Below are 57,671 nucleotides of genomic sequence, written 5' to 3' on the forward strand. Positions count from 1 at the left end.
ACCGCCCCGCCCCGGAATGCCATAAGACTGCCGGGAAGCCCCCGAAGGAATGGCCGGGAGGTTCACGTACAGGGAGGGGCCCTCAGCGATGCGCGGCCATCCCTCCCTGTCCGGAGTTCTCCTCCCCAGGACCACCACGCCCGGCCATGACGGGGGGCGCATCAGATCGCTACGCGCTTCACTCGGCATGGCGTCCGGCGACCGTCCGTGGCTGGTCAAAGGCCCCGGTGGCCGGGGTGGTGGTGTGGCGGGACGATGAAGCCATCCCCACGAGCCTCAACCAGGCGATTGCGAGGTGTGGCGATGAGGTTGCGACATGCTGCGGCCTTGACGGCGATTGCGCCGGTCACCGTGTTGTGTGTGTGGACGGCTCCGCCGGCCGCTGCGGCCAGTACGCACACGATCACCATGACCGGGACGCTGACCGTTTCGGACGCGCCCAGTCTCGGGTCGAGCAGGACCACGAGAAGCACCCCGTTCACCAGGGTGGTCAGGCTGAGTCACGACAGGCCGGACCAGACGTTGACGGCAAATGCGTGCGTGGGTGGCGAATCCCGGGGTGAGGTGAGTGTCCAAGTCCACCTCAGGTCCGACGAGATGGTCGTGGTCAACCCTTCACTGAGGCTGTTCGAGGGGTCGGACTGCCTCTCCAACGACCTGGACGGGTCGACCCGGTTGATCGAGCAAGGATTCAAGCCGGGCGAGAGCCTGACCGGCTTCCGGATGTCGGTCAAGAACGGTGAGGTCGGCTCCGACGACTTCGCCCGGGTGAACTTCGACCTGGACCACGAAGGCAGCAAGGGGATCGGTATCGGCAGGCCTGCCGAGCCGTCGAACGTCGTTGCCACCCGGGACCCCGCAGACCCGACCCGCGTGAACCTGCAGTGGTCGGACCCCGCGACCGACGAAACGCACTTCGAGATCTTCAACAGCAGCCTCCAGCAAGCCAAGGGCGTCCCGAAGGACAGCACGTCGTTCGTCTGGACCGGGCTGCCGCTGGGCAAGCAGTGCTTCCAGGTACGGGCGGTCAACGCCGTCGGTGCTTCGGACTTCACCCCGTCGAACCCGAGGTCCGAGTGCGTCTGAGCCCCTGCCGGTCGTGGGCGGCCCATGACCAGCCCCGGACGGTCGCCGGACGCCATGCCGGGAGGAGCGCGTAGCGATCTGACGCGCCTCTCACCCTGCGCTGCTTGGTGGCCCTGGTGGGGCTGGGTGCGGCTGAACCGGGTGGCAAGGTCGGCATCCCTGAGGGAGCTGAATGCGTCCCTGTCCCCCTGACCGTTCCTTCGGGGGCTTCCCGGCAGTCTTATGGCATTCCGGGGTGGGCCGGGCGGTCAAGGGTGGCCGAAGGCCATCGCGAAGCGACGCGACCGCAGGGAGCGCCCTTGACGGGCCGGACCGCACCGGAAGGACAGTGGACTGTCGGGAAACCCCGCGCTCATGTGCCGCTTTCAGCGGCGCCGTTGACTTGTGGCATGGATCAGGACACCACCTCGCGCGATGGGCTCGTCCTGCTCGTTCCTGCCGTCCTCGTCCTCGACCACGTCGTGTTCGCCGCCATCGTCGACTGGCCCTGAGGCGCGCCGATCAAGCCATTTGCCCGCCCGCACGTGGGCGTGGAAGCTGTGGGTAGCGAACATGCGTGCGCACAGGGGGGCTTGTGGTGGCAGACATCAGAACTCGGCCGGGGCGGGTTGCCGGGGCGTCGTTGGCCGTCCTGTCGCTGATACCCGCGTTGATCAGCGGCTTCCTGTTCACCGTATCGCTGCCGGACGACGTCCGGCGGTACGAGGACTACACCGCCGCCGAGCCGTGTGGCGACAGCGGAAGCACCGACGACTGCCTCCGTACCCTCCCCCTCACCGTCGACCGAACCGTGGTCAAGAAGGGCAAGAGCGGCAGCTGCGAGGCGACCGTCTCCGACCCGGCCGCCTCCTGGAAGACCGTGGTGAGGTTCGGTGACTCCGGGCCGCTGCTCGCTCGGCTGGAGCCCGGCGACCAGGTGACCGCCACCGTCTGGCGCGGGGCGGTCATGGTCCTGGCCAGGGGGGACCTCCGGCAGAGCACCGCCGACGAGCCCCGCGACGACCCCCAGATGACCGCCGGCCTCGCCACCTTCGCGGGCCTGCTCGCGGCCCTCGGGCTCGGCTTCGCGACCGCGCTGCTCGCCGGGCTCGGCGGGCGGGAGCCGTGGACGTGGCGCTCGCTCGGGTTGCCCCTGCTCATCGGCATGGCGGTCACGACCCTCGCCGTGGCGGTCCCCGCCTTCGCGATCGGCCTGCCCTGGTGGGTCGTGCCCGGCCTCGCGGTGCCGTTCGTGACGTACGCCGCCTTCCGGCTCCACCGGTACCGGCTGGAGCGATTGGCCACCCATCCCGCGGAGTGACAGATTCCTCTCCCGCTCCGTGGATCCCCGCCCCGACCCTGCCTACGCTCCCCGGCATGGGTAGCGACAGGAAACCGAGGTGGTGGCAGGTCTGGTCACGGGTCTGGCGGGACGGGCCCTCCGCCGGGTCAGCGCGCGTCTGGCCGCTGCGCTGACCCGGCCGGGGGCCGGGGCCGGCCCCCGACCCGGGGCCGGTCCTCCCCGACCCGGGGCCCGGCCCGCCGCCGCGTCAGTCGATGCCCTGCGCGAAGCGGAAGAAGCGGTTCGGGTCGTAGGTGCGCTTGACCGAGCGCAGGCGCGTGTAGTTCCGGCCGTAGTAGGCCTCGCGCCAGTTCGTCAGCGCCGGGTCCATGTAGTTCTGGTACGACTGGTGCAGCGAGGCCGAGAAGGGCTCCACGGTGTTGAAGCCGTTGTCCACCCAGGCCTGGCCCCGGTCCTTGTCCTCCTGCGTGAGGTTCGGGTTGGTCAGGCCCACCGAGTACCCGGCGTTGAAGAGCGAGTCGCGGTGCACGAAGGCCGTGGCCGTCGGGGCGACGTCGTTGACCTTGCCCGCGTAGGCGAAGAGGCCCAGGAAGCGGAACTGGCCCGGGCGGAAGTCGGCCGTGAAGGCCGCGACGGCCGCCTCGGCGTTGGCGCGGGTCCAGCCGCGGGCGAAGAAGTTGTTCCGGCCGAGGGAGTAGTTGTCGCGCGACAGCTGGGCCTCGGGCGAGTAGCCGATCCGGTGGCACTCGTTGACCGTCTTGGTGCCGCAGCCGAAGACGTTCATCATCGCCTCCCGGTACGGCAGTTCGCTGACCGTGCGCGAGGTGGTGGGCCGGCCGACGGCCGTGACGAGCCGGTCGAGCGCCCGGTCGCAGTCGGCCTGCGGGCCGGCGTAGCCGCCGGTGAGGACGACGTACGGCTCGGTGCCCGCCGGGGCGTCGGTGGAGAGCAGGAACAAGAGCTCCGAGGAGAGCTCCCGGGGCGCGGTCGCGATCCAGTCCTGCCAGGCCAGGATCACCTGGACGGCGTCCGACCAGGCGAAGTTGAGGTTGTACGTGGTGAGCGAGGGGATCTGGACCGGCTGCACCTCGAAGTCGGTCACGACCCCGAAGTTGCCGCCGCCACCGCCGCGCAGGGCCCAGTACAGGTCCGGGTTCTCGTTCTCCGAGGCCCGGACGGTCCGCCCGTTGGCCAGGACGACGCGGGCCGAGACCAGCCGGTCGGCGCCCATGCCGAACTTGCGGGTGGCGTAGCCGAGGCCGCCGCCCTGGAGCCAGCCGCCGACCGCGACGGTGGGACACGTACCGGCCGCCACCTGGATGTTGTACGGGGCGAGGGAGTTGAGGACGTCGACTCCCTGGCTGCCCGGGCCCAGGTGGACGGTGTCGCCGGGGCGGACGTGGTTGAGCTTCGAGAGGTCGATGACCAGGCCCGGGGTGGTCGAGTAGCCGGCCTGGCTGTGGCCGCCGCTGCGCACCGCGGGGGCGAGGCCGTAGTCCTGGGCGAAGCGGATGCACGCGGCCACGTCGGCCTCGCTGGTGCAGTAGGCGATGGCCTGCGGGTGGATCACGTCGAACTGGGCCAGCTGGAGCTGCTTGGCCGTCTCGTACGTCGCGTCGCCGGGCAGGACGAGCCGGCCGGACAGCCGGCTCTGCAGGGTCTTCCACGGGGTGGCGCCGGCAGCCTGCGCCAGCATCAGGCCACCGGTTCCGGCGGTCAGTGCGGCGGCCGCCCCGACGCTGGCACCGGCGCGTATGAGCGAGCGTCTGCTGAGCACGTGAACCACACTCCGTTCAGTCCTGGTACCCAGGACGAGGCTTTCGGTCGAGTGCGTGCAGCCTCGGTCAGGAACGCAGGGTTCCCGCCACTCCTATCCGGAATCCGTCACTACCCGGCGGTGGGCCGGCGCTGAGCTGACGGACTCGGTGCGCGGCCCGGAGATTGGCCGGGGGGCACCGCCTACGGTGACGCCCCGACCGATACGGGTACTGGGAGGGGTGATGTCCGCATGGGCAGTGCGCGCAGGCCGTACGTCCTGCTGTCCGCCGCGATGAGCGTGGACGGGCGGCTCGACGACGCGAGCCCCGGCCGGCTGTTGCTGTCCTCGCCCGAGGACTTCGACCGGGTGGACGCCGTACGCGCGTCCTGCGACGCGCTGCTGGTGGGCGCGAGCACCGTACGGAAGGACGATCCGCGGCTGCTGGTGGGCGATCCGCGGCGGCGGGCCGCCCGGGTGGACCGGGGCGCGCCCGCGGATCCGCTCAAGGTCACCGTCACCGCCTCGCCCTGGCTCGATCCCGGGCTGCGGTTCTGGCACTGCGGCGGCGAGAAGCTGGTGTTCACCGTCGACGCGAGCGCGGGGCCGCTGCGCGCGGCGCTCGGCGCTCTCGCCGAGGTGGTGAGCACCGGGCCGGAGCTGGACTGGGCGCGGGTGCTCGACGTGCTGGGGCGGCGCGGTGTCGGGCGGCTGATGGTGGAGGGCGGCACGTCCGTGCACACGCAGCTGCTCGCCCTGGACCTGGCCGACGAGCTCCAGGTGGCCGTGGCCCCGCTGCTGGTGGGGCAGGAGGGCGCGCCGCGGCTGGTGGGCGGGGCCGAGTTCCCGGGCGGGCCGGCCGCCCGGATGAGACTGCTGGACGCGCGGGTGGCGGGCGACGCCGTCGTGCTGCGCTACGCGCCGAAGGAGCGTGCGCTGTGACGCCGCTGTACCTGTCGGACGAGGAGTGGATGCGCCGGGCGATCGGCCTGTCGCGGCGGTGCCCGCCCAGCCCGGGCGCGTACTCGGTGGGTGCGGTGCTGGTGGACGGCGGCGGGATGGAGCTGTCGTACGGGTACAGCCGCGAGGGCGATCCGACGGTGCACGCGGAGGAGTCGGCGCTGGCCAAGCTCGCGCCGGACGACGCCCGGCTGCGCGCCGCGACGCTCTACTCGACGCTGGAGCCGTGCTCGCAGCGGCGCTCGCGGCCGGATCCGTGTGCGCGGCTGGTGGCCCGGGCGGGGGTGCGCCGGGTGGTCATCGCGTGGCGGGAGCCGGCGCTGTTCGTGGCGGCGTGCACGGGCGTGGCCGAGCTGCGTGCGGCCGGGATCGAGGTCGTGGAGCTGGCGGGGCTGGCCGGGGAGGCCCGGCGGGTCAACGCGCACCTGTGGGCGGCGGACGGAAGTTGACGTACTCGTGCCTGCGGCGTTGTCCGCCCGGCTCGCGGCGCAAAAAGTGGGCACCGCTAGCTCGCACTCATCCGGAGGTATTTTTCAATGTCTGAGCCGCTCCGCGTCGCAGTCATCGTCGCAAGTGTCCGTGACGGCCGGTTCGGCCCGGTCATCGCGAACTGGTTCACCGGTGTCGCGCGTGAGCGGCAGAGCCTGGACATCGACGTGATCGACCTGATCGAGCACGACCTGCCGAACCGGCTGTCGCAGTCGCCGGACCTGGAGGTCCAGGCCGTGCTCGCGGGCGTTTCGCCCCGTCTGGCCGCCGCCGACGCGTTCGTCGTCGTCACCCCCGAGTACAACCACTCCTACCCCGCCTCGCTCAAGTCGCTGATCGACTGGCACACCACCGAGTGGCACGCCAAGCCCGTCGGCTTCGTCGGCTACGGCGGCCTCGCCGGCGGTATGCGCGCCGTCGAGCACCTGCGCCAGATCTTCGCCGAGACCCACTCGGTGACGGTCCGCGACACCGTCGGATTCCACGGTCCCTGGGGCCAGTTCGACGAGGAGGGCAACCTCATCGACCCGACCGAGGCGGAGGCCGCGGCCAAGACGCTCCTCGACGCCCTGGAGTGGTGGGGCACGGCGCTCAAGGACAAGAAGGCGCAGAAGCCGTACGGCGGCTGATCGCCGAGCCGCGCACCCGAAGACCAGCCCGGCCCGGCCCACCCTCCCGGGGTGCACCGCAGCCCCAGGAGGAACGATGAGCCTGCGCACGCCCACGTCCACGCCCAGTCCCCAGCCCACCGCCCCGCCCCGGGCCGCCTTACGCGGCGGCGCGACGGACCGCCCCGCCGCCCCTGAGGCGGGGCGGTCCGTCGCGCGCGTGGTGGCGGCCATCTCCCTGCTCGGGATGCTGGTGGTGGGGCAGCTGTACGTGGCGATCCCGCTGCTGCCCGACATAGGGCGGGCCTGGGGGGTGGACCAGGCGTCGGCCACCTGGGCCACGTCCGCGTACGCGGTGACGTACGCGATCATCTCGCTGTTCAGCGGGGCGCTGGCCCGGCGGTTCGGCACCCGGGCGGTGCTGGTGGCCGGGGTGAGCGCGCTGGCGGTGGTGACCGCCTGCGTGCCGCTGGCGGATTCCTTCGGCGTGGGGCTGGCGCTGCGGGCCGGGCAGGGCCTGTTCGCCGGCGTGTACGTCCCGCTGGTCTACGCCTATCTGAACACGCACATACCGGCTTCGAAGCTCCCGACGGCGCTCACGATCGTCTCCGCCTGCATGGCGGGGACCATCGTCGCCGGGCAGGTGGAATCGCAGCTGCTGGCCGCCGTCGTCGGCTGGCGGGGCACGTTCTGGGTGACCGCGCCGCTGCTGCTGGTGGGTGCGCAGATCCTGCGCCGGGTGCTGGCGCCGGTGGATCCGGCGCGGGTCAAGGGCGGCGCGGACACCGGGGCCGCCGGGGGCGCCGCCTCGCGGGCGGCTCGCGGCGAGACCAGGCGGATGTGGTTGCGGCTGCTGCCCCTGTACGTCGTCGGGATCACCTGCTCCAGCACCATGACGGCCATCTACACGAGCGTGCAGCTCTACGGGCCGGCCTCGCTGGTCGGTGACGGCCAGGCGATGCTGACGCTGCGGGCCACGGCGATTCCCGCGCTGGTGCTGGGCGTCCTGCTGTCGCCGCTGCTGGGCCGGATCCCGGCGCGGCCGCGCGGGGCAGGGGCGTTCGCCGTGGCGGCGGCGGGGATCTGCGGCGCCGGGCTGTTCGGCGGCACGGCCGCCGGGCTGGCCGGGGCCCTGTTCCTGTTCATGCTGGGCCTGGCGGCGATCGGCCCGGCCGTGGTGCAGGAGATCGGCGCGATCTCCGGCGCGGCCCACGGGGTCATGGCGACGGCCCTGTACGGGTTCACGCTCAACATCGGCGGCGGGGTGGGAGCACAGATCCCGCTCGCGTTCGGCGAGGTCAGGGGCGTCGGGCTGTTCATGTCCGCGCTGCTGGGCTGCTGCGTGGTGCTGCTGGTGGTGACCGGCCGCCGCCGGCGCCGGACCGCCCGCATCTGACGCACGGCCGCGCGCGCGTACCTGACGCACGTACGCGTGCACCTGACACACGGCCGCGCGTACGTGACGGACTAGAGCCGGCGCCCTCGGTGGGGCGCCGGGCACGGAACAGGATCGACTCAAGGCCCCGGCAGTCGAAAACCGGAAACGAGCGGGGGCGGTCGAAAGGGAGTGCTTCGCGTCATGACGAACATCGCTGTCATCTACTACTCGTCCACCGGCTCCACCCACAAGCTCGCCGAGGCCGCCGCCACCGCGGCCGAGAAGGAGGGCGCGGAGGTCCGCCTGCTGCGGGTCGCCGAGATCGACCCGAACGGCGAGGCCGCGCGCCGAGACGGCGCCTCGGACTTCCAGAACGCCACCAAGGACGTCCCCGTGGTGACCCTCGCGGACCTGGAGTGGGCGGACGGCATCCTCATCGGCACCCCGGTGCACTTCGGTCTCGCCGCCCCGCAGCTGATGCACTTCATCAACTCCACGTCGAAGCTGTCGATCGAGGGCAAGCTGCTGAACAAGGCGGTCTCCGCCTTCGCGTCCGGCTCGGCGGCCCACGGCGGCCAGGTCTCCGCGATCCTCGCCCTGCACAACGCGATCACCCACTGGGGTTCGCTCATCGTCTCCACCGGTTCGACCGACCCGGTGCTGTACAAGCCGAAGAACGGCAACCCGTACGGCGCCTCCGCCGTGGTCGGCGGCAACCCGGGCCAGGTCCCGGAGGAGAACCTGGAGGCCGCGGCCTTCCAGGCGCGCCGTACGCTCGAGGTCGCCTCCGTGATCAAGACCCTGGACGCCCGGTGATCGACAACGGGCTCGCGACGGCGTACCTGGCCCGGATCGGCGCTTCGCGCCCCGCGAAGGCGGACCTGGCGGCGCTGGCGGAGCTGACCGAACGGCACGTGCTGACCGTGCCGTTCGAGAACCTCGACTACCACCTCGGCCAGGAGATCCACCTGGACGAGCGGGTCGTCGACAAGATCGTGCACCAGGGCCGCGGCGGTGCCTGCTACGAGGTGAACCCGGCCTTCGGGCTGCTGCTGGAGGCGCTCGGCTTCCAGGTGGAGATCCTCTCGGCGCGGGTCCACCGGCCGGGCGGGCTCGGCGCTCCGCTGGGCCACCTGATGCTGCGCGTGACCGTCGACGGGGCCGCGTACCTGGTGGACGTGGGCTTCCGCCGCAACGCGCGGCGGCCGCTGCTGCTGGGGACCGAGGCGGTGCAGTACGACCCGCAGGGCGCGTTCGCCTTCGGGCCGGAGCAGCAGGGTGAGTTCGACCTGTTCCTGGACGGCGACCCGATGTACCGGGTGGACGGCCGGGCGCGTGAGCTGGGCGAGTTCCGGCCTTCGCTGTGGTGGTTCCGCACCTGCCCGGACTCGCCGTTCATGCAGGACGTGTTCTGCTCACTGCCGACGGTCGAGGGCCGGATCACGCTGAAGGGCCACACGCTGACGAAGCGGGTCCACGGCGAGTTCACGGTGGAGAAACTCGCCGACGACACCGAGGTGTTCGAGGCCTACCACAAGTACTTCGGCATGGCACTGGACCGGCTGCCCGACGAGCCGGTGCGCCCCGAGGGCTCGCCCGGCATCGCCGTCGAATAGCCGGGCGGACGACCCCGCCGCCCTCCCCCACTCCCCCCACGGTGGGCGCTCCACCTCCATCGCCTCCGCCAGGTACCTCCTTCCCCCCTCCCAGGAGTCACCATGACCACACTCGTCACGGCACCGGCCGAACTTCCCGACGCGTTCCTGCGCGCCTTCAACGCCCGCGACATGGAGGCGATCGACAGCCTCTTCGAGCCCGGGGCGGTACGCGTGCTCACCCCGGGCGAGGTCGTCACGGGCGAGGGCCGGCGCGACGCGACCCGCAGCTTCATGGCACTCGGCATACCGATGAAATTGACGGTGCGCCACTGCTACGAATACGACGACTTGGCGCTGCTGCTGTGTGACTATCTGATCAAGGGCGTCAAGCCGGACGGAACTTCCGTACTCCACGAAGGCACGGCCACGGATGTGGTGCGCCGCGGCGCGGACGGTTCCTGGCGCTATGCCATTGACAACCCGCCGGGCACCGACCGCGAAAGCGCGAAGCCCTGAATCCCACAAGACAAGAGAGATTGAAGAGCCGATGACCAACGTCGCGATCGTCTACTACTCGGCCACCGGAAACATCCACAAGCTGGCGGTGGCCGCCGCCGAGGCAGCGGAGAAGGCCGGCGCGCAGGTCCGTCTGCGCCGGGTCGCCGAAATCCAGGAAGCCACCATCGCGCCCAACTTCGCCGAGTGGACCGAGGCGTTCCAGGAGCACGTCGGCGGCAGCAGCCGCGAGGTCGAGATCGCCACCCAGGACGACCTCGACTGGGCCGACGCGGTCATCTGGGGCACCCCGGGCCGCTACGGCGCCATGGCCGGCCCGCTCAAGCACTTCATCGACCAGACCTTCGAACTGCACGCCCGCGGCGGCCTGAAGAACAAGGCCATGTCCTCGTTCACGTCCACGGGCACCCAGCACGGCGGCCAGGAGTCGACCGTCCTGTCGCTGTCGAACGTCTTCTACCACTGGGGCGCGATCATCGTGCCCCCGGGCGTCACCGACCCGATCATGGTGGCGCCGAGCAACGGCAACCCGTACGGCGTGAGCGCCACGTCCGGGCTCCAGGCCGTCCCCGGCCTGCTCGCCCAGAACGTGACCGAGGACAACCTCAAGGCGGTCGGCTACCAGACCGTCCGCACCCTCCAGGTCGCCGAGGCGCTCAAGCAGGGACTCAAGTAGGGGTTCAAGTAGTAACACCCCCCTGCAAGCGGCGAGAACAGCAAGAACAGCAACGCACCGGCACCGGAAAGGCCCGTAGCGGGAGCATCCGCTACGGGCCTTTCTTCGCGCACAGCGCAGTCGATTCCCGCCATTTCGATGGCTCGATTCCGTCGAGCTGACACAGTCAAACAACCGCCATTGGGCCCGGGCATTCTTGGTGAGAACTTGAACACATGCTCCGGATTCCCAAGAACAAGACGCCGCTTTACCTCGGCCTTGTGGCCGAGGAGGCTGCCGCCCAGTTCGGCGCCAACACCATCACGCTCGACCGCACCATGGACGCCCTCCCCGAGGTCGGCCAGGTCCTGACGGTCGCCCAATTCGCCGACCTGATCGCCGAGATGGCTAATCGCCTGTGGGCCAGTGGTATCCGGCCCAGCGAACACGTCGTCATCCACAAGACCAACAACTTCGACATCACCCTCTTCGCGTGCGCCGCGGCCCGCATCGGCGCCGTCCCGGTGATGCTCTCCGCGCACCTCGACGGAGAGACCATCAACGCGCTGCTCCAGCGGCTGCCCGCCCCGACGCTGCTGACGGACGCCGCGAAGCTCACGGGCTCGCTGGCCGCCTCGCCGCTCGCGGAGCTCACTGCGCGGGTCATCTCGGTCACCGAGCCGGTCGAGGGCGCGATCTCGCTCTCCGACCTGGCCGGCGCCCCCGAGCGCACGCCGGTGACGCTGCACCCCGATTCGCACGCGATCATGACCCACACCTCGGGCACCACCGGCATCCCCAAGCTGGTCGTGCACTCGGCCCGTTCGATCGGTGCCCGCTACCGCTGGCAGAACATCCCCGTCAGCCTACTGCGCCAGCGCGAGCCCATCCTGATGCACGTCTCCTACGTCCACTCGCGGATGTACCCCGGCATCGCGTCCATGATGCTGAACAACAAGCCGATGGTCTTCCTGGACGACGCCGAGCCCTCGAAGGTCGCGGACGCGATGGTCAAGTACCGTCCGGGCGTCTTCGAGACGCACCCGAACTCCTTCCTGGAGTGCGAGTCGATCCTCGACGACCCGCGCAAGCCGTTCAAGACGGTCCGCTTCTACAACTCCACCTTCGACGCCATCCACCCGGGCACGATGGACAAGTTCCTGCGGGCCTCGGAGCGCAAGAACCCCGTCTTCCTCCAGGTCTACGGCCAGAGCGAGTGCGGCCCGCTGGTCGCCCGCCCGTACACCCGCAAGACCGTCATGAAGGCCGACGGCCGCTGCCAGGGCTACTCCACGCCGGGCATCACCAAGTACCGCCTGGTGTCCCGCAACGGCAAGCCCGTCTCCCACGAGAACCCCGGCTACATCGACGTGCAGACCGCGGGCCGCGCCCTGACCTACTACGGCGAGGCCGAGCGCTTCGAGAAGCAGCTCGACGGCGAGTGGTGGCGCGGTGGGGACATCGGCTACCGCACCAAGTGGGGCTGCCTGCACCTGCTGGACCGCGAGGTCGACCAGATCCCGACCATCCACTCCACCCTGGAGGTCGAGGACACCGTCCTGCACCGGCTGCCCGAGCTGACCGAGCTCATCATCGTGCCGGGTCCCGAGAAGGAGCCGGTGCCGGTCGTCTGCACCAAGGACGACGCCCCGCTGGACCTGGGCCGCTGGAAGCGCGCCATCGCCGACCAGTCCACGATGGCCGACCCCATCCAGATGAAGCTCGGCGAGCTGCCGCGCACGGCCACCGCCAAGATCAAGCGCCTCGAACTGGCCCGCCGGCTCGCCGACCAGGTGACCCACGACCTGGCCTCCTGAGCCGACGCGCACCGGACTCACCGCACTCCACCGCACTGCACCGCACCGCACATCCGGCACGACACATCTACCCCCGACCCGACCCCGGGAGCTGTACACCATGTCAACGACCCAGAACCAGGAAGGCCGGCGCAAGCACCTCGGCCTCACCCTGGCGCTGCTCGCCTTCGCCCAGCTGATCATCTCCATCGACTACAACATCGTCTACGTGGCCCTGCCCGACATCGGCAGCGGACTCGGCTTCTCCGCCCAGACCCTCCAGTGGGTCGTCAGCGCCTACGCCGTCGCCTTCGGCGGGTTCCTGCTCCTCGGCGGCCGCGCCTGCGACCTGTTCGGCCCGCGCCGCATGTTCGTCCTCGGCCTCGCGCTCTACGCCGGCTCCTCCCTGCTCGGCGGCCTCGCCGGCAGCCCCGAGGTGCTGATCGCCGCCCGCGCGATCCAGGGCATCGGCGGCGCCTTCCTCTTCCCGGCGACCCTGACCCTGGTCTCCACCAGCTTCGCCGAGGGCAAGGAGCGCAACCGCGCCTTCGCCGTCTGGGGCACCGCCGGTGGCAGTGGCATGATCGTCGGCTCGCTGCTCGGCGGCGTGCTCACCCAGTCCCTCGGCTGGGAGTCCGTCTTCTACGTCAACGTGCCGCTGGCCGGCATCGCCGCGCTGCTCGCCTTCCCGCTGATCAAGCCGGACGCCGCCCGCAACACCAGCCGCAGCTTCGACCTGCTGGGCGCCCTGACCTCGACCGTCGGCATCACCGCGATCGTCTTCGCCCTGGTCCAGGGTCCCGAGTCCGGCTGGGCCTCCTCGGTCGTCCTCAGCGCCCTCGCCATCGGCGTGGTCCTGCTCATCGCCTTCTTCGTCATCGAGAAGAAGTCCTCCGACCCGCTGCTGCCGCTGTCGCTCTTCAAGAACCGCAACCTCACCACCGCCGTCGGCGTGACCTTCTTCTACATGGCCACCTTCGGCACCCTGCTGTACTTCCTCACCGTCTACTTCCAGGGCGTCCACGGCTACAGCCCGCTGGAGACCGGCGTCGCCTTCCTCGTCCCGATGGTCGCCATCGCCATCGGCGCCCAGACGGCCGGTGGCCTCGCCACCAAGCACGGCATCCGCGCCATCATGGTCGGCGCCATGGTCATCGGTGTCATCGGCACCGCGATCGTCGGCGTCACCATGGCCACCGACGCCTCGTACTGGGTCCTCGTCCCGGGCCTGATCGTCATGGGCCTCGGCCAGGGCGCCGGCTACACCCTGATGTTCGGTGCCGCCGCGATCGGCGTCGCCCCCGAGGAGCAGGGCATCGCCTCCGGTGTCGCCTCCACCACCCAGCAGATCGGTGGCGCCGTCGGCCTCGCCGTCCTGGTCGCCATCGCCAACTCCGGCCTGGAGGGCCAGACGGGTGAGGCGCTGCGCGCCGCCACCACCGACGGCATCCAGAAGGCGGTCTTCATCGCCGCGGTCGGCATCGTGATCACCGGCCTGATCGCCCTGGGCCTGAAGAAGCCCGAGCAGCAGGTGCAGACCGCACCCGCCGCCGAGCGCGAGTCACAGACCGCCGGTGTCTGATCCGGCAGCCTGACGCACCGCACGGCGAGAGCCCCCACCCGGCCGGGTGGGGGCTCTCGCCGTTGCGCCGCGTCGGCTAAACGGAAGCCAGCAAGGCCTCGGCGGAGTCGGGGAGTTCACGGCCCAGCAGGGACCGCAGCCGCGGGTAGGCCGCCGCGTCGCCGGCGAGGATCCCGCCGAGCAGGCTGTCCCCGGCCGCGTCCAGGACGAGCTTGGCGTACACCTCCCCGCCCGCGGATTCCCGTACGAATTCCAGCGCGCCCGGGGTCTGCGCGTGGGCGTCGCCGAAGGAGGCCACGTCCACGCCCATCAGCTTGAGCTTCGTGGACATGTCGGCGCCCGGGAAGCGGGCCGCTCCCTCGCCGAGCAGCTGGGCGGCGACGGCCTCCGCCATCCGGTAGCCCGGGGCCACCAGGCCGTAGCAGCGGCCCTCGACGGCCGCGCACTCGCCGACGGCCCAGACGTACGGGTCCGGGGTGCGGCAGTGGTCGTCGACGAGGAAGCCGCCGCGTTCGCCGCGCGGCAGGTCCGCGGGGCCGGCCAGGGAGTCCTGGGGCCGCACCCCGGCCGAGAAGACGACGAGGCCGGTCTCGACCGACGTACCGTCCGCGAAGACCAGGCGGGCGACCCGTCCGTCGGCGCCCGCCTCGATGCGGCTGGTCGCCACGCCCAGGTGGGTGGTGACGCCGAGCCCGGTGACGAGCCGGTCCAGGACGCGGCCGCCGCCCTCGTCGACCTGGACGGGCATCAGCCGCGGCGCCATCTCCACGACGTGCGGGGCGAGCCCCAGCAGGCGCAGGCCGTTGGCGGCCTCCAGGCCGAGGAGGCCGCCGCCGATCACCACGCCGGTGGTGGTGCGGGCGGCGGCCTCACGGATGGCGTCGAGGTCGTCGAGGGTGCGGTAGACGCAAGCGCCGGGCAGTTCACGGCCGGGGAGGGGCGGGACGAAGGGCACCGATCCGGTGGCCAGGACGAGTGCGTCGTAGGGGACGCGGCCGCCGTCGGCCAGGGTGACGGTGCGCAGCTCGCGGTCAATGCCGACGGCCCTGGTGGAGGTGTGGAACTCCACCAGGGCGTCGTCGGACAGGGCCGGCTTGAGCAGGCTCAGCTCGGCCGGGGTCTTGTCGTCGAGGGCGGACGAGAGCCGGACCCGGTCGTAGGCGGGGTGTCTCTCCTCTCCGAGGACCACCACCCGCCAGGTTCCGTGCCGGTCGCGGGAGCGGAGCTCCTCGACCAGGCGGTGGCCGGTCATGCCGTGTCCGATGACGACGAGGGTGCGGGTGGTCATACGTGGCGTCCTTCGCGGGGTGGGGGCCGCCGCGCCGGGTCAACTGCCGGTCGCGGCAGCGCTGGTGGAGGCCAGAGCGGCGCAGAGGGACTCCACCTGGCGGGTGCAGCCACCGCAGCCGGTGGTCGCGCGGGTGGCGTCCGCGAGCTCGGCGAGCTCGCGCGCTCCGGCGTGCCAGGCCCGGGTGAGGTCCTGACGGGTGACGTTGTTGCACAGGCAGACGACGGTTTCGGGCGTGATCTCGGCGGAGCCGGCCTTGGCCCGGCGGGGTGCGCGGCCAAGGAGCAGGCTGAGCCGGTCGCGCGGGACGGGCGCGTCGTGGACGTACAGCTCGGTCGTGGTGGCGATGGCCCGGTCGAAGCCCAGGAGGACCCCGGCGGTGATGCGTTCGCCGGTCAGCTCCAGGCGCGCGTAGCGGCCGTTCGCCGGGTCGTTGAGGGTGATCGTCTCCTCGGAGGGGGCGCTGCCGGGGATGCCGAGGACGACGAGGCCGGGGCCTGCGATACGGGGCCGCAGGACGCGGCGGGCGGGGGCCACGCCGCGCGCGCCGGAGGCGAGGTGGCGGGCCAGGGCCTCTGCCTGGGCCCAGCCGGAGGCCAGGGATCCGCCGCGGCTGCCGTGGTGTTCGGCGCAGTCGCCGAGGGCGTGGATCAACGGGTCTTCGGTGCGCATGCGGTCGTCGACGAGGATGCCGGTGCGGACGGCCAGACCGGCGGTGCGGGCCAGGCCGGTCTCGGGCAGGACGCCCGTGCACAGCAGCAGGGTGTCGGCGGGCAGGGCGGCGCCGTCGGCGAGGGTGAGGGCGGCGGGGGCGTGGGCGGTGGCGGGCGTGTAGGCGGTGGCCGGGCTGCCCGCGACGAGCTCGACGCCGGCGGCGGTGAGCCGGTCGCGTACGAGGGCGCCCGCGGCCGCGTCCAGGAGGTGGTCCATCGGCCAGGGGCCGGGGTGGACCAGGGTGACGGGACGGTTCTTGAGGGCCAGCGCGAACGCGGCTTCGACGCCCAGGGATCCGGCGCCCAGGATGGTCACGGGGGCCCGGGCGGCCACCGCGGCCGGGGCGGTGAGCCGGGCGCAGTCGGCGAGGGTGCGCAGCACGGCGACCCCGGCGGCCGGGCTCCCGTCGGGGGTGCGCAGACCGGGCAGGTCGGGGAGGAGCGGGGTGGCGCCGGTGGCCAGGATCAGCCGGGCGTACGGGAAGACGTCCCCGTCCGCGGTGTGCACGCGGCGCCGGACCCGGTCGATGCGGACGGCGCAGACGCCGGTCCGGATCGTGGTGTCGCCGGGCGGCGGGGGCAGTTCCATCGCCTCGGCCGGCAGGCTGCCGTCGAGGGCGGAGGTGAGCAGGGCCCGGTGGTAGGCGGGGGTGTCCTCGGCGCCGAGGACGGTGACGGGGTCCTCGCAGCCGAAGTGGCGCAGCCGGTCGAGGATCTGGTGGGCGGCCGGGCCGTTGCCGATGACGAGGATCGGCGCGGTGGGGTGCGTGGTCATGCGCGGGCGTCCTGGAGGAGTGCGGGGCCGGGGGCGGGCTCGGAGCCGAGCACGATGTCCGTGTCGATGCCGTCGCCGTTGCCGTTGCCGTTGCCGTTGCCGTCGAAGCCGTCGTGCTCCGCGCCGCCGTCCTCGAAGCCCCTCTCTGCGTCCGTCTCGGGGAATTCGGGCTCCGCCGGTTCGATCCGGACCGCGCACACCTTGAACTCGGGCATGCGGCTGCGCGGGTCGAGGGCGTCGTTGGTGAGCAGGTTGGCCCGCCCGGCGCCCGGGAAGTGGAACGGCAGGAAGACGGTGTCGGCGCGCAGGGTGGGGTCCAGGCGCACCCGGGCGAGCGTGGTGCCGCGGGCGGAGCTGACCCGGGCGTGGCCGCCTTCGGTCAGCCCGGCCCGGGCGGCCGTGTCCGGATGGACCTCGACGTGCGCCTCGGGGGCGGCGGCGGTCAGCTGCGGCACCCGTCGGGTCTGCGCACCGGACTGGTACTGGGCCAGGACCCGGCCCGTGGTGGCGTACAGCGGGTGCTCGGCGTGCGCTTCCTCGGCGGGCGGGCGGTGTTCCACCTCGGCGAAGCGGGCCCGGCCGTCGGGGTGGGCGAAGCGGTCGAGGAAGAGCCGCGGGGTGCCGGGGTGGGCGGCTTCGCCGTCGGGGGTGCGCGGGCAGGGCCAGTGGAGGGTCTCGCCCGCGTCGAGGCGGTCGTAGCCGATCCCGGAGTAGTCGGCGGGCCCGCCCCGGGAGGCGCGGGCCAACTCCTCGAACACGGACCGGGGTTCCGCCGGGTAGCGCTCGGGGAGGTCGCCCAGCCGGGTGGCGAGGGCGCGCAGTACGGCGAGGTCGGAGCGGGCCCCGGGCGGCGGGTCCAGCAGCCGGCGCCGGCGCAGGACGCGGCCTTCGAGGTTGGTCAGGGTGCCTTCCTCCTCGGCCCACTGGGTGACGGGCAGCACCACGTCGGCCATGCGCGCGGTCTCGGAGGGGACGAAGTCGGCGACGACGAGCAGGTCCAGGGAGGCCAGGCGCTCGGCGACGCGGTCGGCGCGCGGGGCGGAGACCACCGGGTTGGCGCCGAAGACGAGCAGGGCGCGCGGGCCGGTGTCGGTGCCGAGGGCGCTGAGGAGTTCGTAGGCGCTGCGGCCCGGCCCCGGGAGGACCTCGGGGTCGACGCCCCAGACCTGCGCCACGTGCGCGCGGGCCGCCGGGTCGGTGATCATCCGGTAGCCGGGCAGCTGGTCGGCCTTCTGGCCGTGCTCGCGGCCGCCCTGGCCGTTGCCCTGGCCGGTGAGGCAGCCGTATCCGCCGCCTTCGCGGCCGGGCAGGCCCAGGGCGAGCGCGATGTTGATGAAGGCGGCGACGGTGTCGGTGCCCTTGCTGTGCTGTTCGGCGCCGCGTCCGGTGAGGACGTACGCGCGGTCGGCGGCGGCGAGCATCCGCACGGCCTCGCGCTGGTCGCTGACGGGTACGCCGGTGACCTTCTCGACGCGTTCGGGCCACCAGGAGGCGGCGCGCTTCCACGCGGCTTCGAAGCCGGTGGTGCGGCGGTCCACGTAGGCCCGGTCGGTGTGGCCGTCGACGACGAGGATGTGCATCAGGCCGAGGGCGAGGGCCAGGTCGGTACCGGGGCGCGGCTGGAGGTGCAGGGCCGCGCGGGCGGCGGTGGGGGTGCGGCGGGGGTCGATGACGATCAGCCGGGCGGCGCTGAGGTGGCGCATCAGCGGGGGCATCGTCTCGGCCGGGTTGGCCCCGGCGAGCAGGATCGTGTCGGCGGCCGCGAGGTCGGTGACGGGGAAGGGCAGTCCGCGGTCCAGGCCGAACGCGGCGTTCCCGGCGGCGGCCGCCGAGGACATGCAGAAGCGGCCGTTGTAGTCGATCTGGCTGGTGCCGAGGGCGAGGCGGGCGAACTTGCCGAGGAGGTACGCCTTTTCGTTGGTGAGTCCGCCGCCGCCGAACACGCCGACGGCGTCGGGGCCGTGCTCGGCGCGGATCCGGGTGAGGGCGGCGGCCACCGTGTCGAGTGCGGTGTCCCAGTCGGTGGGGCGCAGGGTCCCGCCGGCGTCCCGGACCATGGGGGTCTTGATCCGGTCGGGGGTGGTGAGCAGGGCGGGGGCGGTCCAGCCCTTCTGGCACAGGCCCCCGCTGTTGACGGGGAACTCCGGGTCGGGCCGGACGTCGGCTCCGCCCGGCCCGTCCGCTCCGCCCGCCGCGTCGGCGCGGCTCAGCAGGGTGCCGCATTGCAGGGCGCAGTACGGGCAGTGGGTCCGTACGGTCCCGGACTCGTCGGCGTCGGCGGGCCCGGGCCGGTCAGACACGGACGTCCTCCGGGCGGGTGGCGGCGGCGGCCGTCCGCTGCTCGTGCTGCGGGGCCGGGACCGGGGCGCCGGCCCGCTCGCGGCGTACGTACACCGTCCAGACGACGGCGGCGCAGAGGGCGTAGTAGCCGAGGAAGGACAGGAAGGCGGGGGTGCCGTTGCTCGCGCCGCCGCTGTAGGCGCCGCGGAAGGCGAGGTTGATGGCGACTCCGCCGAGCGCGCCGATCGCGCCCGAGATGCCGATGGCGGCGCCCGACAGGCGACGGGCGACGGCGAAGGCCCGGGTGGCGTCCTGGCCGTCCACGATGCGGGCCTCGGCCTGGCGGGTGAAGACCGCGGGGATCAGCTTGTAGGTGGAACCGTTGCCGATGCCGCTGAGGACGAACAGGGCGGTGAAACCGGCGATGAAGATCGTCAGGGAGTCGCGTGCCGAGGCGAGGAGCAGCACCCCGGTGCCGGCGCCCATGCCGGCGAAGGTGATGAGGGTGACGCGGGCGCCGCCGAACCGGTCGGCGAGCCAGCCGCCGAGGGGGCGGGAGAAGGAGCCGAGCAGCGGGCCGAGGAAGGTGTACGAGGCCGCCTGGAGCGGGGTGGAGCCGAACTGGGTCTGCAGGACCAGGCCGAAGGCGAAGCCGTAGCCGATGAACGAGCCGAAGGTGCCGATGTAGAGGAGCGAGATGAGCCAGGTGTCGCGCTGGCCGAGGGCCTCGCGCTGGGCGCCCGGGTCGGTCCGTACGGTCGCGATGTTGTCCATCTTCAGCGCGCAGACGAGGGAGACGAGCACGATGAGCGGCAGGTAGCAGGCGGCGATGTACGCCGGGTGGGTGTCGCCCGCGGTGGAGATGACGAGCAGGCCCAGCAGCTGGACGGCGGCGACGCCGAGGTTGCCGCCGCCCGCGTTGAGGCCGAGGGCCCAGCCCTGGTGGCGGCGCGGGAAGAAGCCGGTGATGTTGGTCATGGAGGAGGCGAAGTTGCCGCCGCCGACCCCGCCGAGGGCGCTGATCAGCAGGAACACCCACAGCGGGGTGCCGGGGCGCTGGATGAAGTACACGGTGAGCGTGGCGGGCACCAGCAGGATCGCGGAGGCGAAGACGGTCCAGTTGCGGCCGCCGAACCGGGTGACGGCGTAGCTGTACGAGGGGCGCAGGAGGGCGCCGACGAGCGTGGGGGTGACGACGAGGAGGAACTTCTCGTCGGGCGCGAAGCCGAGGCCGATCCGGGGCGTCATGAACAGCACCAGGACCGACCACATGCTCCAGATGGAGAAGCCGATGTGCTCGGAGACGACGGACAGGTAGAGGTTGCGCCGGGCGATGCGCTTGCCGCCCCGCTCCCAGTACTGCTCGTCCTCGGCGTCCCAGTCCTCGATCCAGCGCCCCTTGGCTGATCGCGTGGCTGCTCTCGCGGCACTCATGACCTGGTTTCTCCCTTGTCTGTCAGAGGGTTGGTCCGGGGGGTGGGGAATGCGACGGGGTCTGCTGCGGGGTCTGCCGCGGCTCGGCCGGTACGTCGGCCAGCGCGCGGTCGACGAGGGCGCGGTCGACGAGGGCGCGGTCGACGAGGGCGCCGGCGGCGCCGCTGTACCCGGCCGGGTCGCACAGCTGCGCGATGTACTGCGCGTCGAGTCCGTGCCCGGCCCCGGACATCCCGGTGAGCACGGCGCCCAGGGGCTGCCCGCTCCCGGCGGCGGCGGCCGAGGCCTCGGTCAGCAGCTGCTTCGCGGCGGCCTTGCCCAGGCGCGGGGCGAGGCGGGCCGCGATGCGCTCGGAGACCACCTGGCCGCCGGTGAGGTCGAGGTTCTCGCGCATCCGGCCGGGCCGGACCTCCAGCCCCTCGGCGAGTTCCACCGCGGTGTGGGCGGCGCCGCCGGCCAGCCGCAGGCACTCGCGCAGCAGTTGCCACTCGGCGTGCCAGACGCCGGCGGCGCGCTCGTCCTCGGTGACCAGGCACTGGGTCAGTCCGGCGGCGATCACCGGGACCTGGAGGGCCGCCGCGCGGATCAGCGTGGCGAGCACCGGGTTGCGCTTGTGCGGCATGGCGGAGGAGCTGCCGCGGCCGGCTGCGGTGGGTTCGGCGACCTCGCCCACCTCGGTCCGGGTCAGCGCCTGCACGTCGACCGCGATCTTGCCGAGGGCGCCGGCGGTGAAGGCGAGCGCGGCGGCGAGATCGGCGAGCGGGGTGCGCAGCGCGTGCCAGGGCAGCACCGGGCGGGCGAGTCCGGTCTCGGCGGCGAAGGCGTCGACGAGCCGGTCGAGGTAGGGGTGGGCGGTGTCGGCGGCCACGTCGGGGCGGTCGATGTCGGCGTATTCGAGGTAGCCGGCGAGGGTGCCGGCGGCCCCGCCGAGCGAGACCGGCAGGCCCTCGTCCAGGACGCGGGCGAGGCGGGCGTCGGCGTCGAGGACGAGGGCGCGCCAGCCCGCGGCCTTGAGTCCGAAGGTGGTGGGGACGGCGTGCAGGGCCAGGGTGCGGCCCGCCATGAGGGTGTCGCGGTGGGTGTGCGCGAGGCCCGCCAGGGCCTGCGCGGTCCGGGCGAGGTCCGCCCGGATCAGGCGCAGGGCCCTGGCGGCCACCAGCATGGCGCCGGTGTCGAAGATGTCCTGGCTTGTGGAGCCCCGGTGGACGAAGTCCGCGGCTTGCGGGTCGATGCCGCGGACCACCGCGGTGAGGGCCTGGACCAGGCCCACCACCGGGTTCGCGGTCTCCCGCGAGGCGAGCGCGAGGGCCCTCACGTCGAACCGCTCGGCCCGGGCGGCCTCGGTGATGGTGGCCGCGGCGGCCCCCGGAAGGGTGCCGAGGCTCGCCTGGGCCCGGGCCAGGGCGGCCTCGGCGTCGAGCATGGCCTGGAGCCATGCCCGGTCGCCGACGGCCGCCTCGACCGGGGTGCCGGCCCGCACCGGAGAGAGCAGGCCGGCGTCCACGAGAAGGCCCTCGCCGGTCATACGATCACGCCGGGCAGGGTGTCCTCGGCCGAATCGTCGGCCACCGCGCGGATCCCGGCCGGGAGGCTCGCGAGCGGCGGCAGGGCCAGGACGGCGCGGGCGATGGCGTCGGAGTCGCCGAGCGTCACCGAGTCCACCCCGGGCCGGATGCCCGCCGCCGTGACCCAGTGCACGGACTCGGTCGGCACCCCGTAGGCGAAGCGGCGCGCGTGGGCGGTGCCGCGGGCGTCGATGAGCCGGTACGGGCGCTCGGTGACCGCGAGGCCGCCGGTCTGGTAGCCGCCCTGCTCGCCCGAGATGACGTACGGCTTGGCCTGGTCGGTGTCCAGCAGGTGCTGGAGCAGCGGGTCGGAGGTGCGCCGCAGGTCGGGCTCGGGCAGCCGGGACTCGATGAGCACCTGCGCCTTGATCTGCGGGCCGGGCACGGACGTGGACGCGGCCACGTACGTCTGCGTGTCGGTGTCGATGCGGACCTGGGTGCCGGGGCCGGTGATCGTGAGGACGCCGGCCTCGATGAGGGCGATCATCTCCTCGATGCGGGAGGCCGGCGGGCCGATGGAGAGGAAGCCGTTGAGCGGGGTGTACCAGCCCTCCAGGTCGTCGCGGTGCGAGTCGCCGTCGAGACCGCCGTGGTCGACGGCGAGCCGGACCTCGTTGCGCAGGTCGCGCAGGACGTCCAGGGCCGACTTGATCGGGCCGCTCAGGTTGCCCTGGCGGGCGGCGGCGACGTCGGCCGCGAGGTACGCCACCAGCCAGCTCTGGAAGGCGTCGCGGTCGGCGAACTGCGTGTCGCCGTACGGGACGGAGAGCTTCTCCCAGCTCCAGTGCTGCTCCTCGGGGATGCCGTACTCGGCGAGCAGCCAGCCGCGGGACTCGGCGTCCTCGGTCTCCAGGTAGCGCTCGGTGAACGCCTCGCGCTCCTCCGGCTGGCCGTTGGCGGCGAGCAGGGCACCGTAGTAGACGCTCTCGACCTCGAGGGAGATGAAGGGCCACAGGTCTTCCTTGAAGGTGACCCTGCCCCCGGCGGCGGCGCGCTCGCGCAGGGCGCGCACGTAGTCCGGGGTCAGCAGCTTGGGGTAGTAACGGCCGTACGCGCCCTTCTCGTTGTCGCCGCGGGCGTGGTACGGGATGCCTCGCCGGGAGAAGGCGTACAGCCGGGGCTCCTGCCCGGACGGCTGGTAGCCGAGCTTGCCGTCCTCGTCGCGGACGAAGGCGCCGCCGCGGCCGTGGCTGAACAGCGCCATGTAGTCGAAGAAGTTCAGGCCCAGGCCGCGGATGAGCACGGTCTGGCCGGGCTTGATCTGCGCGAGGTCCTTGTCGGCGGGGTTGCCCGGCGTCAGGTAGGTCAGGTAGTGGATGCGCGCCAGGGAGGCGGTGCGCGCCTCGCGCGGGGTCAGGCGGGCCGGGACGTGGCCCTGCGCCAGGATGATGGCGTCGAGGTCGTTCAGGCGGGTGCCGTCCTGCAGCCGGACGCCCTGCGGGCCGCCGGGGATGCCCAGGGTGTCGGCGACGGCCACGGCGCGGGAGCGGTGGACGTGGACGGTGACGTGCTTGGGGGCACCGACGATGACGCGCTGGAAGCACTCGCTGAGGTAGTTGCCGTAGAAGGCGCGGGTGGGGTACGTGTCCGGGCCCATGGCCGCGGCCTCGGCGAGGGTGCCCTCGTCGTAGTCCCCGAACTGGCCCAGCACCGAGAGGGACTTGGCCCACTCGTACAGGCTGGGGCCGGGCTCGATCGGGCCGTCGATCTTGCAGCTCTCGTCGGTGTAGACGGTGATCTGGCAGGCGACGGTGTTCATCAGCAGGTGGCGGGACTGGCCGGAGCGCCAGACCTGGCCGGCGCCGGGCGCGGCCGGGTCCACGACGTGGATGGCGACCGAGTCGTGGACGGGGTTCTCCCGCTCGTTGGCGACCAGGCGCTCGACGACGGACAGGCCGCGGGGGCCGGCGCCGACGACGGCTATCTCTACGGACGAGCTGCTCATGCGTTTTCTCCGATGCTGTGGGGATGCGGGGTGGGAGCCGGGTCTGCGCGGTGGTGGGCCGGGCGCGGTGGCGCGGCGGAGTTCACCGGGGCGCTCATGCGGCGTCGGCTTTGACCTCGGTTCCGGTTTCGGTTTCGGCTCCGGCCTCGGCTCCGGTCGCGCTGTCCGCGCCGTCCGCGCCGTCCGCACCGCCCGCGACCAGTCGGGCGAGTTCGAGGCGCTTGATCTTGGTGGTGGCCGTCTGCGGGACGTCCTCGAGGCGCCACTGGACCGGGGCGGCGAGCTTCGGCAGGCCGATGACCGCGGACTTCCACGCGATCAGGTCGAGTGGCTTGTCGTCGCGCGTGCACACCACGGGGACCGGGACGCCGTCGGCGCCGGGGATGATGATGACCTCGATGAGCTCGTGCAGCCGGGTGAAGAGCTTGTCCTCGATCTCCAGGGTCGATCCGATGCCCGGGATCTCGTCGACCTCGCGGTCGAGCAGGTGCAGGCAGCCCCACTTGGTGCGGTAGCCGAGGTCGCCCATGCGCCACCAGCCGTCGTTGACCTGCTTCTCCCAGCGCTCGTGCTCGGAGAGGTAGGTGATGATGCGGCCGTCGGACTTGATCTCGATGAAGCCGGGGTTCGTCTTGGTGACGGGGTTGCCGTCGCGGCTGACGACGCGGACGCCGGTCATGCCGGGGAACGGTGATCCCACGCAGCGGCCGTCGAAGTCCGCGCCGCCCTTGCGGGTGTAGGTGCGGGCCGCGATGGGGCCGACCTCGCTCTGGCCGTAGGCCTGGGCGAAGAGCGGGTTGCGGCGCTTGGTGGCGTTCAGCAGGATGCTGACGGTGCGCGGGTGGATCGCGTCGAACGTCGAGCTGTAGTACTTGACGTTCGAGAGCGGGCCGCGCGGGTCGTCGGCCAGTGCCTCCCAGCGCAGGAAGGTGTTGGGGTGGGCCTCGATGAACCCGGGCGGGACCTGGGAGAAGATGTCGCCGACGGTCTCCGGGTCGTCCTCCTTGAGGACGATCAGGGTGTGGCCCTGGAGGATCGAGATCGGCATCGCCGTGAACATCCGCGAGTGGACGAACGAGACGTGCACGGCGACGGGTTCGCGCTTGGCGACGGCCGAGAAGACGGTGGCCTGCGGGCGGTAGCGGGCCTCGAAGGTGTGGCCGGTGTGGACGGCGAGCTTCGGGGTTCCGGTGGTTCCCGAGGTGTGCGTGATCAGGGTGGGGTGGTCCGGCGGCATCGGGATGGCCGGGACGCGGGTGGCACCCGCGAGCGAGGCCAGTTCGATGGCCTTGCCGAAGGAACCCGTGGTCAGCAGCACCTCGGCCGTGATGTCGAAGATCTCGGCCGGCAGGTTGTGGTCGAGCTTTTCCTGGTCGGTGATCAGGAAGGGCCGGTCGATGCGGCGGACCAGCGTCGCGACCGTCTCGCCGTCCAGCTTCGGGGACAGCAGGGCCGGGATCGCGCCGATGCGGGCGATCGCGCAGGCCAGCAGGGAGATGTCGAAGCCGTCGGACTTGTGCACGACGACGTGGTGGTTGGGCCGTACGCCGACCGACCACAGACGGGAGGCGAAGTCGTCGATCAGGTCCGCGAGTTCGGTGAAGGTGGGGCGGCGCCCGAGCTGCGGGGCGATGTCCAGGTCGTGGTCCATGACCACGAGGCCCGCAGGGGTGCGGGCGGCCGCTCGGTCGAAGAGCGTACCCAGCCGGATGCCCTTGTTTCCTATGCGCTGGAGAAGCATGGCCTCGTTCTCTCAAGAGTGTCTTCGATGGCGTACGGGGATTGGGCCGGCACCGGGTGGGAGGCCGGTGCCGGCGTCCGGGTGCGACAACGCAGGCTCAGCGGCCTTCGACGACGTCGCGGATGCGGGCGAGGGTGGCGTCGAGGTCCTGTTCGAGCTTCTCGGTCCAGTCGGTGATGAACTGCTTGCGCTGGACCTCGTCCAGGTCGGCGACGATCTTGTGGATGCCGGCCGTCGCCTTGCCCATCCGGAAGTGGTGCACCAGGACCGAGCCCTGCTGCGCCGGCTCGATGTCGAAGCCCCAGACGGACTCCTGGTCCTCCTGGGCGTGGGTCAGCATCATCCAGCGGAAGGTGCGGCCGGGCTCGGCCGCCGTGACGCGGGCCTCGGTGTACCAGGTGCCGCGGACCAGCGGGGCCCAGCCGACGACGTCCTCGGCGCGCAGGTTCTCGCCGCGGAAAATCGCGCCGACGCTGGAGGGTTCACCGGAAATCCACTCGCCGCCCTGGCATTCCGGGCTCCACTCGGCGCTCCGGGTCAGGTCGCTGACGACGTCGTAGATCTCCTGCGCAGTGGCCGCGACGGGAATATCCGCGCGGACCTCGAAAAGCGGGGTCGAGTCGATGATGGAGTTCGTCATGGCCGAAATACTGCTGCTCGACCATTCGCCACTCAACACTCTTACCGCAGGTCCATCAGGTCTTTTACCCGTGTATTGCACAATGAAATTCAAGACATGCGGGAGCGGCGCCGCGATAATGTTTCCACGGCGCCGTCGGCGGCTTTTTCCGCAGCTTTTTCCGTCAGCTTTATCCGTCAGCTTTATCCGTCAGGAACGGGCGCGCAGCACCAGCTTTCCCGTCACCTTGCCCTCGTCCAGCAGGCGGTGCGCCTCGGCCGCCGCCGACAGCGGCAGCACCTCGGTGCCGCGCGGCCGCAGCAGCCCGGCCGCCGTCAGCTTGTTGACGTGGGCCGCGGCGGCGGCCAGCCGGCCCGCGGTGGCGTGCGAGATGGCGAAACCGCGGACCGAACAGTCCTTGAGGTAGAGCGGCCCCACCGGCAGCACGGGACGGGTGCGCAGCCCCGCGAGCAGCACGATCCGGCCGCGGCTCGCGAGCAGGTCCACCGCGGTGTCGAGGTCGTTGCGGCCCGAGGTGTCGACGTGGATGTCCACCCCGTCCGGGCTGAGCTCCCGGATCCGGCCGGCCACGTCGGGGTCCTTGTAGTCGATGACCTCGGCCGCGCCGAGTCCCCGTACGTAGTCGAAGTCGCGCGGCGAGGACGTGGCGATGACCCGGGCTCCGGCCTGCGCGGCCATCGTGACCAGCGCACTGCCCACGTTGCCCGCGGCCCCCGCCACCAGCACGGTGTCGCCGGCGGTGACCTGGCCCTGGTCGAAGAGGGCGAGGTAGGCCGTGACGGCGGGGTGCGCGAGGGCGACCGCGTCGACCGGGTCCACCCCCTCGGGCAGCGGGTAGAGCCGGTCGGCCGGGACGACGGCCTGCTCGGCGGCGGCGCCCTGGCGGCCGTCGTGTCCGAGGCTGTTGCACCAGACCCGGTCCCCCGGCGCGAAGCGGTGGGCGACCTCGGGGCCGGCGGCCAGCACCGTACCGACCAGGTCCCTGCCGATCACGAAGGGGAAGGCGAGCGGGGTGCGCCAGGCACCCGAGCGGACGAAGGTGTCGACGTGGTTGACGGACACGACGTCGACCTCGACGAGCACGTCGGACGGCCCCGGCTGTGGAGCGGGCAGCTCACCGAAGCGGATGAGCTCCGCGGGACCCAACTGTTCGATATAGGCGGCATGCATGGTTCGGATTCTGTTCGCAGCGGCCGCCGCGGGAAACCCCGTGCCGCTTTTCAGTCAGGTGTGAGTTAACCGATCACCGGCGGCTTTGTCAGGTGCGGCCGCCCCACCTGACGGAGTGACCATCGCCCGGTGGGTGCCACCCCAATTACCCAGCAGCATCGATAATCCGCCACCCCTCAGTTCTGCCCATACGCCAGACTTGGGCCCATTTCCTGGGAGTTTCCTGTGGTTACAGCTTCACTCACCGTCAGAAAAGCGTCGGCCCTCCAACAGCCCGACTGGGCCGATTTCCCCGAACTGACCAAAGTAAAGGACGATCTTTCCCAGCGTCCCGCTTTGGTCAATGCCGGAGACGTCCGCCGCCTGCGCTCCCACCTCGCTCGGGTGGCCGCGGGCGAGGCCTTCGTGGTCCAGGCGGGCGACTGCGCCGAGGACCCGTCGGAGTGCGACGCGGGCTACATCGCGCGCAAGTCCGCCCTCCTCGACATGCTCGCCGGCACCCTGAAGATGATCACGCACAAGCCGGTGGTCCGGATCGGGCGGCTCGCCGGCCAGTTCGCCAAGCCGCGCTCGCGCCCGACCGAGGTCGTGGACGGGGTCGAACTGCCCGTCTACCGCGGGCACATGGTCAACGGCCCCGACGCCGGCCTGGCCGACCGCCTCCCCGACCCGTTCCGCCTGCTCTCCGGCTACCGGGCCGCGGCGCAGGCCATGGCCCACCTCGGCTGGACCGACCCGGCCCGCCGCTCCGGCATCTGCCCGCCGGTGTGGACCAGCCACGAGGCGCTGCTCCTCGACTACGAACTGCCCATGATGCGCTGGGACGAGGAGGGCAGCCCGCTGCTGACCTCGACCCACTTCCCGTGGATCGGCGAGCGCACCCGCCAGATCGACGGCCCCCACGTGGACATGCTGGCCGGGGTCGTCAACCCGGTCGCCTGCAAGGTGGGCCCGTCGATGGAGCCGGAGGAGCTCATCGAGCTGTGCCGGCGCCTCGACCCCTGGCGCGAGCCCGGCCGCCTCACCCTGATCGCCCGCATGGGCGCCGACCTGGTCGCCGAGCGCCTGCCCGCGCTCGTGGACGCGGTCCGGCAGGCCGGACACCCGGTGATCTGGCTGACCGACCCCATGCACGGCAACACCTTCTCCGCCCCCGGCGGTCACAAGACCCGCCTCGTCGCCACCGTCGTCAAGGAGATCCAGGGCTTCCAGGCGGCCGTGGCCCAGGGCGGCGGGATCGCGGGCGGGCTGCACCTGGAGACCACCCCGGACGACGTCACCGAGTGCGCGACCGGTGAGGACCAGCTGGACACGGTCGGAGAGAAGTACACGAGCCTGTGCGACCCCCGACTCAACCCGAACCAGGCCTACGCCGTGGTGACGCAATGGCGGGCCTGAACCAGCAGGGAGATTGGACATGGAGAACAAGGTCGCCCTCGTCACAGGAGCCGCGGGAGGTATCGGCTTTGCCGTAGCCCGCCTGCTCGCCGAGGAGGGCGCGACGGTGGCCGCCGTGGACCGGGACGCCGAGAGGCTGCGGGACTCGGTGGAGAAGCTGGTCGCCGACGGACTGGACGTCCACGCCCACCCGGCCGACGTCACCGTCACCGCGCAGGTCGAGGCCGCCGTGGACGCGGTCGAGTCCGAACTCGGCCCGCTGGACTTCCTCGTCAACACCGCGGGGATCCTGCGCCTGGGCGAGGTACGGGACTTCAGCGACGAGGACTGGCTGCAGACCTTCGAGGTCAACGTCAGCGGCGTCTTCCGGCTGTCCCGCGCCGTCGTCAACCGGATGATCCCCCGCAACCGCGGGGCCATCGTCACCGTCGCCTCGAACGCGTCCGGCACCCCGCGTACCGCCATGGGCGCCTACGGAGCGTCCAAGGCCGCCGCGACCATGCTCACCAAGACGCTCGGCCTGGAAGTGGCCAAGCACAACATCCGCTGCAACGTCGTCGCCCCCGGGTCCACCGACACGGCGATGCTCGCCTCCATGTGGGAGGACGAGCAGGGCCCCGCGAGGACCATCGCGGGCAGCCCCGAGTCCTACAAGGTCGGCATCCCGCTGGGCAAGCTCGCCCGGACCAACGACATCGCCGAATCCGTGCTCTTCCTGCTCTCCGACCGCGCGGCACACATCACCCTGCACGTCCTCACCGTGGACGGCGGAGCCACGCTCGGAGCGTGAGCCCGCCCCCACCCGGACCGCCCGCCCCGTCCACCCCGCCCACCCCCGCGCAGCCCCTTTGAGGAACAGACATCCGAGAGGACATTCATGGCCGGCATACCGACCATCGAGCCCTATCCCCTCCCGACCGCGGGAGACATCCCCCCGTCCGTACCGCAGTGGTCGTTCGACCCGGAACGAGCCGTGCTGCTCGTCCACGACATGCAGCGCTACTTCCTCGCACCCTTCCCCGAAGGGCTGCGCGCCGAGCTGACCGACAACGCCGTACTGCTGCGTGAACACTTCAAGGCCCACGGCGCGCCCGTCGCCTACACCGCCCAGCCCGGCGGCATGACCCCCGAACAGCGCGGGCTGCTCGCGGACATCTGGGGTCCCGGGATGCGTACGACGCCCGAGGACCGGGAGGTCGTCCCCGCGCTCGCCCCGGCCCCCGAGGACTGGGTCTGCACCAAGTGGCGCTACAGCGCCTTCTTCAACACCGACCTGCTGGAGCGCATGCGCGCCGCCGGCCGGGACCAGCTCGTCATCTGCGGTGTCTACGCGCACGTCGGCGTGCTGACCACGGCCATCGAGTCCTTCAGCCACGACATCCAGACCTTCCTGGTCGCGGACGCCATCGGCGACTTCAGCGAGCTGGAGCACCGGCTGGCCATCGACTACGCGTCCAAGCGGTGCGCGGTCGTCACCACCGCCAAGGAGATCGCGGGATGACCTCACCCCTGCTGGCCCGCATCCTGGGCCCCAATCCGCCCCCCTTCGCCCTTCTCTACCGCCCGGAGGCCACCGGCCCCGGGATCCTCGACGTCATCGTCGGCGAGAGCGCCACCGTGGACTCGCTGGCGCAGCTGCGCGCACCGGGCGCCCCCGGTGAGCCGGACGCCGCGGCCGCGCAGGCCGCGCAGGCCGCGAGCGGCTCCCGGCACGAGGTGCTCGCGCTGATCCCGTACCGGCAGATCTCCGAGCGGGGCTTCGCCGCGCCCCGGGAGGACACCCCGCTGGTCGCGATGACCGTCACCGGGCAGGAGCAGATCTCGCTCGTCGAGGCGCTCTCCCGGATCCCCGACCTGCCGATCGAGCTCGAAGGAGGCACGTTCGACGTCTCCGACGAGGAGTACGCGGACACCGTGCGCCGGGTGATCTCGGACGAGATCGGCGAGGGCGCGGGCGCCAACTTCGTTCTCAAACGGTCCTGGACCACGGGCATCCGCGCGTACTCCACCGGCCACGCGCTGACCCTCTTCCGGCGGCTGCTGGAGCGGGAGTCGGGCGCGTACTGGACCTTCGTCGTGCACACCGGCGAGCGCACGCTCGTCGGCGCCAGTCCCGAGCGGCACGTCAGCCTGCGCGGGGGCACCGCCGTCATGAACCCGATCAGCGGCACCTACCGCTATCCGGCGGCCGGGCCCTCGCTGCCGGAGGTCATGGACTTCCTCGCCGACACCAAGGAGGTCGACGAGCTCTACATGGTGGTGGACGAGGAACTGAAGATGATGGCCCGGATCTGCGAGGGCGGTGCCCGCGTCGACGGGCCGTACCTCAAGGAGATGGCCCGCCTCGCCCACACCGAGTACTTCATCGAGGGCCGCAGTACGCGGCCCCCGGAGGAGATCCTGCGCGAGACCCTGTTCGCCCCGACCGTCACCGGCAGCCCGCTGGAGAGCGCGGCCCAGGTGATCGCCAAGTACGAGCCCCAGGGCCGCGGTTACTACAGCGGCGTGCTGGCGCTGATCGGCCACGACGAGCAGGGCGGGGACGCGCTGGACTCGTCCATCCTGATCCGCACGGCCGACATCGGCGCCGGCGGCGAGGTCCGCATCGGGGTCGGCGCCACCCTGGTGCGCCACTCCGACCCGTGGTCGGAGGTGGCCGAGACCGCGGCCAAGGCCGCCGGACTGCTCGCGGCCCTCGAATCGGGGGGCGGCCCGACCCGGTTCGCCACCCATCCCACCGTCCGCGCGGCACTGGAGGACCGCAACCGCACGATCGCCGGCTACTGGCTCAAGGAGGACCAGGACCGGGCGGCCGTGGATCCGGAGCTGGCCGGCCGAACGGTGCTGGTGGTGGACGCCGAGGACACGTTCACGGCGATGATCGCCCGCCAACTGGACTCCATCGGCCTGGACGTGACGATCCGCCGCTACGACGAGTCGTACTCCTTCGACGGGCACGACCTGGTGGTGATGGGCCCCGGCCCGGGCGACCCCAGGGACGGCTCCCATCCCAAGATCGACCACCTGCGCGCGGCGATACGGAACCTGCTGGACGAGCGGCGGCCCTTCCTGGCCGTCTGCCTCAGCCACCAGGTGCTGTCCACCGCGCTCGGCTTCGATCTGGTCCGCCGCAGCGAGCCCAACCAGGGCGTGCAGAAGGAGATCGACTTCTTCGGCAGACCGGAACGGGTCGGTTTCTACAACACCTTCGCCGCCCGCTCCCTGGTCGACTCGGCCGTCGTCCCCGGTGTCGGGCTCGTGGACATCAGCCGCGATCCGCAGACCGGGGAGGTGCACGCGCTGCGCGGCCCGCACTTCGCGTCGATGCAGTTCCACGCCGAGTCGGTGCTGACGCAGAACGGACCGCGCATCACCGGGGACCTGCTGTCCTCGCTGACCGCGCGGGTGCTCGCCGCCTGACGCGGCGCGGGGCGGTCCGGCCCGCCCGGACCGCCCCGCGACCCCGTACCTGACAAGGTCCCACGGACGCCGTTGTCGGCATTTCCCCGGGACGGAACCATGAGTTTCACGCAGTGTTGAGGAGTCGTAGAAATGATCACGACGGGAAATCACGGTGCGCGCAATGCTTTTTCGGTGGGCGTGCTCGGTACGGGGTCGTACGTACCGGCTCATGTCGTTTCCAACGAAGAAGTCGGAGCGCCGGCCGGAGTCGATCACGAATGGATACTCGGCAAGACGGGAATACGCGAGCGGCGCTGGGCGAAGCCCGATGAAGCAACATCCGATCTCGCGGTGATCGCGGGGCGGGCGGCACTGGAAAGCGCCGGGATCCGCGCCCGGCAGCTGTCGTTCATCGTGGTGGCGACCTCCACCCCCGACCAGCCCCAGCCGCCGACGGCGGCCGTGGTCGCCGCCGAGCTCGGCGCGGACCAGGGCACCGCCGCCTTCGACGTCAACGGCGTCTGCACGGGCTTCCTGTTCGCCCTGACCACGGCACAAGGCATGCTCGCGGCCGCCACCGGCGAGGGCTACGCCCTGGTCATCGGCGCCGACGTGTACTCCCGGATCCTCAACCGCGAGGACCGGCGCACCACGATCCTGTTCGGTGACGGCGCCGGCGCCGTCGTCCTCGGCCCGGCGGCCGGGGAAGGACGCGGCATCCTCGCGAACCGGCTGGCCAGTTTCGCGGCCGACCGCCATCTGATCGAGGTCCCCGGCGGGGGCAGCCGCATTCCGACCACCGCCGAAACCCTCGCCGAGGGACTTCAGTACTTCACCATGAACGGCCGGGGTGTCCGCGATTTCGTCGCCGCGAATGTCCCGCCCGCCATCCACGCATTCCTTTCTGAACGCGGCCTCACCACCGCGGACATCGCGCATTTCGTTCCGCACCAGGCCAACGGACACATGCTGGAAAACCTCTCCGAGGAAATCGGAGTGGGCACCGAACGCACCTGGACGACGTACGAGAGGTACGGCAACACCGGCGCCGCCTCAGTCCCGATCACCCTCGACCGCGCGGCCCGCTCCGGCCGGCTGGCCGACGGCGACCTGGTCCTGCTCGCGGGCTTCGGCGGCGGCATGGCCCTGGGTCTGTCGCTCGTCCGCTGGTAACCCCTCCCGCGGACCCCTCCCTCCCTGCCCTCCCCCGCTCCCCCGGGGGGCGACACCCTTCAAGGAGATTCCATGCTGGACGCAACCCCGATCGACGACGCCCGGGTCGACGCCTACCTCACCCGGATCGGCGCGAGCCGCCCCGCGCAGCCCGACCTCGCCGGACTGCGGCACCTGGCCGAACGCGCCGTGCTGTCCGTGCCGTTCGAGAACCTCGACTACCACCTCGAAGGCCGCGAGATCCACATGGATCAGCGCTCCGTCGACAAGGTGGCGATCGACAACCGCGGCGGCGGCTGCTACGAGGTCAACCCGGCGCTCGGCTTCGTGCTGGAGGCCCTGGGCTACGAGGTCGACATCCTGCCGGGCCGCGTGCACCGGCCGGAGGGCCTCGGCCCGTTCCTCGGCCACCTCGCCCTGAAGGTCACCATCGGCGACAAGGTGTACCTCGTCGACACCGGCTTCGGCCGCAACAGCCGCTTCCCGCTCGACTTCACCAGCCGCGAGGTCCAGAGCGACCCGCACGGCGAGTACCAGCTCAAGGACGTCGAGGGGCAGCCGGGCACGGTGGACCTGTGGCTCGGCGGCCGCCCCCTGTACCAGGTCGTCGAGACCCCGGTCCGCATCGAGGACTACGGCCCCTCGCTGTGGTGGTACCGCACGGCGCCCGACTCCTCCTTCATGCAGGCCCTGTTCTGCTCCATCCGCACCGAGACCGGCCTGGTGACCCTCAAGGGCCGCCACCTGAACGTCGTCGACGGCGACCAGCGCTCGAAGACCGTCCTCCAGGACGACGCCGAGGTCATCGCCGCCTACAAGACCCACTTCGGCATCAGCCTCGACCGACTGCCCACCGAGCCGGAGAACTCCACCACCACCGGCGTCCGCACCGACTGAGAGAGTCCCAGAGGCCATGGCTGACCTGATAGCCGGCGAGAGCCGGCCCACGAGAGAGGGCGAAGCGGTACCCGCCGCCGCCGGGGCGTCCGACCTGGACGTCCTGGTGGTCGGGGCCGGCCCCACCGGCCTGCTGACCGCCGTCGAACTGCTGCGGCGCGGCATCCGCGTCCGCGTGATCGACCGTGCCGTCGAACCCATGCTGACCCCCAAGGCCCTGTCCGTCTGGCCGCGCGCCCTCGACATCCTCGAGGACACCGGTCTGGGCGGCGTGGTCGACGAGGCGTCCGTACGGATCAACACGCTGAGCTACTTCTCCGAACGGCGCCCGCTGGCCTCCTTCGGATTCTCCGACGACCTGGCGTGCCGCACCCTGCCCCAGCACGTCACCGAGCGGCTGCTCACCGAGCGGCTCCAGGCACTCGGCGGCAAGATCGAGCGCGGGGTGCGGCTGCTGGCCCTGGACGGGCTGGACTACTCCGGCCGGATCGAGGCCACCGACGGCGTGACGGCGGTGCTGGAGACCCCCGAGGGGCTGCAGCGGCTGCGGGTGCCGTTCGTCGTCGGCGCCGACGGCGCCGGCAGCTCCGTCCGGGGCCAACTCGGCGTCGGATTCGAGGGATCGACGTACGAGATGGCCTTCGCACTCATCGATGCGCGCATCGAGGGGTACCTCCCTCCGGACGAGTGCCACTTCTACCAGTCCGCGAACGGCGCACTGGTGATCGTGCCCATCCCGGGCGGGATCTTCCGGTTCCTGTCGGTGATGCCCCAGGGCGGCGGCGAGGTCGACACCGCGATGATGCAGGCCGTCATCGACGAGCGCGGGCCGCGCGGCGTACGGATCAAGGAGGCGGTTTGGAAGGCCGTGTTCCGGGTTCACGCCCGGCGGGCGAGCGAGTTCCAGCGCGGCCGGGTCTTCCTGGCCGGCGACGCCGCCCACGTGCACAGCCCGGCCGGCGGGCAGGGCATGAACAACGGCCTCCAGGACGCGCACAACCTCGCCTGGAAGCTGGCCTCGGTGATCCGGGGCGAGTCCCCCTCCTCGCTGCTCGCCTCCTACGGCGAGGAGCGGGCGGAGGTCACCCGCCAGCTCGTGCGCGACACCGACTTCCAGACCAGGGCCTGGCTGTTCAAGTCCAAGGCCACGGTGGCCGCGCGCGACGCGGCGTTCCGGCTCCTCGACCGGACCGGGATCGTCTCGGAGTTCTACGCCCCGGTGATGGCCGGCCGCCGGCTGTCCTACCCGGTGACCCGCGACACCCAGCAGCCCTCGGGCTGGACGGGCTGCCGGGTGCGGCGCTCGCTGCCCGGCGCCCTGGAGGTCGGCGCGGTGTTCCCGCGCCGTCTGGCACTCGCGTACGGGATCTCCGGGCCGGCCGCGGATCCGCACGGCTGGAACCTTGTGGTCGTCCCGGACGGGAACAGGGCCTGGGAGGAGGAATTGGGCCACATCGTGGCGCAATGGCCGCTGTTGCGGCAAGTGACGGTACGCCGCCGCGACGCCGCCGCGCAGGCCGGATGTCGCTCCGCGGGGTACTACCTGATCCGACCGGACGGGCACATCGCAGCCCACGGCCATGCCCGGGATCTGGGACGACTGGAAGCGGAGCTTCGACTCTCCCTTTCCTGAGTGACAACCCACCGATATCCGAACGACGATATCCGGCCAGAGAAATACCGGATAACCCACCGGTTTTCTCGTTACGATGTCGGTTCCCGTTTCGTTCCCTCCTCGGCTCCCGCTTGAGCGGGAACGGAGAGGGACTGGAGCAGGAAGCCCCGTTGCGAATCTCTGTCATGTCGAAAGCGACACGGGATTTCCAAACAAACAAGGGGTACGAAATGCGCGGCAAGCTCGCTGGTCTGGTCGGTATCTTCGCCCTCGCCCTCGCCCTGGGCCTGGGTGCGGCAGTAGAGCAGGACCACCAGGCCAACGGCACCAAGGGCCACTCCGTACTGGCGGACACCAAGGGTCCGGGCGTCGCCCCGGCGACGCCCCCGACCACGCCGCCGACGCCCCCCACCGGCGCCTGATCCACCCCCCGCGCAAGCAGTGGGCCCCGTCCGATACCGGACGGGGCCCACTGCTTTTGCTTTACCGTCGCGCGCCGCGCTCCGATCAGAGGGTGCGCCGCCCCTCGGGTGGCACCCCCATGGTCTCGAAGAGCATGTCGGCCCGCTCCCGGTACTGGGCAGCGTCCGGCAGGCCCAGCTGCCCGGCCGCGGCCGCCATCCCGTCCAGCGCGTGGGCCATCTCGACCCGGTAGCCCATGCCCTCGGCACACGCGAACGCGCGCTCGTGCAGACGCAGGGCCTCTTCGTACCGGCCGTTGCGGTTGTGCTTGAGCGCCAGGACGTTGTCCACCCTGGAGCGCCGCTGCGGCGAGATCGTCGAGTTGAGCAGCTCCAGCGCCGTGGCCTCCTGCTCCTGCGACCGCCGCGTGTCGCCGCGCCGGTCGCTGAGGTCCGAAGAGACCGCGCAGATGAGTACGAGAACCTCGTCCGGGCAGGAAGAGCCCGTGTTCAGCGCCCGCGAGAGGCTGGACTCCGCTTCCTCGAACGCACACGTGCCGCAGTACGCCAGAGCCAGAGTCGTCCAAGCCAGGGCCTCCTGCTCCGGGAACCGGAAGGCACGGCACAGCTCGATCGCCTGTCGCGCGGCGTCGAGCGCCTGCTCGTACTGGCCGAGCGCCAGGCAGACCGTACCGACATTGTTGAGGTCCTCCGCCTGCTGCTGCGGAAGCTTGGTGCGGTCCCCTCCCTTGAGCTCCCCCACGGCCTGCGTCGTGTAGTCGTACGAGCTCGCCAGGTTCCCCAGCGCGTAGTGCGCGATCCCCAGCAGTCCGAGGGCAACCGTTTCGTCGTCCGGGCCCCCCGCCTTCCTGGCCCAGTCCAGCGCTTCCTCCGCAGCCTCCACGGCCTCGTTGAGCCGACCCAGCTTCCAGCAAGCCACCCCGAGGTTGTTGAGGGTCTGACAGATGAGCAGGGGATCGCCGATGCTGCGCGTCGCGATGAGGCCCGCCCGGCACACCGCTTCGAACTCCGCGAAGCGTCCGCGGAGGTTCAGGTGGAAGGACGCGTTGCGGGCCAGGGCGAACACCAGCTGTGGGCGCCCCTCGTGGCCGCCCCGGGCCAGGAGGGTCTGGATGCCCGCCGTCTCCCGGTCGAACCACTCCAGGGTGCGGTCCTCGCGACGCATCGGAGGCAGCGCGTACGCGGTGTCGGGTGCATCCACGTCCAGGGTGCGGCGGCTGGGGAACAGCAGGGTGCAGGCGGCCTCCGTCGCCGCCGTGTAGTAGCCGAGCAGCCGGCCGTCGGCCTCCCGGGCCTCGCGTCCGCTCCTGCCTTCGCCGAGCGAGAGCGCGTACGTCCGCACCAGATCGTGGAAGGCGTACATCCCCGGGTCGTTCTGCACCAGCAGGTGCATGTCGAGGAGGTCCTCCAGCATGTCCTCCGCGTCCCGGACGCCGGTCTCCAGCAGGGCCGCGGCCGAGTAGACGTCGACCTCGGCGCCCGGGTGCAGGCCCAGCAGGCAGAACGCGGCCTGGAGCTCCTCCTCCAACGCCTTGTACGACAGGCTGAGGGTGGCCGCGACGCTGCGCTCGCCCGCGCTCAGCTCGTCCAGCCGGCGCGTCTCGTCCTCCAGCCGTTCGACCAGGTAGCGGACGGTCCAGCGGGGACGGTTGCGCAGCCGGGCCACCGCCAGCCGCAGGGCCAGCGGCAGGTGCCCGCAGAGTTCGGCGAGTTCGGCGGCGGCCTCCGGCTCCCTGGCCACCCGGTTGTCGCCGAGGAGCTCGGTGAGCATCACCCGGCTCTCCTCCGGCTCCATCACCCCCAGTGAGATCCAGTCGGCGCCGTCCAGATCGAGCAGCCTGGCCCGGCTGGTGACCAGCACCAGGCATTCCGTCGACGACGGGAGCAGGGGCAGCACCTGGCCCGCGTCCAGGGCGTTGTCGAACAGGAACAGCAGGCGGCGGCCCGTCAGGGTGGCCCGCCACAGGCCGATCAGGCCCGCCTCGTCGTCGGGAATGCTGTCGGCGGACACCCCGAGGGTGCGCAGCAGGCCGACGAGGGTGGCGGTCGGCCGCTGCGGCTTCTCGCCGGGGGTGAACCCGCGCAGGTCGGCGTAGAGCTGGCCGTCCGGGTACTCCTCGGCCAGCTGGTACGCCGTCCGCACCGCCAGCGAGGTCTTGCCGCAGCCGCCCATGCCGTCGATCGCGACGACCCGGGGCCCTTCCCCCGCGTCCTGCCGGCACGCCTCCAGCACCTCGGCCAGCTCGCGCTCGCGACCGGTGAAGTCGGGAGTGCCGGGCGGCAGGGTGCAGGGAGCACCGTGCAGCGAGGCGAGGGTCGGGAAGCGGCCGCTCCCGGGGCCGGACGGCGCGGACCGTTCGTCCTCCGCGGCCGGTGCCGGGGACCGGGACGTGGGCGGCCCGGCCACCGGCACCGGCCGGGCGGCCGGGCCCGCGAGTTCGGGGGAGGCGCGCAGGATGTCCTCGTACAGCTTGGTGAGCTGCGCGCTGGGGTCTATGCCCAGTTCCTCGACGAGCAGTTCGCGGACCTTGGCGTACTCGGCGAGCGCCTCGGCCTGCCGCCCGGAGCGGTACATCGCCAGGATCAGGTGTCCGCGCAGCGATTCCCGCAGCGGGTGCTGTGCGATGAGGGTGCGCAGGTCCCCGATGAGCTCCCCGGCCTCCCCCAGTGCCAGACGCAGTTCGAAGAGCTGCTCGGCCGCCCCCAGCCGGCGTTCTTCCAGTACCGCGCCCGCGGCCTCGACCACCGAGCCTCCGGCCCCGGACATCACCGGGCCGCGCCACAGGGCGAGGGCGGCGCGCAGTTGGTCGGCCGCCTCCTGGGGCAGGTCGGAGGCGGCGGCGTGCCGGGCCTGTTGTATGTGCCCGGTGAATTCGAGCAGGTCGAGCTGGTCCTCCGCCACCTGTACGCGATAGCCGGGACCGTCCGTGACGATCAGCTTCCCGCCCCCCGGGATCCGACGCCGCAGGTCGGCGACCGCCTTCCGCACCTGATGGGAAGCGGTTACCGGTGGTTCCTCATCCCATACCGCCTCCACAAGACGGACAACCGGGACAATATTTCCCGGTTCCAGCAGCAGAGTGGCAAGAACTCGTTCGTAAATTTGACCGCCGAGCTTTAACCGATCTCCTGCCGTCCACCCTTCAAGCGGTCCGAGAATATTGAAACGCACCTGGCTTTCCACCGAATTAGCCATGGCCTCCTTGCCCCATCCCCCTCAATGCCCCCTGCTGAAGAGCCTTCAGCAGGATCCTAAGAGCTTACGGGGGGAAGCGGTAGCGAAGAGGGAACGAAGCGGGAACGGCACCGAAGACAGTTGCGTCCTGACTCGGACTCAGGAGCAGCGATGAAGACTTTCGGCCTCGGCGCCAGCCGGCGGACCGTGCGGCGCGCGGCGAACCATTCCGGCACCCGGCCTGCCGCCGCGCACAGCGCATACCAAGCACCTGTAGCCACCCCTCCGGCACAGGACCCCCACTTCCCACCCGCCCTGCCGTCGACCACGACGGCGGACCACAGAGCCCAGATCATCGAAGCGATGATCTCGGAGCTGGCTCCGCAGCTGTTCAGGTCGCTGCGCCGCAGCGACCAGCGCGCCCGCGGCGAGCAGTACCTGCGGGGACTGCTCTACGCGGACGGACGCAAGTCGATCCGCAACATGGCCGGAGTCGTCGGCGGAGCGGGCACCGAGCAGTCACTGCACCACTTCATCAGCGAATCCACCTGGAACTGGGCCCCGATGCGCGCGGCGCTCGCCCGGTACACGGAGGAGATGGTCCAGCCCAAGGCCTGGGTCGTCCAGTCCATGCCGATCCAGAAGGCCGGCGAGCAGTCGGCGGGCATAGACCGCCGGTTCGTCCCGGAACTGGGGCACTCCGTGCACGGCCAGCACTCCTTCGGCCTGTGGATGGCCTCGGAGGCGATGAGCGCCCCGGTCAACTGGCGGCTGTACCTCTCCCCTTCCTGGCTCCAGGACGAGGAGAAGCGCCGCCGGGCCGACATCCCGGACTGGGTGGACGAGGAGTCGCCGGGCGAGTGCGCCACGGCTTCCGCCCTCGAGGTCCTCGCCTGGGGCGGGGTGGAGCGCCGCCCGGTGGTGCTGCCCTCGCGCGACTTCGTCAGCAGCGCCGTGCTGAGCCGCTTCCACGCCGCGGGCGTTCCCGTCATGGCCCGGATGCGGGCGATGGACCAGCTGCGGGTCGCCGACACGGCGATGCCCGGGTACGGCGCCGGCCCCATACCGGTGTCGGACATGCTCCAGCACGTACGCGGACTGCGCCGGCCCGTCGAATGGCTGGACCCCTCCTCGGGGACGCCCGTCGTGCGCAGCACCCTGGTCGCGGGCATACGCGTCGAGCTGCCGCAGCCGCGCCGCTCGCCCTCCGGTCCGCAGCAGTGGCTGCTGATGGGCGAGTGGACCAACCGCAACGGCCCGCCCAGCGAGTTGTGGCTCACGGACCTCACCACGACCTCGCTCGACGGGCTGATGCGGCTGGCCAAGCTCAGCCGGCGGACGGCCTTCGACAGCGCCGACACCGGCGAGCGGGCCGGTCTGCGCGATTTCGCCGGCCGCTCCTTCAAGGGCTGGCACCGCCACCTCACGCTCTCCTCGGCCGCCCACAGCGTCGCGATCGGCGCCGACCACGCCGCTGGCCGCACTCGGGCGGAGAGTTCGTCCGGCACTCCGTCGGCGAACCGGCCGCTGCGGCAGATGGGCTGAGGCGTGTCGTCCGAGGATGACGGTACGCCGCGCAAAGGGGAATGTTCGGGGCCCGCTCCCGTGCTCCCTCGGCCCGCATCACGCGGGGGTTCCCGCGGTCTGCGGCGCCTTCCCGGCGGCCGGGGCCGGCTGCGGGAGGCGCATCGTGGCCAGGGCGACGGCGGTGAAGTAGACCGCCCAGCCCAGCCAGGCCCAGCCGCCCCAGCCGACGGAACTGGTGATGAGAGGGGGTCCCACGACGGTGGTGACGGCGAACCCGAGGTTGAAGGCGGCGAGGTAGCCGGTCTTGCGGCCCTCGGGGATGTGCAGCAGGGCGACGCCGGTGGTGCCGGACACGATGAACAGCTCCCCGAGGGAGAAGAGCAGCGCGGCTGCGACCACCAGGGCCAGGTTCGTGCTCGCACCGCCGAACGCCGTCAGCGGTACGACCCCCGCTGCCAGAGCCGACAGCAGCCCGCCGCGCCGCATCATCCTGCGGGCGGTGGCGAAGTCCTCGGACCCCTTGCTGATCCGGACCTGGAGCGCGACGACGACGGCGGTGTTGAGGACCTGGACCAGGGTCACGGTCCAGGCGGGAGCCTGCGTCTGCTGGACCACCCACAGCGGGACGCCGAGTCCGAGCACGAGCGCCGACATGGTCAGGGCCCCGTACAGGACGGTGATGCGGAGGAAGGCCCGGTCGCGCAGGACGCTGCCGCGTGAGGGGCCGCCCTGCGCGGCCCCGGCCGGGCGCCCGCCGTCGCCGAAGGTCCGGCAGACCACGGCGCAGCCGATGAACAAGGCGGCGGAGAGCACCATCACCGCCCGGTAGGCCCAGGCCTCGTCGATCGCGATGGCCGCCCCGGAGGGCAGCGCGCCCGCGGCCATGCCGGCGTTGCGCAGCGAGCGGAGCCGGGCGAGCGCTCCGACCGCCTCCTCGTTGCTGGCCCGGGCGATCAGGCCCGATTCGATCAGCGGGCTGATGCCCCGGCTCAGCACCCCGGCGACCGCCGAGGCGAGCAGGGCGGCGATGAAGGAGGAGGCTGTGGCCAGCGCCAGGAAGGCGGCTGCGCGGACCAGGAACAGGACGGTGAGCACGGTACGGGTGCCGAAGCGCTCGGCGGCCCGCGCGATGGGCATGGCGCCCAGCAGCGAGGTGATGCCGGCGATGCCGAGGACCATCCCGATCTCGGCGTTGGGCAGGTCCACGGCCTTGTGGAAGAAGAGGACGGACAGGGACAGGTACATTCCGAGTCCGACGGCGTCGGAGAGTCCAGTGGCGTAGATGCGTTTCTTCATCGGAACGATCCCCACGTCATGAGTAGGCGGGATTGCGGAGTCGGGCGGGGGTGGGTGGGTCCGTCCACGGCTAGGTCGCCCGGGCCAGGGCGGGCTCGGACTGCGCGCCGGCCGCCACGAGTTCGATGCCGAGGGCCCGCTCGACGCGGTCGGCGAGCTCCAGGGCCCGGCCGGGCGTGGGCGCGCCGAGCATGAACGTCGCCAGGTGCAGGGTCCGGTCCCGGCTCGCCGTCTGGCCCGGCCCGAACCGCGGCTTCACGTAGGCCAGTTCGGGGAAGGTGGCCATCAGCTCCTCCGTCGGGGTCTGCGCGGCCACCAGCCACTCGCCCGCCGGGATCGGCACCATCCTCATCAGCGCCGTCCGCCTGAACTGCGGCACGGTGTCCGGCGCGAGGCCCAGCGCGCTGCGGCCGATCTGCTCGGCGTAGTCGTACCCGGCGCCGACCTCGAACATGACCGGCATCGGTCCGCCCGCACGGGCGTTGACCTCGATGACGCGCGGCCCCCGCGGGGTCAGCGCGATCTCCGTGTGCACGGCCCCGGTGGTCAGCCCGATGGCCCGGATCGCCCGGTCCGCGCAGTCGACGGCGGCCTCCTGGACGGCGGGGTCGAGCCTCGACGGCATCGAGGCGCCCTCCTCGGCGTAGCCGTGGCGCAGCGCCAGCCGGTCGGAGACGGCCAGGTGGTGCCGCTCCCCGGCCGCGAGCAGCGATTCGACGCTGCAGTACGCCGCCCAGCCGCTGTCTCCGTCCGCCTCCAGTTCGAGGCGCTCTTCCAGCAGGAAGACGTCCTCGCTCTGCAGGAAGGCCGAGACGGTGGCCCGGCCGTCGCGGTAGGCGTCCAGGAGTTCCCCGTAGGTGCGGACCAGCCGCACGCTCTGGCTGCCGGCGCCGAGCGAGGGTTTGAAGACGGCCGGCAGGCCGATGCTCCGGGCCGCCCCCGCCAGATCCGCCTCCGCCCGTATCTCCGCGAACCGCGGGGAGGGCACGCCGTGTTCGGCGAAGACCTGCCGCTGCCGGTACTTGGACTGGGCGATGGTCACCGCCTCCGGCGCGTTGCCCGGCAGCCCGAGGCGTTCGGCCAGCTCGGCCTGGGGGCGCAGCAGCAGTTCGGAGTAGGTGACGATCCCCGACAGCGCGTACCGCCCGTGGAGGGCGAGGCCGACGGCCACCGCGTCGTCGAGGTCGGCCGCGGTCAGGAACTCTCCCCGCAGTCCGCGCGCGGCCCAGTCGGCGCGCACCGGTTCCGGGTCGCCCCAGGCCGCGATGTGGACGACGGAGACCGCCGGGCTGAGCCGGGACAGGGAGTCGAGCGCCGCGGCGGGCGGGTGGCCGCCGATGCCCGAGATCAGCAGCAGGTGCGGCTGTTCCTCGGAGCCGGCGGACGGGCGGTCGGAGCGGGGGGTCATGGCGCGTCCTTTCAGGTGACGGGCTTCGCTTCGCTGGAGTCGGGGTCGCTGGAGTCGGGGTCGCTGGCTTCGGGGCCGGTGACTTCGGGGGTCGGTGACTTTGGGGGTCGGTGACTTTGGGGGTCAGTGGCTGACGAGGTGTGCCGGGGCACGGCGGGCGGAGCGGAACGAGAGCAGTTCGTCCACCAGGCGGTCCATCCGGATGTGCAGCTCCTCCAGCGGGCGCCCCGGCGTGAAATCGCCGCGGGCGGAGGCCACATGGGTGGGCACGGCCCAGCCGCCCATCGCCCGGACCACCGACCGCATCTGGTCGCAGGCCGTCCCCGCGCCGCGCGGACCGCCGCCCGCGGCGATCAGCCCCACGGGCCGGTCGGCCAGCGCGTCGCCGGTGAGGTGGTCCAGGGCGTTCTTGAGCAGCCCGCTGTACGAGCCGTGGTAGACCGGCGTGGCGATGACGGCGCCGCTCGCCCCGGCGATCCGGGCGCGGATCGCCGCCGTCTGGCTGTACGGGGGAGGGTCGTCGTAGTCCTCGATCCGGTGGCGTCCGGGGAACTCCACGCTCAGGTCGAGGAGTTCGTACGCCGCCCCGGCCGCCCTGATCCGCTGCGCGGCCAGCTCCAGGACCCGGCGCGACACCGAGTCCGCGTAGGCGCTGCCGAGGATGCCGAGTATCACCGCCCGGCCCCCGCGGACCCCGGCTTCGGCTCCAGACCGATCACCAGGCGCACCTCGCGCTCGGCGCGCGCGACCAGCCGCCGGACCTCCTCGTGCGAATCGTGGGCGAAGACGTGCGTGCTGGCGCCCGTCCCCGAGAACGGCTGCACGGGGACCACGTCCCCGATCCGGTACGGCACGTTGCGGTAGTACGCGTCCTGCGCCACCGCCGAGTCGTCGTAGTCCAGCAGCATCCCGCCGACCGTGAAGTGCACGGTCCAGCCCGCGTACGCGCCCACCGGGGCGACCCGGCCGGCCCTCGGGTCGAGGCCCACGTCGGTGAGGATCTTGGCGTGGAAGAGGTCGATGCCGGTGGTGGCCAGGAAGGCCTCGCGGACGCCTGCGCCGCCCGGGCGGCCGGCCACCTCGCAGAAGGTGAACCCGGACTCGTCCAGGAAGGCCTCCAGGTGGAGCACCCCGGCGGAGACCTGCCAGGCATCGACGACCCGGCCGAGCAGTTCGCGGGCCGCCGCGCGCACGGCGGGGTCGGCCACCGTGATGGACGACAGCGGCTCCACCCGGGAGACCGCCAGGGTGTCGCTCACGTACCGGGACACGTCCCAGATCACCTCGCCCCCGTAGACGACGGCGTCGATGTGGCACATGTCGCCCGCCACGAACCCCTCGCACAGGTGGGTGCCGGGGCTGAACTCCTCGCGCACCCACCGCTCGACCTGCCGGGCGTCCCTGAGCACCGACACCCCGTACGAGCCGGAACCGTCGCGCGGCTTGACCACGACCCGGCCGTGCCGGGCGAACAGGTCGGTGACGTCCTCCGGGGTGTGGACGAGGTGCCCCTCGGCGGTACGGATGCCCGCCCGCCGGGCGATGCGCTTCATCACCGCCTTGTCCACGAACTTGCGGGCGGTGGCCTGGTCGCTGCCCGGCGTGCCCAGCCTGGCGCGCAGCTCCGCGGCCGGCTCCAGCAGCCGCTCGGAGACGGTGGCGACCCGGTCCACCGGGTGCAGCGCGTGCACCGCGCCCGCGAGGGCCCGTACCCCGTCCGGGTCGAACACGTCCGTCCGGGCGGCGAAGTCGGCGCCGCTGCCGGTGGTGTTGCCCGCGGCCGAGCTCAGCACGCTGACCCGGAAGCGGTCCGGGTCCAGCAGCGGCGAGCCGTCGTCGCGGGTCCACACCCGGGAGCCGATCCGGTCCAGCAGCAGGACGTGCGTACGGTCGGCGGCCTCGGTCTTCCACAGCAGCGAGCGCTCGATCCGGGCCACCGCCTGCTCGGCGCGGACGGTGTCCGGAGCCGCCACGGTGTACTCCAGCCGGACGACCGGCCCGTTGTGGACGCCCTCGCGGTCGAGCGGGGTCCGTGCGGACGCCAGCTCGGGCCACTCGTACAGCTCCTCGGCGGCGGTCGCGGCGACCACGCGGAAGCGGCCCGGCCCGGACAGGACGTGGCGCTGGATGGCGATCCGCCCGGCGTCGGGCAGGTCGGCGCGCACCGGCCGGCCCAGGGCGCTCTCGGCAGCGGCCGTCACCAGGCTCCGCCGGTGGGCGGCGTCGTAGAGGTCCAGGACCTGCCGGTCGAAGCCGGGCAGGACCAGGGGGCGCGTGTCGCGCGCCCCGAACACGACCCGGGCGGGCCCCTCGATCCCGGCGTCGCGCACGGCCTCCTCGGTGCGTGCCAGCAGCCGCGCGGGCACCGGGCCGGCGGTCAGGCACCGCTCGGAGCTGCCGTCCTCGGCGGCCTGGTCGCCGCTCTCGTCGATCGAGGCGAGTACGTCCACCCGCCCCCCGCGGGCCGCGAGGGCCAGCACGGTGTGCACGGGGTCGCTGACGAAGGCGAGCTCCTCCAGCAGCCCGTCGAGCTCGCCGAGTTCCTCGCTCCCCGCCCCACCGGGGCGGGCGGCTCCGGCGGCCAGCGCGCGCAGTTCCCGCGCCTCCCGCTCGTACGCGCCCGACCAGGACAGGACCGCGGCCACCGGCCGGCGCTCGTGCGCCGCCAGGAACCGCGCGCGCACCGCGTCGAAGGTGAGCTCGTCACGCCGCAGTACGGTCAGCCGCGCGGTCACCGCCCCGGCCGCGGCCACGATCCGCTCGACCGGGTCCGCTCCGTCCAGCAGCAGCACCACGTGCTCGCCGCCCGCGGGATCGGGCTCCGGCTGCTCCGGCCCCGGCTTCCGCTCCGCGGCGGCGACCGGCTCGATGCGCAGCGACTCCTGCACCAGGGCGGCCGTCTCCGCGGCGACCCGTCCGGCCGTCGCCGCATCGGCTCCGCGCACCATCACGTACCCGAACCGGTCGTGGTTGGTGCCCAGCGCCGGCACCCGGTCGCCGGGCCCGACGGTCACCTCGCAGTCGACCACCCCGGCCGGCAGCTCGCGGAACGGGGGAACCGTGCCGCGCACGATCCCCTCGGCCGCACTCCACAGGGCGTGCAGGGCCACGGTGGTCACCGGCGGGGCCGCGTCCTCGACCGGCGCACCGGTGGCGAGCGCGACGAGGTCGCGGGCGACCGAGCGGTCCAGGGCCAGCGACATCTGCCGGGTGACCACGTGTCCGGCGATCCGGCCGTTCACCTCGATGAGCTCCGGGCCGGTCGGCGTGACGAGCAGCTCCACGTGGAGCGCGCTCGCCCGGACCCCGAGCGCCTCGACGGTGTCCAGGACGAACCGCCGTGCGGCGCCCATGCCCTGGAAGCGGGCCGGGAAGTGCCCGCCCAGCTCGGCCGTGGTGCCGGGCGCCGTCGGGATGCGCTCGCCGAATCCGTACAGGACCACGCGCCCGTCCTGGACGAGCAGTTCGGCGCTGACGTGGCGTCCGACGGCGTACTCCTCGACGAGCGCGACGGGGCGCTCGCCACCGTCGCCGTTCCCGTCGCCGTTCCCGTCGCCATCGCCGTGCCCGTCCTCGGCGCCGGTCCCGTACGGGACCCCCAGGACCTCGGCCAGCCCGGCGGCGGCCTGCTCGCGGGTCCACGCCACGGTGACCCCGACCGAATACCGGCCGGACGTCGGCTTGATCACGCACGGCAGCCCGATCTCGTCGACCGCCGCCAGTCCCTCCTCCTCGGTGACCGCACGGCGCCAGCGCAGGCTGCCGATCCCGGCCTTCCCGAGCCGTTCCCGTACGGCCGACTTGTCGCCCAGCAGCCGCGCCGCCTCCAGTGACTCGTGGGGCAGGCCCAGGTCGCGGGCGAATCTCGCCGCACCGTGCAGGAGGTTCTCGTCGCGGCAGATCACGCCGTCGACCGGATTGGGGCCGAGCCGTCCCCGCAACAGGGCGGCCAGGTCGTGGCCGCCGGACAGGTCCGCCACCTCCACCACCCGCGCCGCGCGTTCGAGCAGCTCGAACCCGGCATTGGCGCGGTAGGCGTCCAGGCGCTCCGTGACGAAGGTGACCTCGATCCCGTCGTCGGCCATGTCCGCCACGACGTCAAAGCCTCTGACGTATGCCGTCTCCAACAGAACAACATGCATGAGCTCAGCCCCTTGAGTCCTCTTCTCATCGAAGCATCGGGGGGCGCGGACTACAGGGCAAGCGGCAGCCGCATAATCACGCTCACTCCATCACCTCTTCCCTTTTCATTCCCGTTCCGTTCCCGTTTCGCTCCCGCCTCGATACCGTCGCCACCCACCCTGACCTGCTGGAACATGTCAAACAAAAGAATTGGAATCCATCAGGTCGGGCGACTTCCCACATTGCCGGACAGCGCTTCGCAGCTCCTTGCGGCAGCAATTAGTGTGCATACAGGAAACTGGACACCCACCTCTCCATTCACCCCGTAAACGGCCTTTCCCGGGCACCGATGCAAAGGACAGAGACAGCGTGCGCACCATCTCCATCCCGAAATCGGGGACCGGACATTCGGCCCCGATCACCCACGTGGCCTTCAGCCCGGACGGCAGCCGCCTCGCGACCTCGTCCTACGACGGAACCGTCATCGTCTGGAGCACCGCCGACCCCGCCCACCCCACCGAGACCGCGACGCTGCGCCACCGCCGCCTCGTCAACTCCTCGGCCTGGAACCCCGCCGACCCGACCCTCCTCGCGACGGCCTCCGCCGACAAGACGGTCGGCATCTGGCGCGTCCCCCGGGAGGGCCCGGCCACGCTGGTCAACGTCCTGGCCCGGCACACCGACGACATCAACTCGGTCGCCTGGCTGCCCGACGGCGAGCGCCTGATCTGCGTCTCCGAGGACGGCCGCGCCACCCTGTGGTCCGTACTCGACGGCACCTTCCTCACCGAGGTCGGCTCGCACGAGGCGCACTGCATGATGGTCTCCGTCAGCGTCGAGGGCCTGGCCGCCACGGTCGGCGAGGACGGCCTGGTCGCCGTCAGCGACCCCGCCTCCGGCTCCGGGTCCGGCGCCCGCGCGGCGCGCAAGCGCCACTACGACTCCTCCATCGAGGGCTGCGCCTGGTCCCGGGCCGGCGACCTCCTCGCCGTGGCCCGCGACGACGGCCGCGTCGACCTGCTGACCCGCGAGCTGGACCACGTACTGACCGTCGAGGTCTCCAGTTCCGCCGCCCGCGCCGTCGACTGGGCCGAGGACGACTCCGCGTTCGTCGTCGGCGCCTACGACGGCTCCCTGCACTGGTTCGACCGGTCCGGCGAACGCCGGCACACCGTCGCCGACCTCCGCGTGTGGCCGCGCTCCGTCGCCGCCGCCCGGGGCCTGGTCGCCGCGGGCTCCTTCCGCAACGCCCCGCACCTGTACGACATGGCCACGGCCGCCGAACTCTCCGGCCCCGAGCGCGCCACCCACGGCCCCAACGCCCTGGCCGCGCGCGGCGACGAGCTCCTCATCGGCGGGGACTCCGGCACCGTCTTCGCCGTCCGCGTCGAGAACGGCGCCCAGCGGCGGGCCACCCCGATCGAGCTCACCGACGGCCCGATCCTGTCCCTCGCCACCGACGGCGACACGATCTACGCGGGCACCTACTCCGGCCACGTCATCCGCTACGACGGCACCCGCACCTCCAGCGAGCGCCTCGGCGCGCCCATCCCCTCCCTCACCGTCGACGGGGGCCGGCTGATCGCGGGCACCTACAACGGCGAGTTCCTCGTCCTGGACCCGGCCACGCTCCGGCTCGAAGAGCGCGTCCCGGCGCACGGCGGATCGGTGAAGTCCCTGGCCCCGATCCCGGACGGCGGCTTCCTGTCCGCCGCCACCGACCGCACCGTCGAGGCGGGCACCGTGCACGGGCGCACCAAGCTGTGGGAACACGGCAACCTCGTCAACGCGGTCGCCGGCCTCCACGGCCCCGGCGGCTCCGTCGTCGCCAGCGCCTCCCGCGACCACACCGTCAAGGTCGGCCGGGTCACCCGTACCGAGGACGGCGGCTGGAGCACCGGCGCGCCGCAGACGCTGCTCGGCTCCGACGAGTCGGTCAAGTGCGTCTCGCTGCTCGGCGACGTCCAGAGGCCCACCGTCCTCGCCGGCTCCTACGACTTCAACCTCTACTCCTGGCAGGTCGACTGGGCCGATTCGGCGGGCACCCTCGCCTCCGGCCGGGTCCTCGCCGGGTTCGCCCAGGGCCTGTCCTGCATGTTCCAGCTCGCCGACGGGCGCGTGGCGGTGGCCGGATGGGACGGCCGGATCGTCTTCGTCGCCGTCGACGCGTACGGCGCCCACATCCAGCACACCCTCCACATCGACGACATCGCGCAGAGCGCCGACCGGAAGCAGGTGGCCGCATGACGACCTCGGCCGACATACGGGAAGCCGCCGCGGAAGCCGCCCCCGCGACGGCGCCGGCAACGATCCCGGCAACGATCCCGGCAGCCATCCCGGCGGCGGTCCGGGCCCGCGTCCCCGTCACGCTCTCACGCGTCCGGGACCGCAGCGCCGACCTCATCACCTTCCACCGCCTCCCCGACCCCGGCGAGCACTTCGCGGTCCTCGTCCCCGCCACCCCCGGCGACACCGCGCCGCCGCTGGTACGCCTGCACAGCGAATGCCTGACCGGCGACGTCCTCGGCTCGGCCCGCTGCGACTGCGGCCCCCAGCTCGACGAGGCCCTGCGGCGCATCGCCGACCACGGCGGCGCCGTGCTGTACCTGCGCCAGGAAGGCCGCGGCATCGGGCTCTACAACAAGCTCGACACCTACGTCCTCCAGTCCCAGGACCACGACACCTTCGCCGCCAACCGCATGATCGGCCGCGGCGACGACGAGCGCGACTACGCGGCCGCCGCCGCGATGCTCCACGCCCTCGGCCTGACCCGGATCCGCCTGCTCACGAACAACCCCGACAAGGTGCGGGAACTGCGCACGCACGGCATCGAGATCACCGAGGTGATCCCCACCGGCGTGTACGTCACCGCGGAGAACTCCCGCTACCTGTCCGCCAAGGCCGAACTCGCCGGCCACACCCTCGCGCTGCTCCAGGAGGCCGCGGCATGACGCTCTCGATCGAAGACCTCGCGAACTCCCCGCACTTCAAGGAGCACGCCGACCTCGCCGACCCCGGCAGGCTGCACCCCGCCCGGCTGCCCGGCACCACCCCCGAGCAGCTCGCCGCCGCCGTCGAGGACCCTGACCTGCCGACCGCCGAACGCCTCGCCGCCGGCCACGTCCTCGGCCTGCTCGGCGACCCCCGCATCCCCTCCCCCACCACCGGAGCGGGCCCCTCCACCCGCCACGTGCCCGGCGGCCGGATCCGTATCGGCCTCCCCGGGAACGAGACCGGATACGTCACCAAAGCCTGGGCGCACGTGGGCGTGGAGGAGTCCTGGATCCTCAAGGAGTGCCCCGAGCACACCGTGGAGATCTCCGACTTCTGGATCGCCACCTACCCCGTGACCAACGGCGAGTACCGCGCCTTCCTGGCCGACACCGGCCTGGAGGAGCGCCCCACCACCTGGTACCTGGGCGCCTACCCGTGGGACCGCTCCAACCACCCGGTCGCCGGGATCCGCCCCGAGCACGCCGACGCCTACGCCGCCTGGCTCACCGAGCGCGCCGGACACCCCTGGCGGCTGCCCACCGAAGCCGAGTGGGAGCACGCCGCCAAGGGCCCCGAGGGCCTGCCCTACCCCTGGCCCGGCGGCTTCGACCCGGAGGCGGCCAACACCCGCGAGTCCGGCGTGCACACCACCAGCCCCGTCGGCGCGTTCCCGGCCGGCCGTTCCCCGTACGGCGTCCACGACATGGGCGGCAACGTCGAGGAGTTCACCGCCGACGAGTACGCCCCGTACCCGGACGGCCCCTACGTGGCCGACCACCTGGTGCAGTCGATGGGCGGCTACCGGATCGCCCGCGGCGGCTCCTTCTCCCGGTTCGGCGACCTGACCCGCACCCGGCGCCGCCACGGCGCCTTCCCCGGGCCGCTGTACCCCGTCGGGTTCCGCCTCGCCACCGGCGAGCGGCCCTCATGACGACCGCCGTCCGCCCGGGGCCCACCCTCGCGGCCGGACCCGGACCGGCCGCCTCCGCACCCACCGCCTCCGAACCCACCGCCTCCGGCCCCGGCTTCGCCGACATCCGCCGCGTCCTGGCCGACCGGGCCCCGGCCCTGGCCGATCTCACCCGCGCCTTCGCACCGCTGGAGGCCGAAGCGCACCGGCTGCTGCCCCGGCTCGCCGCCCTGCGCCCGGGCATCGGGGACACCCCGCTCGTCCCGGTGCCCAGCCGGGCGGGACGGGGCACGGTCTGGCTGAAGACGGAGGCCGCCAACACCTCCGGTTCCGTCAAGTCCCGTACCGCGTACGCCCTGTTGTGCGCGGCCGTGGCCTCGGCGGGCTCACCCCGGGTACGGCTCGCCGAGTACTCGGGCGGAAGCCTCGCCGTCGCCCTGGCCGAACTGTGCGGACAACTGGGCCTGGACCTGCACCTGGTGCTCCCGTACGGGGCCTCCGACCGACTGCTGGGCCAGCTGCGCCGCCAGGGCTCCGAGATCACCACGGCCCGCGAGGGCACCGGCTTCCTCGGCGCCATGGACGAGGCCGTCCGCGTCGCCGAACGCGAGGACCGGCACCTGCTGCTCCAGCACTGCGCGGGCGCGGGCGCCGCCCTGCACCGCGAGCACACCGGCGCGGAGATCATCGGCCAGCTCTCCGGCTACGGAGTCGAACCGGCCGCCCTGGCCGCGGCCGTCGGCACCGGCGGCAGCCTGGCCGGCACCGCCATGGCCCTCGGCAGCGCCTGGCCGGACTGCCGCCCCCTCGCCGTCTTCCCCGCCGAGGCCGTCTACGGCGACGAGCGCGCCCCCGACGGCACCCGCCGGATGAGCGGTACGGGCGGGCTGGGCCACGGCCTGCGCCAGCCCCTGATCGCCGCGTTCCCGCAGGACTTCTTCAGTTTCACCGCCGTCGCCTATCCGCAGGCCCTCCAGGCCATGCGCCACCTGCGCCGGGAACACGGCATCGCCGTCTCCGGCAGTGGCGCGGGCGCCTGGCTCAGCGCCTCGGCGGAAGTCGACCAAGGCCCGCGAGGGCGCAACGCAGTCGCGGTCGTCGCAAGCCGCGGAACAATCGAGGAGTGGGAGCATGCCGCAGGATCGTGACACTCAGGAACGTGAGACATCCGCAGTCCTGACCGCCCCCGGCCACAGCGCCGCGGACGCGGAGCACGCGGAACGGAACTACTGCGGCTACCGCGAGGTCGTCCGCAACTCCTTCAAGCAGTGGTACAAGAACAACAAGGACTCCTGGTCGGGGACGACCACCAACGACCGCGTCACGCACTTCGCGATCGCGGCCGCCCCCACCGACGAACACCAGCCCGGCTCCGGCCCGGCCCGGGTCCTGGACATCGGCTGCGGCCGCGGCCTGCAGACGGCCTCCCTCGCCGAATGGCTGGAGGCCGAGGTCACCGGCCTCGACCTGCTCGACGTATGGGACACCCCCGACGTCAAGAACGGCTCGATCCGCTTCCACCAGGGCGACTTCCTCGCCTTCCGCGCCGAGGGCCTCGACCTGCTCGTCGACAACGGCTGTCTGCACCACCAGCGCCGCGAGGACTGGGCCCCCTGGGTGGAGCACGGCCGCAAGATGCTGCGTCCCGGCGGGGTCTGGGTCGTCAGCGTGTTCCTGAGCCCCGACGGGGAGATCACCCCGCATCCGCTCGCGGACGGGCGGCTGAACTGGTGGCTCACCGAGCGGCTCGTCACCGAGCTCTACGAGGCCAACGGCTTCCGCTTCACCGGCAGCCTGGAGATCGACCGCCACTTCGAGTACGAGGGCCACCAGCTCAAGTACCTGACCCTGTCCTTCGTCGCGGTCTGAGCGGCGCGGGAGGAGAGAGAGGAGGGACCGGCCATGCTCAAGGAGATCGCACTCGACGACCGGGGCGACGACCAGCACGTCCGAAGCGCCCTGCGCGACGGATTCTTCCTGGTCCGCAACACGGTGCCGGAGAGCCTGCTGGACGAGGCGTACGCCATGCTCGGCGCGTTCTTCGAGCTGCCCGCCGAGGTCAAGGCGGACTGCCGGGTGCCCGGCTCCAACGGGCAGTCCGGGTACCTCCCACCCCTGGTCGAGCAGGGCGAGAAGGGCCTCACCCCCGACTGGAAGGAGCTGTTCCACTGGGGTGCCCCGCTGCCCGCCGCCCACCCGCTGCGCGAGCGCTACCCCGCGCGCTACCCGCAGCCGTACTTCCCCGACCACCTGGTCCCCGGGATCGGCGCCGCACTGGGCGAACTCCACCTGCGGATGGCCCGGTTCCAGCTCGACGTGGTCCGCCGGCTGGCCGGGGCGCTCGGCGCGGCCCCCGGCTACTTCGAGGAGATGCTGGAGGACGGGCCCGTCGTCAACCGCGCCACCTGGTACCCGCCGATGGAGCAGGCCCCGTCCAAGGACCACGTCTGGATGGTGGAGCACCAGGACTTCGACCTGATCACCGCCCTGCCCCGGGCCACCGCCGCCGGCCTCGAAGTCCTCATCGACGGCGAGTGGACCCCGGCCCGTGCACCCGACGGCTACACCGTGCTCAACGTCGGCATGGTCCTGGAACGGCTCACCGGCGGCCGGGCCCGGGCCGCCGTCCACCGGGTCGTCGCCGCACCCGGGCAGGGCGGCGGCCGGCTCTCCATCGTGCAGTTCTGCCACCCCACCCCGTGGACGGTGCTCTCCACGCTCCGTGGCTGCACGGCGGACGGAGAGCCCGACCGGTACCCGGCCCTGACCGCGCAGGACCTGTTCCAGCGCACGATGTACCGGATCAACCGGCTGGACGCCCAGCACACCCGGCGCACCCGGAACACCCGCCACGCCTCGCACGCCCAGCACGCCTCGCACGCCTCGGCGGGTCGGCCGTGAGCGGCGCCGGGCGCGGCACCCCGCGGCGGATCTCCCTCCTGGGACAGATCCGCGAAGACCTCGACACCGTCGTCGCCCGCGACCCCTCCCGCCCGCGCCGCCGCGACGCCCTGCTGCACGCACCCTGGCACGGGCTGGCCCTCCACCGGATCGCGCACCGCCTCCACGTACGCGAGCACCGGTTCGCAGCCGGACTGCTCACGCTCGCGGGCCGGCTGCTCTCCGGCATGGAGATCCACGCCGGTGCGCGGATCGGCCGACGGGCCTTCATCGACCACGGCTTCGGCGTGGTCATCGGCGAAACCGCCCGCGTCGGCGACGACGTGACGCTCTACCACGGGGTGACGCTCGGATCGCGCGGCTGGTCCCGCGCCGCCGAGCCCGGCGTGCGCCGCCACCCCGTCATCGGCGACGACGTCCTCATCGGCGTGGGCGCCTCCGTACTCGGCCCGGTCACCATCGCCTCCGGCAACCGGATCCGGGCCCACTCGCTGGTGCTCAGGGACCTCCCCGCCCCCGGCAGGGCGATCCGCATCTCCCCCGTCCGAGCAGCCGCCCACCCCTCAAGGAGCACCTCATGACGCCGACCGCCCTGCGTGAGCGCACCCTCGAACTCGCCAAGGACCTCGACACGGGCGAATGGGTCCCCACCGACCTGGAACGCACCATCGCCCGACGGCTGCTGACCGCCGCCGACCCGGTCGGCTGCATCACCGAGCACGCCGTACGGGACGCCGTGTGGGAGGGCTCCGAGCCGCTCGCCCGGGTGAACGACGGCCGGCTCTCGGTCCTGCTCGCCGAGATCACGTACAGCCTCGCGGGAAACGGGCGCGACGCCGCCGCCCTCGCCTCGGCCCAGGCCCTGCTCGCGTCGGTGAACCGCCGCGGCCAGGACCGGGACCGCCGCTAGGACCGCGTCCGCGGCCGGGACCGGGGCCGGGCGGCCCCTGCCCCGGCCGCGGACCGGGACGTCAGCGCGCCTCGCGAAGCCAGCCCGCGACCTCAGTCGCCCAGTACGTCAGGATCGTGTCCGCGCCCGCCCGCTTGATGCCCAGCAGGGTCTCCAGGATGGCCCGGTCGCGCTCGATCCAGCCCTTCTCGGCCGCCGCCTCGATCATCGCGAACTCGCCGCTGATCTGGTACGCGGCGACGGGTACGTCCACCGCCTGCGCGACCCGGTACAGGACGTCCAGGTACGGGCCGGCCGGCTTGACCATCACCATGTCCGCGCCCTCCTCCAGGTCGAGCGCCAGCTCGCGCAGCGACTCCCGCGCGTTCGCCGGGTCCTGCTGGTACGTCTTGCGGTCGCCCTGGAGCGAGGAGGCGACGGCCTCGCGGAACGGCCCGTAGAAGGCCGAGGTGTACTTCGCCGTGTACGCGAGGATCGAGACGTCCTCGTGCCCGGTCTCGTCGAGCGCGTCGCGGATGACGCCGACCTGCCCGTCCATCATCCCGCTCGGGCCCACCACGTGGACGCCCGCGTCGGCCTGGACCTGCGCCATCTCGGCGTACCGCTCCAGCGTGGCGTCGTTGTCGACGCGCCCGTGCTCGTCCAGGACTCCGCAGTGCCCGTGGTCGGTGTACTCGTCCAGGCACAGGTCGGACATGATGACGAGGTCGTCGCCGACCTCCGCCTTCACGTCGCGGATGGCGACCTGGAGGATCCCGTCCGGCTCGGTGCCGGCCGTGCCCAGCGCGTCCTTGTTCTCGTCGGCCGGGACCCCGAAGAGCATGATCCCCGCGACGCCCGCCTCCACCGCTTCCACCGCGGCCTTGCGCAGCGTGTCGCGGGTGTGCTGGACCACGCCCGGCATCGCCGAGATCGCCAGCGGCTCGGAGATCCCCTCGCGGACGAAGGCGGGCAGGATCAGGTCGGAGGGGTGCAGCCGGTTCTCCGCGACCATCCGCCGCATCGCCGGGGTGGTGCGCAGCCGGCGGGGCCGCGAGCCGGGGAAGGATCCGTACGCGCTCATACTCAGTCGCCTCTTCGAGCCTGGACAGCAGTCGCACTCAAGCCTAGGGGGTGCCGTGCGAGAAGCCGGTCAGGGCCAGCTCGCACCACACCACCTTGCCGGGCCTGCGCGGCCCGACCCCCCACCGCTCGGCGAGCGAAGCCACGAGCAGCAGCCCCCGCCCGCCCTCGGCCCCGGGATCCCGGTCCTTCACCTGCGGCAGACCACCCCCGCTGTCGGCCACCTCGACCCGGACCATGCCGTCGAAGAGCAGCAGCCGCAGCCGGTAGTACCGGCCGGGCGGCACACCGTGCAGCAGGGCGTTGGTGGCGAGCTCGCTCACGCAGAGCAACAGGTCGTCCCGGCGGCGTGTGACACCCCACGCGTCAAGTGTCACCGCCGCGAACTCCCTGCTGGAGCCGACGGATTGGCGGCTGCGGGGGAAGTACCGCTCACGCAGCATGGCCGGATGGATTTCCACGTTCACGGGACGATCGTCGCGGTGCGTGACTAGCGTGAGCAAGACGTGCAACCCGTACTCCTTCACGAGTACGGGTCGGTGCCGGTATCTCATCTGTGCATGCGGGGAGTTCACAGGTATGCCATCACGCAAGAGCGCCCGACCCAATGAGACGGCGATGAAAATGGTCGGCGCCCAGGTCGCCGCCGCCCGCGTCTCCAAGGGCTTGACGCAGCGCGCGTTCGCCGATGCTCTGCACATCGATGTTCAGAGCGTCGCCTCCATCGAGCAGGGCCGACGGACCTTGATGCCCAGCGTCGCCGAAGCGATGGACCGAGTCCTAGGCCTGCCGGGCCTTCTCACAGTCGCGGCGAACAAGATGCCGCAAGTCGAGGTCATCCCGCCCTGGGCGGAGGAATACTTCGCCAGCGAGGCAGAGGCCGTAGCCCTGTCCTGGTACGACGCCGTGCTCGTGCCAGGCCTGCTCCAGACCGAGGAATATGCCCGCGCTGTGTTCGGCTGCCGCGTTCCGTACACGGGCGAGGAAAAGATCGAGCTCCAAACAGCGCGCCGCATCAGACGTCAGGAGATCCTGCACCGCACCGTCCCGCCCAACCTCGGCTTCATCGTCTCGGAATCGGCACTGCGAGACCGAATCGGCGGCGACGACGTCAGACGGGGCCAGCTACGCCATCTGCGCGACTGCGCCGACCACCCCGCGGTCTCGTTCCAGGTCCTCCCTCTTGGTCTCACAGCCCACGC

General features: G+C 72.2%; 46 protein-coding genes and 1 pseudogene (1 of these 47 running past the window's edge). 29 read left to right on the top strand and 18 right to left on the bottom strand.

All coding sequences use genetic code 11. From position 1 onward, the window contains the following. Positions 1-215: 215 nt before the first annotated feature. Entirely contained in the window at positions 216-464 is a 249-nt protein-coding gene (locus IF02_RS34950; protein WP_158708556.1) for a hypothetical protein, read from the bottom strand. A 100-nt stretch (positions 465-564) separates the two neighbouring features. Here IF02_RS34950 and IF02_RS0125060 point away from each other — a divergent pair, with 100 nt between their 5' ends. Next, positions 565-1,086: a fibronectin type III domain-containing protein gene (locus IF02_RS0125060; RefSeq protein WP_158708557.1), complete on the top strand. Its 522-nt coding sequence runs from the start codon at positions 565-567 to the stop codon at positions 1,084-1,086. 577 nt (positions 1,087-1,663) lie between these two features. Then, complete coding sequence (locus IF02_RS0125070; protein WP_158708558.1) at positions 1,664-2,386, top strand: hypothetical protein; 723 nt, start codon at positions 1,664-1,666, stop codon at positions 2,384-2,386. Positions 2,387-2,615: 229 nt separating this feature from the next. Here the strand turns inward: IF02_RS0125070 and IF02_RS0125075 are convergent, their stop codons facing one another. Then, positions 2,616-4,145, bottom strand: coding sequence for an FAD-binding oxidoreductase (locus tag IF02_RS0125075; RefSeq protein ID WP_030160623.1), 1,530 nt, complete (start codon positions 4,143-4,145; stop codon positions 2,616-2,618). 231 nt (positions 4,146-4,376) lie between these two features. On the opposite strand from IF02_RS0125075, the pseudogene IF02_RS36255 reads away from it, so the two are divergent. The 9 genes and pseudogenes from IF02_RS36255 to IF02_RS0125125 all read left to right on the top strand — a co-directional run bounded on the left by IF02_RS36255 (position 4,377) and on the right by IF02_RS0125125 (position 13,706). Beyond that, positions 4,377-5,533, top strand: a pseudogene (locus tag IF02_RS36255) (dihydrofolate reductase family protein). 87 nt (positions 5,534-5,620) lie between these two features. Then, positions 5,621-6,202: an NADPH-dependent FMN reductase gene (locus IF02_RS0125090; RefSeq protein ID WP_030160628.1), complete on the top strand. Its 582-nt coding sequence runs from the start codon at positions 5,621-5,623 to the stop codon at positions 6,200-6,202. 76 nt (positions 6,203-6,278) lie between these two features. Continuing rightward, positions 6,279-7,577 (top strand): MFS transporter, encoded by a 1,299-nt coding sequence (locus IF02_RS0125095; RefSeq protein ID WP_078622312.1) that lies wholly within the window; start codon positions 6,279-6,281, stop codon positions 7,575-7,577. A gap of 183 nt (positions 7,578-7,760) precedes the next feature. Continuing rightward, entirely contained in the window at positions 7,761-8,375 is a 615-nt protein-coding gene (locus tag IF02_RS0125100) for an NAD(P)H-dependent oxidoreductase (protein ID WP_030160630.1), read from the top strand. Further along, positions 8,372-9,175 carry an arylamine N-acetyltransferase family protein gene (locus IF02_RS0125105; RefSeq protein WP_030160632.1) on the top strand — a complete coding sequence of 268 codons (804 nt, stop codon included), beginning with the start codon at positions 8,372-8,374 and terminating at the stop codon, positions 9,173-9,175. The genes IF02_RS0125100 and IF02_RS0125105 overlap by 4 nt, the downstream gene beginning before the upstream one ends. Positions 9,176-9,277: 102 nt before the next feature. Further along, entirely contained in the window at positions 9,278-9,673 is a 396-nt protein-coding gene (locus IF02_RS0125110; protein WP_030160635.1) for a YybH family protein, read from the top strand. Positions 9,674-9,704: 31 nt separating this feature from the next. Further along, on the top strand, positions 9,705-10,349 hold the full coding sequence (locus IF02_RS0125115; RefSeq protein WP_030160637.1) for an NAD(P)H-dependent oxidoreductase: 645 nt from the start codon (positions 9,705-9,707) through the stop codon (positions 10,347-10,349). Between the two features lie 215 nt (positions 10,350-10,564). After that, complete coding sequence (locus IF02_RS0125120) at positions 10,565-12,145, top strand: class I adenylate-forming enzyme family protein (protein ID WP_030160640.1); 1,581 nt, start codon at positions 10,565-10,567, stop codon at positions 12,143-12,145. Positions 12,146-12,245: 100 nt separating this feature from the next. Then, positions 12,246-13,706: an MFS transporter gene (locus tag IF02_RS0125125; RefSeq protein ID WP_051696522.1), complete on the top strand. Its 1,461-nt coding sequence runs from the start codon at positions 12,246-12,248 to the stop codon at positions 13,704-13,706. Positions 13,707-13,782: 76 nt separating this feature from the next. On the opposite strand, the gene IF02_RS0125130 is transcribed toward IF02_RS0125125, so the two are convergent. The 9 genes from IF02_RS0125130 to IF02_RS0125170 form a co-directional block, all read right to left on the bottom strand. After that, complete coding sequence (locus tag IF02_RS0125130; RefSeq protein WP_030160644.1) at positions 13,783-14,994, bottom strand: NAD(P)/FAD-dependent oxidoreductase; 1,212 nt, start codon at positions 14,992-14,994, stop codon at positions 13,783-13,785. A gap of 39 nt (positions 14,995-15,033) precedes the next feature. Continuing rightward, positions 15,034-16,482 (bottom strand): FAD-dependent oxidoreductase, encoded by a 1,449-nt coding sequence (locus tag IF02_RS0125135; RefSeq protein ID WP_030160646.1) that lies wholly within the window; start codon positions 16,480-16,482, stop codon positions 15,034-15,036. After that, positions 16,479-18,782, bottom strand: a complete 2,304-nt coding sequence (locus tag IF02_RS0125140) for a molybdopterin oxidoreductase family protein (RefSeq protein WP_078622313.1) — start codon at positions 18,780-18,782, stop codon at positions 16,479-16,481. Before IF02_RS0125140 ends, IF02_RS0125135 begins: the two co-directional genes overlap by 4 nt. After that, positions 18,775-20,196 (bottom strand): MFS transporter, encoded by a 1,422-nt coding sequence (locus IF02_RS0125145; protein WP_030160651.1) that lies wholly within the window; start codon positions 20,194-20,196, stop codon positions 18,775-18,777. Before IF02_RS0125145 ends, IF02_RS0125140 begins: the two co-directional genes overlap by 8 nt. Before the next feature lie 22 nt (positions 20,197-20,218). Next, positions 20,219-21,721 (bottom strand): lyase family protein, encoded by a 1,503-nt coding sequence (locus tag IF02_RS0125150; RefSeq protein ID WP_078622314.1) that lies wholly within the window; start codon positions 21,719-21,721, stop codon positions 20,219-20,221. After that, a complete protein-coding gene (locus tag IF02_RS0125155) occupies positions 21,718-23,706 on the bottom strand; it encodes an FAD/NAD(P)-binding protein (RefSeq protein WP_030160655.1) in 1,989 nt (662 codons plus the stop codon). The genes IF02_RS0125150 and IF02_RS0125155 overlap by 4 nt, the downstream gene beginning before the upstream one ends. A gap of 94 nt (positions 23,707-23,800) precedes the next feature. Then, positions 23,801-25,447 (bottom strand): AMP-binding protein, encoded by a 1,647-nt coding sequence (locus IF02_RS0125160; protein WP_078622315.1) that lies wholly within the window; start codon positions 25,445-25,447, stop codon positions 23,801-23,803. Between the two features lie 97 nt (positions 25,448-25,544). Continuing rightward, the gene (locus tag IF02_RS0125165) at positions 25,545-26,087 is read right to left on the bottom strand and encodes an SRPBCC family protein (protein WP_030160660.1); all 543 of its coding nucleotides are present in this window, start codon (positions 26,085-26,087) and stop codon (positions 25,545-25,547) included. A 189-nt stretch (positions 26,088-26,276) separates the two neighbouring features. Next, positions 26,277-27,257, bottom strand: coding sequence for an NADPH:quinone reductase (locus tag IF02_RS0125170; protein WP_030160662.1), 981 nt, complete (start codon positions 27,255-27,257; stop codon positions 26,277-26,279). A 225-nt stretch (positions 27,258-27,482) separates the two neighbouring features. On the opposite strand from IF02_RS0125170, the gene IF02_RS0125175 reads away from it, so the two are divergent. The 8 genes from IF02_RS0125175 to IF02_RS0125210 all read left to right on the top strand — a co-directional run bounded on the left by IF02_RS0125175 (position 27,483) and on the right by IF02_RS0125210 (position 36,164). Then, positions 27,483-28,655: a 3-deoxy-7-phosphoheptulonate synthase gene (locus IF02_RS0125175; RefSeq protein ID WP_030160663.1), complete on the top strand. Its 1,173-nt coding sequence runs from the start codon at positions 27,483-27,485 to the stop codon at positions 28,653-28,655. A 19-nt stretch (positions 28,656-28,674) separates the two neighbouring features. Further along, on the top strand, positions 28,675-29,445 hold the full coding sequence (locus IF02_RS0125180) for a 2,3-dihydro-2,3-dihydroxybenzoate dehydrogenase (protein ID WP_030160666.1): 771 nt from the start codon (positions 28,675-28,677) through the stop codon (positions 29,443-29,445). 87 nt (positions 29,446-29,532) lie between these two features. Next, positions 29,533-30,156, top strand: coding sequence for an isochorismatase family protein (locus IF02_RS0125185; RefSeq protein WP_030160668.1), 624 nt, complete (start codon positions 29,533-29,535; stop codon positions 30,154-30,156). Beyond that, complete coding sequence (locus IF02_RS0125190; RefSeq protein ID WP_030160670.1) at positions 30,153-32,075, top strand: anthranilate synthase family protein; 1,923 nt, start codon at positions 30,153-30,155, stop codon at positions 32,073-32,075. Before IF02_RS0125185 ends, IF02_RS0125190 begins: the two co-directional genes overlap by 4 nt. 132 nt (positions 32,076-32,207) lie before the next feature. Next, positions 32,208-33,230: a 3-oxoacyl-ACP synthase III family protein gene (locus tag IF02_RS0125195; RefSeq protein ID WP_051696523.1), complete on the top strand. Its 1,023-nt coding sequence runs from the start codon at positions 32,208-32,210 to the stop codon at positions 33,228-33,230. 72 nt (positions 33,231-33,302) lie between these two features. Then, positions 33,303-34,127, top strand: a complete 825-nt coding sequence (locus IF02_RS0125200; RefSeq protein WP_030160675.1) for an arylamine N-acetyltransferase family protein — start codon at positions 33,303-33,305, stop codon at positions 34,125-34,127. 16 nt (positions 34,128-34,143) lie between these two features. Further along, positions 34,144-35,760: an FAD-dependent monooxygenase gene (locus IF02_RS35985; RefSeq protein WP_030160678.1), complete on the top strand. Its 1,617-nt coding sequence runs from the start codon at positions 34,144-34,146 to the stop codon at positions 35,758-35,760. Between the two features lie 212 nt (positions 35,761-35,972). Beyond that, entirely contained in the window at positions 35,973-36,164 is a 192-nt protein-coding gene (locus IF02_RS0125210; protein ID WP_030160680.1) for a hypothetical protein, read from the top strand. A gap of 85 nt (positions 36,165-36,249) precedes the next feature. On the opposite strand, the gene IF02_RS0125215 is transcribed toward IF02_RS0125210, so the two are convergent. Beyond that, positions 36,250-39,066 carry a BTAD domain-containing putative transcriptional regulator gene (locus tag IF02_RS0125215; RefSeq protein WP_324603784.1) on the bottom strand — a complete coding sequence of 939 codons (2,817 nt, stop codon included), beginning with the start codon at positions 39,064-39,066 and terminating at the stop codon, positions 36,250-36,252. Positions 39,067-39,702: 636 nt separating this feature from the next. On the opposite strand from IF02_RS0125215, the gene IF02_RS0125220 reads away from it, so the two are divergent. Further along, positions 39,703-40,884: a transposase gene (locus IF02_RS0125220; protein ID WP_158708559.1), complete on the top strand. Its 1,182-nt coding sequence runs from the start codon at positions 39,703-39,705 to the stop codon at positions 40,882-40,884. A gap of 78 nt (positions 40,885-40,962) precedes the next feature. Here IF02_RS0125220 and IF02_RS0125225 read toward each other — a convergent pair whose 3' ends face one another. From IF02_RS0125225 to IF02_RS34525, 4 genes are all read right to left on the bottom strand, one after another. Next, positions 40,963-42,162: an MFS transporter gene (locus tag IF02_RS0125225; protein WP_030160687.1), complete on the bottom strand. Its 1,200-nt coding sequence runs from the start codon at positions 42,160-42,162 to the stop codon at positions 40,963-40,965. 70 nt (positions 42,163-42,232) lie between these two features. Continuing rightward, positions 42,233-43,570: an ATP-grasp domain-containing protein gene (locus tag IF02_RS33280; protein WP_051696524.1), complete on the bottom strand. Its 1,338-nt coding sequence runs from the start codon at positions 43,568-43,570 to the stop codon at positions 42,233-42,235. Between the two features lie 123 nt (positions 43,571-43,693). After that, positions 43,694-44,245 carry an NADPH-dependent FMN reductase gene (locus IF02_RS34955; RefSeq protein WP_051696525.1) on the bottom strand — a complete coding sequence of 184 codons (552 nt, stop codon included), beginning with the start codon at positions 44,243-44,245 and terminating at the stop codon, positions 43,694-43,696. Continuing rightward, positions 44,242-47,712: an ATP-grasp domain-containing protein gene (locus tag IF02_RS34525; RefSeq protein WP_158708560.1), complete on the bottom strand. Its 3,471-nt coding sequence runs from the start codon at positions 47,710-47,712 to the stop codon at positions 44,242-44,244. Before IF02_RS34525 ends, IF02_RS34955 begins: the two co-directional genes overlap by 4 nt. Positions 47,713-48,061: 349 nt before the next feature. Here IF02_RS34525 and IF02_RS0125245 point away from each other — a divergent pair, with 349 nt between their 5' ends. Genes IF02_RS0125245 through IF02_RS33285 form a run of 8 tightly spaced genes read left to right on the top strand, consistent with a single transcriptional unit; the run spans position 48,062 to position 55,407 of the window. After that, positions 48,062-49,939: a WD40 repeat domain-containing protein gene (locus IF02_RS0125245; RefSeq protein ID WP_030160695.1), complete on the top strand. Its 1,878-nt coding sequence runs from the start codon at positions 48,062-48,064 to the stop codon at positions 49,937-49,939. Next, positions 49,936-50,643 (top strand): GTP cyclohydrolase II RibA, encoded by a 708-nt coding sequence (gene ribA, locus IF02_RS0125250; protein WP_078622316.1) that lies wholly within the window; start codon positions 49,936-49,938, stop codon positions 50,641-50,643. The genes IF02_RS0125245 and ribA overlap by 4 nt, the downstream gene beginning before the upstream one ends. Then, entirely contained in the window at positions 50,640-51,617 is a 978-nt protein-coding gene (locus tag IF02_RS0125255; RefSeq protein WP_030160699.1) for a formylglycine-generating enzyme family protein, read from the top strand. The genes ribA and IF02_RS0125255 overlap by 4 nt, the downstream gene beginning before the upstream one ends. Next, positions 51,614-52,744 carry a pyridoxal-phosphate dependent enzyme gene (locus IF02_RS0125260; protein WP_030160700.1) on the top strand — a complete coding sequence of 377 codons (1,131 nt, stop codon included), beginning with the start codon at positions 51,614-51,616 and terminating at the stop codon, positions 52,742-52,744. Before IF02_RS0125255 ends, IF02_RS0125260 begins: the two co-directional genes overlap by 4 nt. Beyond that, positions 52,728-53,465, top strand: coding sequence for a class I SAM-dependent methyltransferase (locus tag IF02_RS0125265; protein WP_030160701.1), 738 nt, complete (start codon positions 52,728-52,730; stop codon positions 53,463-53,465). The genes IF02_RS0125260 and IF02_RS0125265 overlap by 17 nt, the downstream gene beginning before the upstream one ends. A 33-nt stretch (positions 53,466-53,498) precedes the next feature. Then, the gene (locus IF02_RS0125270; RefSeq protein ID WP_051696526.1) at positions 53,499-54,497 is read left to right on the top strand and encodes an isopenicillin N synthase family dioxygenase; all 999 of its coding nucleotides are present in this window, start codon (positions 53,499-53,501) and stop codon (positions 54,495-54,497) included. Continuing rightward, on the top strand, positions 54,494-55,078 hold the full coding sequence (locus IF02_RS0125275; RefSeq protein WP_234318322.1) for a serine O-acetyltransferase: 585 nt from the start codon (positions 54,494-54,496) through the stop codon (positions 55,076-55,078). The genes IF02_RS0125270 and IF02_RS0125275 overlap by 4 nt, the downstream gene beginning before the upstream one ends. Beyond that, complete coding sequence (locus tag IF02_RS33285) at positions 55,075-55,407, top strand: hypothetical protein (protein WP_051696527.1); 333 nt, start codon at positions 55,075-55,077, stop codon at positions 55,405-55,407. Before IF02_RS0125275 ends, IF02_RS33285 begins: the two co-directional genes overlap by 4 nt. Positions 55,408-55,468: 61 nt before the next feature. Here the strand turns inward: IF02_RS33285 and hemB are convergent, their stop codons facing one another. Continuing rightward, entirely contained in the window at positions 55,469-56,470 is a 1,002-nt protein-coding gene (gene hemB, locus IF02_RS0125285) for a porphobilinogen synthase (protein ID WP_030160704.1), read from the bottom strand. Positions 56,471-56,513: 43 nt separating this feature from the next. Next, positions 56,514-56,936: an ATP-binding protein gene (locus IF02_RS0125290; RefSeq protein WP_420708208.1), complete on the bottom strand. Its 423-nt coding sequence runs from the start codon at positions 56,934-56,936 to the stop codon at positions 56,514-56,516. A 112-nt stretch (positions 56,937-57,048) separates the two neighbouring features. On the opposite strand from IF02_RS0125290, the gene IF02_RS0125295 reads away from it, so the two are divergent. Next, a protein-coding gene (locus IF02_RS0125295) for a helix-turn-helix domain-containing protein (protein WP_030160706.1) crosses the window boundary here: on the top strand, positions 57,049-57,671 show its 5' portion. Its footprint extends 202 nt past the window's final position; the window shows 623 of its 825 coding nt (coding positions 1-623); it begins with the start codon at positions 57,049-57,051; its stop codon lies off the right edge, out of view.

The organism is Streptomyces sp. NRRL S-244, from assembly GCF_000717915.1.
GTDB lineage: Bacteria > Actinomycetota > Actinomycetes > Streptomycetales > Streptomycetaceae > Streptomyces.

Bases quoted from the DNA above. Each gene is read 5' to 3' on its own strand.
- IF02_RS0125090 (WP_030160628.1), top strand. From the start codon at position 5,621: ATGTCTGAGCCGCTCCGCGTCGCAGTCATCGTCGCAAGTGTCCGTGAC.
- IF02_RS0125095 (WP_078622312.1), top strand. From the start codon at position 6,279: ATGAGCCTGCGCACGCCCACGTCCACGCCCAGTCCCCAGCCCACCGCC.
- IF02_RS0125100 (WP_030160630.1), top strand. From the start codon at position 7,761: ATGACGAACATCGCTGTCATCTACTACTCGTCCACCGGCTCCACCCAC.
- IF02_RS0125110 (WP_030160635.1), top strand. From the start codon at position 9,278: ATGACCACACTCGTCACGGCACCGGCCGAACTTCCCGACGCGTTCCTG.
- IF02_RS0125115 (WP_030160637.1), top strand. From the start codon at position 9,705: ATGACCAACGTCGCGATCGTCTACTACTCGGCCACCGGAAACATCCAC.
- IF02_RS0125120 (WP_030160640.1), top strand. From the start codon at position 10,565: ATGCTCCGGATTCCCAAGAACAAGACGCCGCTTTACCTCGGCCTTGTG.
- IF02_RS0125125 (WP_051696522.1), top strand. From the start codon at position 12,246: ATGTCAACGACCCAGAACCAGGAAGGCCGGCGCAAGCACCTCGGCCTC.
- IF02_RS0125130 (WP_030160644.1), bottom strand. From the start codon at position 14,994: ATGACCACCCGCACCCTCGTCGTCATCGGACACGGCATGACCGGCCAC.
- IF02_RS0125135 (WP_030160646.1), bottom strand. From the start codon at position 16,482: ATGACCACGCACCCCACCGCGCCGATCCTCGTCATCGGCAACGGCCCG.
- IF02_RS0125145 (WP_030160651.1), bottom strand. From the start codon at position 20,196: ATGAGTGCCGCGAGAGCAGCCACGCGATCAGCCAAGGGGCGCTGGATC.
- IF02_RS0125150 (WP_078622314.1), bottom strand. From the start codon at position 21,721: ATGACCGGCGAGGGCCTTCTCGTGGACGCCGGCCTGCTCTCTCCGGTG.
- IF02_RS0125155 (WP_030160655.1), bottom strand. From the start codon at position 23,706: ATGAGCAGCTCGTCCGTAGAGATAGCCGTCGTCGGCGCCGGCCCCCGC.
- IF02_RS0125160 (WP_078622315.1), bottom strand. From the start codon at position 25,447: ATGCTTCTCCAGCGCATAGGAAACAAGGGCATCCGGCTGGGTACGCTC.
- IF02_RS0125165 (WP_030160660.1), bottom strand. From the start codon at position 26,087: ATGACGAACTCCATCATCGACTCGACCCCGCTTTTCGAGGTCCGCGCG.
- IF02_RS0125170 (WP_030160662.1), bottom strand. From the start codon at position 27,257: ATGCATGCCGCCTATATCGAACAGTTGGGTCCCGCGGAGCTCATCCGC.
- IF02_RS0125180 (WP_030160666.1), top strand. From the start codon at position 28,675: ATGGAGAACAAGGTCGCCCTCGTCACAGGAGCCGCGGGAGGTATCGGC.
- IF02_RS0125185 (WP_030160668.1), top strand. From the start codon at position 29,533: ATGGCCGGCATACCGACCATCGAGCCCTATCCCCTCCCGACCGCGGGA.
- IF02_RS0125190 (WP_030160670.1), top strand. From the start codon at position 30,153: ATGACCTCACCCCTGCTGGCCCGCATCCTGGGCCCCAATCCGCCCCCC.
- IF02_RS0125195 (WP_051696523.1), top strand. From the start codon at position 32,208: ATGATCACGACGGGAAATCACGGTGCGCGCAATGCTTTTTCGGTGGGC.
- IF02_RS0125200 (WP_030160675.1), top strand. From the start codon at position 33,303: ATGCTGGACGCAACCCCGATCGACGACGCCCGGGTCGACGCCTACCTC.
- IF02_RS35985 (WP_030160678.1), top strand. From the start codon at position 34,144: ATGGCTGACCTGATAGCCGGCGAGAGCCGGCCCACGAGAGAGGGCGAA.
- IF02_RS0125210 (WP_030160680.1), top strand. From the start codon at position 35,973: ATGCGCGGCAAGCTCGCTGGTCTGGTCGGTATCTTCGCCCTCGCCCTC.
- IF02_RS0125220 (WP_158708559.1), top strand. From the start codon at position 39,703: ATGATCTCGGAGCTGGCTCCGCAGCTGTTCAGGTCGCTGCGCCGCAGC.
- IF02_RS0125225 (WP_030160687.1), bottom strand. From the start codon at position 42,162: ATGAAGAAACGCATCTACGCCACTGGACTCTCCGACGCCGTCGGACTC.
- IF02_RS33280 (WP_051696524.1), bottom strand. From the start codon at position 43,570: ATGACCCCCCGCTCCGACCGCCCGTCCGCCGGCTCCGAGGAACAGCCG.
- IF02_RS34525 (WP_158708560.1), bottom strand. From the start codon at position 47,712: ATGCATGTTGTTCTGTTGGAGACGGCATACGTCAGAGGCTTTGACGTC.
- ribA (WP_078622316.1), top strand. From the start codon at position 49,936: ATGACGACCTCGGCCGACATACGGGAAGCCGCCGCGGAAGCCGCCCCC.
- IF02_RS0125255 (WP_030160699.1), top strand. From the start codon at position 50,640: ATGACGCTCTCGATCGAAGACCTCGCGAACTCCCCGCACTTCAAGGAG.
- IF02_RS0125260 (WP_030160700.1), top strand. From the start codon at position 51,614: ATGACGACCGCCGTCCGCCCGGGGCCCACCCTCGCGGCCGGACCCGGA.
- IF02_RS0125265 (WP_030160701.1), top strand. From the start codon at position 52,728: ATGCCGCAGGATCGTGACACTCAGGAACGTGAGACATCCGCAGTCCTG.
- IF02_RS0125270 (WP_051696526.1), top strand. From the start codon at position 53,499: ATGCTCAAGGAGATCGCACTCGACGACCGGGGCGACGACCAGCACGTC.
- IF02_RS33285 (WP_051696527.1), top strand. From the start codon at position 55,075: ATGACGCCGACCGCCCTGCGTGAGCGCACCCTCGAACTCGCCAAGGAC.
- hemB (WP_030160704.1), bottom strand. From the start codon at position 56,470: ATGAGCGCGTACGGATCCTTCCCCGGCTCGCGGCCCCGCCGGCTGCGC.